The sequence below is a fragment of the Corallococcus sp. BB11-1 genome (assembly GCF_026626625.1).
GTDB lineage: Bacteria > Myxococcota > Myxococcia > Myxococcales > Myxococcaceae > Corallococcus > Corallococcus soli.
Genome location: NZ_JAPNJY010000025.1, coordinates 1 through 57017 on the forward strand (window position 1 = coordinate 1; position 57017 = coordinate 57017).

The window sequence follows — 57017 nt, forward strand, 5'->3', positions numbered from 1 at the left end:
CTCCGCGCCCGTCATGCCGTCCGTGTCCACCCGGTCCGCCACCCCTCGTGGCGGCGCGCCGTTCCCGGAACTGGGAGCGGAGTCCACTGTCGCAGGAATTGTGCACTCCCTTCACTGCGCCGCGTGTTTCATTTCCTCTCGGGCCTGAAGGGGTTCCCGGGTTCACTGTGACTCCGCGTTAAGGACACGTTGCGGAGAGTGCATGGTTGGCGCGAGCATGCGGTCCACCGCTCGCTCCCCTCGCGAGCGGTGATCACCCTCAAGGAGTGTTCAGCACATGCGAATCCCCCGGACTTCCGGCTGTAGGACGCTGCTCGGAACGCTGCTGTGTACCCTCTCGCTCGCCGCCTGCGGCCCGGCCCCGGAGGCCGAGCCCACCGCCAACGCTCCCATGGGTGAGGAGAAGCAGCCCGTCGTCTATGGAACCGACAACCGCACGGACGTGTACGCGCACGCGAACGCCACGCTGCGCGCCCGCGCTCAGCAGTCCACCGTCGCGCTGATGAACCCGTCGGACTTCAACACGACCAACCCCAACAACGTCACCTTCAACGCGTCCACGCTGCGCTCCGCGTACAACCTCTGCACCTCCGAGCGCTTCCTGGACGACCCGACCCCTGCCTTCTGCTCCGGCACGCTCATCGACGACGACCTGGTGCTCACGGCGGGCCACTGCATCACCAGCGCGGCCGCCTGCAGCAGCACGCGCTTCGTCTTCAACTTCTACCGCACCGCCGCCGGCACCCTGCAGACGGTGACGACCGCGGACATCTTCTCCTGCCAGTCGATCGTCACGCGCCAGCAGTCCACGGTGGGCGGGCGCAACCTGGACTTCGCCGTCGTCCGGCTGGACCGACCGGCCGCCCCGCGCTTCACGCCCGCCCCCATTCGCGCGGGCGGCGCCGCGCTGGCCGCGGGCACCAACGTGACGGTCATCGGTTCGGGCAGCGGCATTCCCTTCAAGATCGACTCGGGCGGCTCGGTGCGTGACGCGCGCTCGGGCACGCTGGACTACTTCGTGGCCACCACGGACACGTTCGGCGGCAACTCGGGCTCGGGCGTGTACGAGAACAACGGCTACACCGTGGCCGGCATCCTGGTGCGCGGCGAGACCGACTACAAGACCAGCGGGAGCTGCAGCGTCGTCAACACCTGCACGGAGACGGGCTGCCGCGGCGAGGACATCACCTACGTGCGGCCGGCCATCGACGAGTACTGCGCGGTGGCGACCAGCACGCGCCTGTGCGCGGGCTACCCGCCGCCCCCGACGCCGGTGACGTTCACCTTCACCGCCTCCAACACCAACAGCGCCAACCAGAACACCGTCAACCGCAACGTCACCCTGGCCGCCGGGCAGACCCTCAAGTTCGGCACCTGCACGGTGCCGGGCTCCTCCGGCACGGGTGACACGTACCTGCGCCTGTACAACGGCGCCACCCAGGTGGCCTCGAACGACGACGCCTGCGGCACGCTGTCCTACGTGAGCTTCAAGGCCACGACGGCGGCCACCTACCAGATCCGCGCCGGCTGCTACTCCGGCGGGACCTGTAGCGGAACGGTGTCGTACACCGTCCAGTAGTCCCAGCAGGACCGGCACGGGCGGTGGCGTCCGTCACCGCCCGCGCCGGGCTCGAGTCCGTTGAAGGATGGCCTTGAGGGTCATCCGCGCGGGATCGGGCGCCACACCTCTTCTCCAGCCTCGTGAGGGGTTGGAGCTCAGCCTCCCCAGGTCTTGCACCACGCGATCCGCAGGGAGGCCAGGGCGTGGGGTGAGTCGACCGTCACGGTCTGCGTCCTGGGCGGCACGGCGGTCAGTGCCGTCAGCGGCGCTTCGAGCGCGGTGACCGCCTGCGTCTCCGCCGTACCGGCCTTGCCCAGGAAGGGGAGCTGCACCGTGAGCTGGGTGGCGTCGCTGTTGCGCTTCTCGGTGCGCAGCACGAGGCTGCTGGGAATCGCTCCGCTCGTCGTTCCGCAGCCCGTGGGGTAGCCCCCTTGGGCGCCCGGCGCCTGCACCCGCGCCACGCGGATCATCACGTCCTGCTGCTCCACGGGCGTCCCGGCGTTCGTCGCCGTCACCCGGCCCAGCGAGGCCGTCTCCGCCAACGCGGCGCCCTGCGCCTCCCGTCCCGTGATGAGCCGCGCCTCCAGCCGTGTCGTGACCGACAGGGCGTCCTTCAAGGGCGTGACCATCTGGGGACTGCCCCCGACGTACGCCGGGGGCGCCAGCACGTACTCCTGGAGATGGGTGCCGGAGTCGCTGCCCGACGCGCCCCGTCCACCAGCGGGCGTGTTGCGCAGCACGACGCCGAGCAGGACACCCTCGCTGTCCAGCGTCCAGGCCGGGATGCCGTGGTGGTAGATGCCGCCCATCGGCTGGCTCGCCTGCTGGAGGCAGGGAATCACATAGTCATGGGTGGCGACGAAGGTCGTCCCCGGCCAGTTCGGCACCGGCAGGACGTCCTGCTGGAGATGGGGCGTGCCATAACTGAGCGTCTGGGGCGTGGCACCGCTGGCGTTCACCATGGGGAACGCCACCACGACCGACATGTTGGAGGGCGAGGCCCCCGTCAGCCGCATCCGGAGGAACCGCTCTCCCGCCACCAGCGAGTATTCGAGCGTGAAGGTGTGGCCGCTGTGCTGCTCCGTCACCACCGCCTGCAAGCGGGAGCGCAGGGGCCCCTGCTCCAGCCACCGGGCCTCGCCCCCCACGAAGTTCGCCGAGGTGCTCTGGCTGAACACCCCATGGTTGGGATGCGTGCCCGAGCAGCTGATCGGCTCATTGCCAAACTGATAGATGTTGCCGGTGTCGTCGTAGAACCGGAGCTGGTTGCCAATGGCGCCGTTCGGGAACAGGCTGTGTGTCTGGCCATCCACCTTGTATGAGAACTGGCTGATGCCCCACCCGTTCGCCTGGGAGAGGGTCGCGCTGATCAGCTCGTTCGAGAGCGTCACCGTGTCCCCGATGGGCTGGGGCGGGGGGACGATGGGGCCGGGGATGGGCAGGGTGGAGAGGTAGACCGTCTCGTAGCCCGCGCTCGGAGGGGCGGTCATCACCAGGATGTTCCCTTCCGCGGACCGCTGGATGGGCACTGTGCCCCGACTTGTCCTCGCGCTCCGCACGAGGCTCGCGCGGTCATCTCCCGCCGGGAAGGCCACCTCCGCCAGCCGACCCTGGGCCCGCTCGAAGCCGAGCGTGTTGCAGACGACGACGGGGAACCCCTCGTCCTGGGTCGCGGCAATCCCCTGCGCCAGCAGCTCCATCGCCTGGCTCAAGGTGGCCGTGGCCACCGCCCTGCCCTGCTGGCTGAGCGGCAGCTGTTCGCCGTAGTAGGTGGAGTCCGGGGAGGTCCCCGTCACGAAGTCGTGATGCGAGCTGGGGGCGAGCACCTCCCAACCGTTCCAGATGGAGGCGTCGAGGGCATCCAGGGCGGAGGACGCATAGGCGCCGCTCGTGCGGAGGAGCGCGCTGATGAACTCCGCGGACATCAGCGCGCGCGCCGCCGCGTACTGGTTCGTCTTCAGCGCGGGGCGGCTGGCGAAGTAGCCCGTCCAGTAGTTCTGCGCGTTGAGCGGCGCATTCACGGGGAGCGTGCCACCCGCCTGGAGCACGGCTTCCATGTATGTCTTCCAGGTCCCCGTCGTCCCCGGGACACCGTTGTCGTTGCCGTAGGTGCTGTTGTAGCTGTTCGTCACGTCCACCCAGTTGAGCGGCTGTCCCGACAGGGTCGTGATGGAGGGCGTGGCGAAGTCGACCCCCACCGGGATGAAGCGGAGGTTGTTCGGCCAGCCCGTCTTGTAGGTCTGCACGAAGCTGTTCACCGTCTGGGCATTGCTGGCGGCACCTGAAAGGCTCAGATAGCCCACCGTGCCGTAGGTGTCGGGCATGTAGAGCGCGGTGATGTTCGAGCCATCTCCCGCCTGCCATTGGAAGACGAGGCCGCTGGCGTTCAGCTGCGCCGCGATGGAGGGGCCCGGCGGATCAATGGGCGCGGCACAGGGAGAGCCCTGCGGAGACCCTGGCACCCGGGAGAGCCCGGCCGTGATGAGGCCCATGGCGCTCAGCACCACCGGGAGCTGTGGATCATGTCCGAAGTCGTCCGGCAGCCACGCGGAGTCGTACAGGTTCCCCGACAGCCCGACCGCCTTCGCCCACGCCCGCCCCACCAGATAGTTGCGGATGAAGAGCTCGCCGTCGCAGACGAGGTTGTCCGGAGAGGTGATGCCGCCGCCCATCAGACAGAAGGCATCCCCTGCCGCGGCGAAGGCCGCGATGCCCGCCGGGTTGTCCCGCGCGTAGCGCTGGAGGTAGCCCACCTCCGTCACGGAGAACGTGAAGCCGATCTTCTTCGCGAAGAGCGCGCCAGCGGCGTTGAAGATGTTCTGGACCGTGTCGCGACCGTTGCTGGAGCCCTGCGCCTGATTGTTGGAGGCGTAGTACTGGTCGAACGTGTAGATCCAATCCCAGTCGATGTGGGTCGTCGGGCAGATGAGGATGCCCTGGGTGAAGGGCTTCGCGGCGGTCATGGGGGGTTCCTCCCGGAGAGGAGAGGCCCCTTGTGCAAGGTGGAGGCCGGGTGTCCCGTGGGAGACGGTCGCCTGGAAAGGCCGCTCACGCCCGGAGGCGGCACCCCGGCCGCGCGTCATGCCAGCAAGCGGCCGCGTCAGGCACGGACGCAGGCGGGAAGCGCCACGGGCGGTCTAGACTTGGCGCATGTGCCGGAACATCAAGCCCCTGTTCAACTTCGCGCCCCCCGCCACCGACGACGACGTCCGCGCGGCGGCGCTCCAGTTCGTCCGGAAGATCGCCGGCACGCGCAAGCCGTCCAAGCAGAACACGGACGCCTTCGACGTGGCCGTCGAGGAGATCTACCAGAGCTCGAAGCGCATGCTCGACGGGCTGGTGGCCACCACGCCGCCCAGGGACCGGGCGAAGTTCGAGGCCCTCAAGAAGCTGCGCTTCAAGAGGGCCGACGCCCGCTGAGTCAGGGCAGCTGCGTCTGGAACGCCGTCCAGCGCGTGTGGACCCACTGGCGCAGGTAGTCCACCTCCTGGGCGTGCGTCGTGAAGTCCTGGCGCATGTGCCACAGGGGGAAGTTGCCGTGGCCGATGGTGCCCATCTTCCCGAACTCCCGGTACTCGGTGCCCCAGCGCGCCTCGTTGCGCTGGGCGTTGGGGCCCATCTCCGCCACGTACTGGTCGATGAGCGCCTGCACCGCGGCCTCGCTCACCTCGTTCTTCAGCGCCTGGCCGTAGCGCTCCCGCAGGGGCGTGGCGAGCGCGGGCTCCGCGAGCATCCGCTTGAAGAGGAGGTTGTCGGACGCGTAGGTGCTGCGCGTCGTGGCGCTGGTGCGCGTGGTGTCGTAGTTCTGCCCGAAGCTCGCATCCAGGTCCCAGGGGATGAAGCGCCACGGGCCGCCCGCCACCGGATCATAGGCGTGGTAGGAGTTCTTCGCCTGTGAGTCATTGCCCAGGATGAGCGTATTGAAGATCCACCAGTCCTCGTAGTCGCGCGCGCGGACCTTCGTGCCGAACTCCTGGCGGAAGGCCTCCGGGCTGGAGTCCGCGACCCAGGCGACGAAGGCGTCCACCGTGTCGAACGCGTGGGCCTGTCCCTCCTCGGGGGTGCCTTCGTCCTTCTCCAGCCCCTCGTGCAGGTGCGCCTTGGGCTGGCCGTCGCGGCGGACGCGGGAGAAGTTGGCGTTGGCGTCCACCGCCTTGAAGAGGTCGGCGTCCTTGTCGATGCCGTTCCACCCCATCAGGCGCTTGTCCACGTGGTCCGCGGCCGTGTAGAGGCCCCGGTAGGCATTGTTCGCGTACACCACCACGCTGAAGGTGCGGATGCGCACGGCCCCCGGAGACAACCTGCTCCACAGGTCGAACGCGAGCCGCGAGCGCAGGTAGGAGTTGTCATTGAAGTTGGTGATCAACACCACCCGCTTGCGATCCTTGAAGCCGTCACCGAAGACGGGCTCCGAGAACAGGTCGTCCTCCGCGAACTTGAACGTCATGCTGCGCTTGGGGAACACGCTGGAGGTGGCCCCGCGGTACTTCGCCTCCATCGTGTAGCGGTGTCCCCGGTAGACGACCTCCGCGGGCCGGTACTCGCCGGCGGTGAGGCCGATGTCCTTGTTGAAGAACAGGTGCACCACCGGCAGGCCGTACTCCTCCGTGTAGGCCTCGGGTTTTTGGATCTCGACCCTGCCCGGCGCCGCGTGGTTGTCGGCCACGCCCACCTTCAGCGTGCCCGTCTCGCCGGTGGTGCGCTCCTCCAGCGTGAGCATCCACACCGCGCCCTGGTCCAGCGCGGGCGTCCAGCGCAGCGTCGCGGTGGCCTCGTCGAAGGTCGCGCCCGGCGGCAGGTTCTTCACCCCGAAGCGCAGCGCGGGCGACGTGTGGGCCGTCGCGCACCGCACCTGCGCGGTGAGGGCCTCCCCCTCCAGCACCCAGCGCGTGTCGCCCGCCGTGGGCCCGCACACCTGGGAGATGGGCCCCGCGTCCGGCGCCCCCGTGCCCGCATCCTGCGCGCCAGCCCCGGCATCCGGCAGGCCCGCGTCGGCCTGGGGCAAGGTGCCCCCGTCGGTGGCGGCCCCGGAGGGGTTCTCGTCGGGTCGGGGGTCCGGAAGCGGCTGCGCGTCACCGCCGCCACACGCCACCAGCCCCAGGCAGGCCACACCCAGAAGACCGCGCTTCAGCCATCGCGTTGCTCGCACCGGGACAAGCCCCCCTTGGGTACGGCCCGGACTGGACCGTGGGGGCAAGGGGTAGGCATCCCGGCGGCGCGAGACACCTGCCCACCGGGGAGGTGTTCCACGCCTGACAGCCTGGATGTCAGTAGGTCGCGGTCAAGCCGACGTGCAGGCTGGAGTACGTCTCCTCGGCGACTCCACCCTGCGTCCACCCCGTGCGCGTGCCCGCGCCGGAGAAGCGGTCCCGGAAGTGCGCCAGGCGGAAGGCCACCTCGTAGCCGAACGGACCCCAGACGTCCCCTGACGCGCCCAGCTCCGCGCTCCAGCCGAAGCTGGACACCGACGTGCCGAAGTCGCTGATCTCCTGCGCCCGCCGCCCACCGTCCGCCTCCGGCGAGCGCCCCGGCTTCGGCGACAGCAGCAACCCACCGGACGCGTCCAGGCGCACGGAGCTGAAGAGCGGCACCGACAGGTCCACCGCCACCGACGGGAACACGCGGTGCGTGCCGGTCAGCGGGTTGTCCACCGCCTCCTCCACGTCGAAGGCGCGCGTCTGGAGCCCCGCGCGCGCGCCCACGTAGCCCTGCTGGGGCCGCGTGGTGCCGAAGCGGAAGTAGAAGCGGTACAGCGCCTGCGCGGTGAAGGCCGTGTCGGTGGCGGACACCTCGCGCACCGGCGTCTGGCCTCCGTCCCCGGTGAGCGTCACGTCCGACGAGGAGTAGCCCCGCTGCGCCCCCAGTTGCAGCCCCAGGCCGCGCAGGGCCGACGAATCGCTCCGCGCCAGGGGGAGGACCTCCAGCTCCAGCGCCAGCCCCAGGTACGGCCGCGGCGAGGAGAAGTCGCTCGTGTCGCCCACCTGCTCGTCCTCCGGGAGCCGCTCGAACGCGCCGCACCCCTCGACACCGGGCCGCGCGCAGTAGCGCCGCCACGTCGCGGTCAGCGCCAGGTTCAGCCGCAGCCAGGTGGGCGCGCCTACCTCCGGCTCCATGCGCTTGCCGTTCCCCGAGTCCAGCCGCAGCGACAGGGACGCCGGGGCCCGGGCCGGGCCGGACGGGAAGGAGGTCAACGCCCGCGATTCAGAGGCCGCCGCGGTCGGGGCCGTCAGGGCTCCGACGAGGGCCAGGGTCCACAGCAGCCCCGAAGGGACCCTCGCGCTTCCGGTGGTCGTCATGCCCGGGCAGGTTCACCCAGCCCGGGGGCGAAGTCCAGGCGTGGCGCTCAGGCGTTCATCGCATGACCGACGCTCGCCGCGGAGGGCACCTGGGAGGGCTCCAGGGACAGCGACGGCGAGGAGTCCTCCTGCCGCGCCGGCTGCGCCTCCTGCGTCCGACCCAGGAAGTCACGACGGTAGATGCGCACCATGGCCATGAAGATGGACGCGATGAGCGGGCCCACCAGCAAGCCCATCATCCCGAACACCGCCAGCCCGCCGAACATGGACAGGAAGACGAGCAGCGGGTGCAGCGCCATGCGCGAGCCGCACAGCCGGGGCCGGATGACGTTGTCGATGCTGCCCACCAGGAAGGTGCCCCAGGCGAGCAGGAACACCCCTTCGCTCACCCGGTTCGCCGCGATGAGGATGACGCCGATGGGGCCCCAGACGAGCGCCGTGCCGCCCACCGGCACCAGCGCCACCAGCACCATGGCCGCGCCCCAGACGCCCGCATGCGGCACCCCGGCGATGAGCAGGCCCAGGAAGCCCACCGCGCCCTGCACCAGCGCGGTGATGGTGTTGCCGTAGATGATGGCGTACGCGACGTCGGTGAACTCGTGGGAGAAGGCGTCGAAGTAGCGGCGCTCCAGCGGCAGCAGCTTCGCCACCTCGTTCACCAGCCGGCGGCCGTCCAGGAAGAAGTAGTACATGGCCACCGTCATCAGGAACATGTTGACGAGCAGCTCCGTGCCGGCGCCCACCACGTCCGCGAGCAGGCCCGCGCTGCCGGACACCACCGTCATCAACAGGCGCTCCGTCTCCGAGCTCTCCGGGTCGAAGTGCACGTAGCGGCTCAGGCCCCGGGGCAGCGACTCCAGCAGGTGGTGGCGCAGGTCCACCTGATCCAACAGGTCCTGCGCCTGGCCGACGAACTGGAGGATTTCGCGGGCCACCATCCAGCCCACGAGCGCCAGGGGCGCCAGGATGAGCAGGAACACCGCCAGCGTGGACAGGCCGGCCGTCAGGGACTTGCGCCCCGGGAGCCGGTGACTCAAGGCGTCCTGGATGGGCATGAACAGGACGACCAGGAAGCCGCCCAGCAGCACCGGCATCATGAACGGCAGCAAGATGCGCGAAAACAGGATCAACGCGACGGCGAAGAGCCCCGCGAAGATGAAATTGGACCACCGCTTCGTATCGCCCGCCGTCACCGCCCCACCCCGTCCCCCAGAGCCACCGCACGCAACCTAGGAACGGAATTTCCCGCCCGGAAGCCTGCTCCACCCCCACGGGGATTCCCACCCCCGACTAGTGGACGTTTGCGCGCCGGAGCCCGTCAGGGGGCTTCCACGGCGGACGCTCACGGAGAGACGACAGCGCGCCCTTGACGCGCCCCTTCACGGCGACCCGGCGGTGAGCCAGGGCCGCCGGGAGCGGCGCCCAGGGCGATGACTACTTCTTCTTGCCTTCGGTGGCGGCGGCGGCCTTGGCGGCTTCCTTCTGCTTCTTGATCCGCTTCCGCCAGTGCTGGCGGATCTTCATCTGCACGCGGCGGTGCTTGCTCTTGCTGTTGGCCATGTGGGTGGCTCCTGGGGCTCCGGAATGGAGTAAAGGGGGGCTTACCTATCAGAAGCCTACGGGCTCCCGGAAGAGGAACCCTCGGGGTCGTCGGGGCCCGGGGGGACATTTCCCCGGGAATCCGGCATGAGAGGCCCTTCCCGGTCGGCTTCCGGCCCGGGTTCGTTCGGGGCGGGCCGGGTGGGGAATGGGATGCCCTCCGCGCCGCGCACGTTGGTGGGCAGGGCGGACGACACCGTCACCTCCCCCTCCCGGTCCTCGTCGCTGGGGCGCTCCTTGGAGGCCGGCGCGCTCGTCTGGTGGGGGCGCTTCTTCACCGAGGCGAAGATGGGCCGGCAGGCGTCCACGAAGCGGCGGACCTCGTCCAGGGGCAGCGCGGGGGAGTAGTTGTCGTTCACGCCCGTCATCGGCGTGGCCATGCACATGGCGTTGAGGATGGCCTCCTCGGTGGCCTCCATCACCGCCTCGTAGAGGGGGTCCAGGCGCTGATCCAGGAGGATCTTCATCTTGTAGACCATCTTCTGCGTGCGCCGCGGGATGATGTTCGCGGTGGAGAAGCCCACCACGATCTCCCCGGAGCCGTGCGCCGCGTAGCTGCCCACCCGCCCGATGCCCAGGCCCACGCGCTTGCAGAGGCGGTTGATCTGGTGGCTCAGGAGGGGGGCGTCGGTGGCGACCACGGCGATGATGGAGCCGTAGGACTTGCCCCGGTGGGGGGTGTTCTTGAACTTCTCCGCCAGCACCTCGCCCACCGGCAGGCCGCCCACGCGCAGGTTGTGCATCTTGCCGAAGTTGGACATCACCAGCACGCCCAGCGTGTAGCCGCCCAGCACCTCCGGCAGCTTGCGCGACGACGTGCCGATGCCGCCCTTGAAGTCGCACGTCACCATGCCGGTGCCGCCGCCGACGTTGCCCTCGCGCACCGGGCCGGTGGCCGCGTTGTTGATGGCCTCCAGGACGTGCTCCTGGCGCACGTGGCGTCCGGAGATGTCGTTGAGCCATGAATCGTCGCACTCGCCCACCACGGGGATGATGACGTCGTGCTCGTCGCCGATGCCCGGGTAGCGCTGCACCAGGTAGCGGGCCACGCCGTCGGACACCGCGCCCACCGCCATGGTGTTGGTGAGCAGGATGGGCGTTTCGATGAGCCCCCACTCCATGAGCTGCGTCATGCCGGAGACTTCGCCCGCGCCGTTGAGCACGAAGCCGCCCCCGCTCATGCGGTCCATGAAGATGTTGCCCAGGTTGGGCAGGATGGCGGTGACGCCGGTGCGCACCGGGCCGTGGCCAGGCCGCAGGGGGCCCTCGCCCTGGATGATGGTGGAGTGCCCCACGAGCACCCCCTCCACGTCGGTGATCGCGTTGAACTTTCCCGGCTTGAAGCGCCCCAGCGGGAGTCCCAGCTCCCGCGCCCGGACCCTCGGCCCCGTTTCTTCCGGTATCCGCACCATGGCGCCGACCGTACCCGACAATCCCCGACGGTCAACCCCGCGTCCCTACCGACCGTCGCTGTTTCCGTCCGCGCCCGCGCGCGCAAGGCCGGTGATCAGCAGGCGCGTCTGCACGACGGCGAGCGCCTCCGCGGCCTCCAGCCCCTGGACGGCCTCCTCCAACTGCCGGTCCACGAACAGCGACGCGAGCCCATGCACCAGCGACCACGCGGTGAGCGTCAGGGCCCGCGCATCCCCGCCCCGCAGCAGGCCCGCCGCCTGGCCGGAAGCGATGCAGTCCACCAGCAACGTGAACGCATTCGGCCCTGCCTCCGGGCCCGCCTCCGGCTTCAGGGGGTGCTGGAAGTGCGGCCCGAACATCACCCGGAAGTGCGGCGGGTGGCGCACCGCGAAGAGCACGTAGGCCACGCCCGCGGCGCACAGCTGCTCCAGCGGGCCGTCCGGCGCGGAGTCCATGCGCTCGCGCATCTCCCGCCCCATGGTGCGGAAGCCCTCGCGCGCCACCGCCTCCAGCAGCGCCTCCTTGTCCGCGAAGTGCCGGTAGGGCGCCGCGTGCGTGACGCCCGCCCGCCGGGCCACCTCCCGGAGCGACAGCGCCCCGAAGCCCTCCTCGGTGATGAGCACCACCGCCGCGTCCACCAGCGCCTGGCGCAGGTCCCCGTGGTGGTAGGGCTTCTCCGCCGGCGTCGCCTTCAAGGTCCGCTTGCTCCGCGTCGCCACCGTCCGTGCCTCCTGCCGCGCGCCCCGTCCGGAAACTAGCCCTCCAGGGCCCGAAGTTGCCAGCGTCAACATCCATGTTGACAGCGACAACATGCAATGTTTACCGTGTCTACATGCTGAAGGGGCACGGGGGTGTCCCCAGCTTTGGGCACGCACCAAGAAGAAGAGGGGCTCCACCATGACGACCGCGATGAAGCAGACGACGTCCTCTCCGGCTCCGGGCTGGCACCGGGCCTTCCGCACGCTTCCCCGCCAGCACGGCTTCGAGCCGCTGCGGGTGGAGGGTCAGGTGCCCGAAGGGCTCCGGGGGTCGCTGTACCGGGTGGGGCCGTGGACGTTCGAGGTCCACGGCCAGCCCTACCAGCACTGGTTCGACGGGGACGGCGGGATGCTGGGCGTGCGCTTCGGGCCGGAGGGCGTGACGGGCGCCGCGCGGCTGCTGGACACGCCCGGCATGGTGGCCGAGCGCGCGGCGAAGGCCCCGCGCTACGGCGCCTACGGCACGCCCACGCCGCTGTGGCACAAGCTGCGCAATGCGCAGAAGAACTCCGCCAACACGTCGGTGATGGCGTGGAACGGCAAGCTGTACGCGCTCTTCGAGGCGGACAAGCCGGTGGAGGTGTCCATGGACGACCTGTCCACCGTGGGCGAGTCGGACCTGGAGGGCGTGGTGGTGGGCAGCTTCTCCGCGCACCCGCACCGCGTGCCGTCGCGCAAGACGTCCTACAACTTCGGCATCCAGTACGGCCGGGAGACGACGGCGGAGTTGTACGCGCTGCCGGACGGGGGCAAGGCGCGGCGGATGGGCGCCGTGACGCTGCCGGGCGCGACGATGGTGCACGACTTCATCGCCACGGACCGCTACCTCGTCTTCTTCCTGGCCCCGCTGCGGCTCAACATCTTCCGCATGCTGCTGCGGCTGGGCTCGTATTCGGACAACCTGCGGTGGAAGCCGGACGCGGGCACGCAGGTGCTGGTGGTCCCCATCGACGACGTGGCGCACCCGGTGCGCATCCCCGCGGAGGCCTTCTACCTCTGGCACTTCGCCAACGCGCACGAGCAGGGCGACACGCTGGTGGTGGACTACGTGCACTACCCCGACTTCACGACGAACCAGTGGCTGGGGGACCTGATGCGCGGCGGCACCGAGCTGGAGGCCCGGGGGAGGCTGCACCGGGCCATGGTGGACGTGAAGGCAGGCACCTTCCGCACCGAGCGTCTTTCGGATGTGAGCTGCGAGTTCCCCCGCGTGGCCCCCGGCGTGGTGGGCCGGGCGCACCAGACGCTGTACCTGGGCGGGCACTCCACCCAGGAGGCCCGGCGGGGGCTGTTCGATTCGGTGATGCGCTACGACGTGGGGACGGGCCGCATGACCCAGGCCGTGATGGGCGAGGGGCAGTACCCCTCCGAGCCTGTCTTCGTCCCCCGCCCCGGCGCCAGCGCGGAGGACGACGGCTGGGTGCTCACGCAGGTCTACGACGCGAAGGCGGACGCGTCCCACGTCGCGGTGCTGGACGCGCGGAGGCTGGAGGACGGGCCCGTGGCGCGGTGCCACTTCGACCACGCCCTGCCCCCCACCTTCCACGGCGGCTTCGCGCCCGCGTGAGCTGCTGCGCATCACGCGAAGCCGGGCCGCGAGGTGCGCGTGCGCAGGCCCTCGACCAGGGTTGAGCCGGGCCGAGGGAAAGGCAGGGAGGGTTTGAGCCCCCTGCCCTCACCCTCGCATCAGCGGCTCAGGACTTCAGCTCCGGACGCCCTGGCTGGGGCTCACCGGGCGTCGTGCCGCCATTGCCATTCGGCTGGGGGGCGGCCGCGGCGGCGGCGGCTGTCGCGGCGGCCGCGGCGTTGGCCTGCGCGGTCTGCTCTTCGATGCGCTGGACCACCTTGTTGAGTGGTGGCGTGGGACCGGGCGGGTGCTCCGTCTGGGCCCGGCGCGCCTCGCGCTCCTTGTAGCGGCGGATGGCCGGCGCCATGATCTCGCCAATCAGCGTCCGGTAGTCCATGCCGGAGCCCTGCGCGATGAGCACCAGGTCGCTCCAGCCGGGCGTGAGGCCGGGCAGCGGGTTGCACTCGATGAAGTAGATGCGCCCCTTGTCATCCATGCGGAAGTCGATGCGCGCCACGTCGCGGCACCCCAGCGCCATGAACGAGTTGCGCGCCGCCGTGCGCAGCTTCTCCAGGAGCGACGGCTCCAGCTTCGCGGGCACGTCGTAGCGGATGCGATCCGTCCAATCCAGCTTGTGCTGGAAGCTGTAGACGGGGTTCTTCTCCGCCTTGTCCAGGAAGACGATCTCCATGGGCGGCAGCACGCGCGGGCGACGCTCGCCCAGCAGGCCCACCGTGAACTCACGGCCGCCGATGTACTCTTCAATCAGCGCGGGCTGCTGGTACTTGCCGGCGATCTCCTTCACCACGTCGCGCAGCTCCGTCTCGGAGTAGCAGACGCTCTTGGTGACGACGCCCTTGGAGCTGCCCTCCGCCACCGGCTTCACGATGAGCGGGAAGCTGGTGAACTCCTTGTTCAGCCGCTCCTTCCCCGTGACCATCAGCTGGAAGTTGGGCGTGAGGATGCCGGCCTGACGGACGATCTTCTTCGCCAGCGCCTTGTCCAGCGCCAGCGACAGCGTCGCCGGGTCGGAGCCGGTGTACGGGATGTCCAGCAGCTCCAGCATCGCGGGCACCTGGCTCTCGCGATTGCGTCCCTTGAAGCCCTCCGCGATGTTGAAGACGATGTCCAACGGCGTGCTGGAGAGCACCGTGGGCAGCTCCGCCGTGGCCTCCAGGTCGATGACCTCATGGCCCCACGACGCGATGGCCTCCCGGATGGCCTGGAGCGTGTTGGGCGAGTCGTACTCCGCCTCGCTGTCCTCCACCGCCTCCCCCGTGGCCGTGGCGCTGGGCTTCACGCGCTTCACGTTGAAGGCGAAGCCCACCCGCAGCGGCCCCGACTTGCGCGCGGGCTTGCCCTGGCGCCGCGAGGAGTCGCGGATCTTGTAGCGCTTGGCCGCGCTCTGGATGATGGAGTTGATGACCCCGTCCAGGTGCAGGCCCTCCAGCTCCGCCGCGGAGTAGATGCCCGCGCCCGGCTCCAGGCTGGGCAGCGCGTTGATCTCCAGGAAGTACGGCACGCCCGCGTCGGAGAGGCGGAAGTCCAGGCGCCCCAGGTCGCGGCAGTCCAGCACCTGGAAGATCTTCTGCGCCATCTTGCGCACGTCCTCCGCCATCTTCGGGGGGATGTCCGCCGGGGCGCGCACGCTGACGGCCTTCTCGCGCCGCGTCTTCAAGTCGTAGTCGTAGATGGCGTACTTGCGCCCGGCGGAGACCTCCGGGTCGATGACGTACTCCACCGGCGCGAGCACGCCGTCGTAGTCGTTGTCCACCGCGGCCAGGAACGGCACCGTGAGGTCGCGCCCGCGGATGTACTCCTCCACCAGCACGCCCGCCGGGTACTTCTCCAGCGCCCTGGCCACCTTCTCACGCACCTGCTCCAGCGTCTCCGCGACGGAGTCCTGGGTGATGCCCTTGGAGGAGCCTTCGAAGTTGGGCTTCACGATGACGGGGAAGTGCAGGTTCTCCGCCGTCAGCTCGCTGAGCTTCTCCACGTACTGCCAGCCCGGCGTGCGGATGCCGTGCTTGGAGAGGATGAGCTTGGTGAGCTGCTTGTCCAGCGTCAGCGCCAGCGCGTACGCGTCCGAGCCCGTGTACGCGAACCCCAGCTCGTCGAAGAGCGCGGGGTAGAACGCCTCGCGGAAGCGGCCCCGGCGGCCCTCGGCCGTGTTGAAGATGAGGTCGGGGCTGTAGGCCTCCAGGCGGGCCACGGTGCGCGACGCGGGACCGCTCACCTCGAAGCGCTCCAGGCGGTGCCCGAGTCGCTCGATGGCCCCCGCCAGCGTGTTCACCGTCTCCTGCGTGTCGAACTCCGCCTCTTCTTCCGTGTCCGACAGCCGCAGGTTGTACGTCAGCGCGATGCGCATGGCTTACTCCGTATCCCTTTCCTGAACGCCCCTGGCGCGGCGCACCTTCGCCGCGGACATCAACCGGCCCGGAGCGCGTGCCGCCGCCACCGGCGTGCGGGCAGCAACCGTCGCGCCCGCCACAACCTTCCCGTCCACCACCTGCGTCTGCGCCCAGGTGTCTCCCAGCCGCAGGCCCAGGGGATCGCGCAGCACCCGCCACGCCTCCACGCCGCCAATCACCACGAAGCCCGCCGCCGCGGCCACCAGGCCGTGCGGCGCGGGCATCATCCCCAGCAGCACCACCAGCGCGAGCGGCGCGTTGCGCAGCGTGCTGTCCCGGTGCCGCGCCGCGGACCGCGTGGGCAGGTGCATCACCTTCACGCCGAAGATGCGCTTGCCCACGCTCTGCCCCTGGAGCATCCCGTCCGCGAGCAGCAGGAACAGCAGCGCCACCACCGCGCCCGCCGCGCCGCACACGACGTAGAGCCCCCAGGCCGTCAGGCAGTCCACCACGCGCGCGCCCAGGCGCAGGAGCAGGGACGCCTTCGGGTACGGCGAGTCCGGCCCCGCGTCCTCCTGCACCAGCCGCAGCACCCGCCCGCCACCCCGGTCCGTGGCCATCAGGCTGCGTTCGGGAGCGGCGCTCACGCTTCCGGCTCCAGCGTGAGGCCCTCTTCGCGGGCTTCCGGTTCGTCCAGCCCCGCCAGCCGCGCCAGCCGCTCGTGCGCGGACAGCGGGTGGACGAAGGGCACCACCGTCTGGGATTGCTCGTCGGCGTGGCTTCCGTATTCGGCCGCGAGCCGCGCGGTGGGGCTGCCCGTTTCGGACAACCGCTGCAGCCGCTCGCGCGCGCCGGCCTCGTCGTGCTGCGCGGCCTCGCCTTCCCGTGTGAAGAAGACGAACGCCATGGCCGGACGCTTGGAGGATTCGCGCATCGCGAACTGCACGCCGTCCAGGTTCCAGCCCTTGGAGGTCCACTCGTTCAAGGTGCGCTCCAGCGCGCCCTCGTCCACCGTGGACAGCTCCACCACTTTGTACTGCAACGGGCCGGGCTCACGCACCACGGGGGCGCGGCCACGGCCGGGGCGCTTGCCCGCGCGCGCACCCTTGCGGGTGGCGGGGGCGCGTCGAGGCGGAGGCTTCGCGGTTCTGCGTCCGGGCCGCTTCTTCTGGGTGGGCATCGTGTGGGAACCATTTGGGCGCAAGCGGCGGAGCCAATCAAGCCCTCCGCCGCGCGGGCGCGCCCGGGGTGTTGCCTAGAGGAGTTTGGCCGCTTCCAGGGCGTGGTAGGTGATGACCAGGTCGGCCCCGGCGCGCTTGATGGATGTGAGGACCTCCAACATCACGCGCTCGTAGTCCAGCCACCCGTTCTGGCCGGCGGCCTTGAGCATCGCGTACTCGCCGGAGACGTTGTACGCGGCGAGCGGGAGGTCGAAGTTCTCGCGCAGCGCGCGGATGACGTCCAGGTACGACAGGGCGGGCTTCACCATGATGAAGTCGGCGCCCTCCTCCACGTCCAGCGCCGTCTCGCGGAGGGCCTCGCGCACGTTGCCCGGGTCCATCTGGTAGCCGCGCCGGTCGCCGAACTTCATCGTGCTCTGCGCGGCCTCCCGGAAGGGGCCATAGAAGCCGGAGGCGTACTTGGCCGAGTACGCCATGATGGGCGTGTCGGTGAGCTTCACCTCGTCCAGCGCCTTGCGGATGGCGCCGATGCGGCCGTCCATCATGTCCGACGGGGCGACGATGTCCGCGCCCGCCTGCGCGCAGGTGACGGCCATCTGCGCGAGCAGGGGCAGCGTGGCGTCATTGGCCACGTGCTGACCGTCCAGCACGCCGCAGTGGCCGTGGTCGGTGTATTCGCACAGGCACACGTCCGCGATGACCTGGAGCTCCGGCACCGCCGCCTTGATCTCCCGGATGGCGCGCTGGACGATGCCGTCGCGCGCGTAGGCCTGCGTGCCTTCCGCGTCCTTGTGGTCCGGGATGCCGAAGAGGATGACGGACGGCACGCCCAGGGACTTCGCGAGCTTCGCCTCCTGGACGGCGTGCTCCACCGACAGGTTGAAGACGCCCGGCATGGAGGACACGGGGCGGCGGATGTCCCGGCCTTCGACGACGAACAGCGGGTAGATGAAGTCCGTGGGCGAGAGACGCGTCTCTCGGACCATGTCACGGAGGGCCGCGGAGCGGCGCAGCCGGCGGGGGCGGTGGACGGGGTGGGCCATGGGTCGCCGGTATAAACCGCCCGGCCCCGCGCTTCACCCCTTCCGCGCGCCGCACCTGCCTGCTCAGCCGGCGACGGGGCGCCAGCTCAGCTGCTGGCGGCGGCTGTCGCGCGCCATGCGGTCGGCCCGCCGGTGGGCCAGGTCCGCCTCATAGAGCGCCCGGGCATAGCGAACCCGCGCCGCCTCGGTCCCGCTCGCCAGCTCCCGCTCCGCCGCCTCCAGTTCGCGACGCGCGTCCTGAAGCTGCTGCTCGGCCCCGTTTGCCCACGTCATGCCCGTGTCTCCTGCCTGTGTCGCGTGAGTACCGCGTGTCCCTGCTGGCATTGCAGGGGCCGGACCAGCGGCACCGTTGGAGCTCCCAGAAACGCAATGCCCCGAAACGACGGGGTGTCGCGACGCGCCACGGCCCGCGAGGGTGCGCAAAGCCCTTCCCATGGCGCGAATGCAGGAACGCGGGGGGATGGAAAGTTTCAGGCCCGCTCGCCCCTCCCCAAAGTGCGGTGCCGCTCCGGAGTCGAGGCAATCGTCGCCCGCGTGGGTCGTCTACAGTCGCGACCGTGACAACTCCTCCTCCCGCCCTTGAAGTGCAGGGCCTGCGAAAAACCTATCACCGGGCGTTCGGCCGGGGCGGCCATGAGGCCCTCAGGGGCATGGACCTGCTCGTCCCGGCGGGCAGCGCGTTCGGGCTCATCGGGCCCAACGGCGCGGGCAAGACGACCTTCATCAAGAGCGTGCTCGGCATCGTGCGGCCCACCGCGGGCACGGTGCGCGTGCTGGGCGGCTCCCCGGAGGATCCCGCCATCCGCGCGCGCATCGGCTACCTGCCGGAGCGGCTGCACCTGCCGGGCACCTGGAAGTCCCCCGCGTTCCTGGCCACCGTGGCCCGGCTCAAGGGGCTGAAGCCGGAGCCCGCGGCGCTGCTGCGGCTGCTGGAGCGCGTGGGGCTTTCGGACGCGGTGGACCGCCGCATTGGCGGCTACTCCAAGGGCATGCGGCAGCGGCTGGGGCTGGCGGCGGCGCTCCTGGGGGACCCGGCGCTGCTGGTGCTGGACGAGCCCACGGACGGCATCGATCCCATGGGCCGGCTGGAGGTGCGCCGCATCCTCCAGGAGGAGGTGCGCCGGGGCGTGACGCTGTTCCTCAACTCGCACCTGCTGGCGGAGACCGAGCGGGTGTGTGACAGGGTGGCCATCCTCGCGGACGGGCGCGTGCTGCGCGAGGGCCGGCTGGAGGACCTGGGGCGCGGCGGTGCGCGGTGGCGCGTGCGCTTCGCGCCTGGCGCGGAGGCCTCCGCGCTGACGGCCGCGGGCTTCACGCCTTCAACGGAAGGGATGCACGTGGTGGACGCGGCGGACGTGACGGTGCTCAACGCGGCGTTGGACAAGGCGCGCGCGTCCGGGGCGCTGCTGATGGAGCTGCGGCGCGAGGGCGCGGACCTGGAGGCGGTGTTGCTGGGCGCGGTGGGCGGCCCGGGGGTGGCGGCATGAATCCGGTCTTCGTCATCGCGGGGTACGTGCTGCGCGAGGCGGCGTCGCGCAAGTTCATCATGGCGTTCATGGTGGGGCTCACCCTGGTGCTGGCCACGGTGGCGCTCAGCCTCAAGCTGGAGGTGGTGGACGGGGCGCTCGCGGCGTCGCGGCTCTTCGGCGCGGAGGTGCGCTCCCACATCATGTCCGTGGACGTGGCGCTGCGGCCCATCTTCCGCGCGGCGACCTACCTGGTGTTCTACGGCGGCATCCTCTTCGGCATCGTGGCGTGTTCGGACTTCGCCCCGGGCCTGCTGTCGCCCGGGCGCATCGAGCACCTGCTCGCCCTCCCCCTCCAGCGCTGGCACCTGCTGGCGGGCACCTTCCTGGGCGTGATGACGCTGGCGGTGGGCGGCACGGTGTACGCGTCGGGAGGCCTCACGCTCATCTTCGGGGTGAAGACGGGGTACTGGACGACGGGGCCGCTGGTGGCCGGGGGCCTGGCGTGCGTGGGGTTCGCGGCGGTGTACGCGGTGATGCTCACCACGGCGACGCTGGTGCGCAGCGCGGCCCTGTGCTCCGCGGCGGGCTTCGTGCTGCTGGTGGGCGGCATCCTGGCGGGGTTCCGCGCGGACGTGTCGCGCTACCTGGAGGCCGGGGTGGGCCGCGCGTCGTTCGACGCGGTGACGCTGGTGCTGCCCCGGCTGTCGGCGCTGGCCGTGGGGGCGGCGGACCTCGCGAGCAGCACGCCGCTCCAGCAGGGTTCGCTGGGGATGTTGCTGGGCGGGGTGATGGTGTTCGGCCTGGGAGCGCTCGCGGTGGGCTTCTGGCACTTCGAAGGAAAGGATTACTGAGCATGGATTCGCGCAGGCGCAGGTGGGTGTGGCTGGGCGGGGCCCTGCTGCTGTTCGCGGTGGCCGCGGTGATGATGTTCACGGGCCAGGGGGATGAGCTCAGCGCTCCTGCCCCGGAGGTGAAGTTCCCCTCGCGCATGAGCGGCACGGACTTCGCGCGCGCGGAGAAGCGCCGCACCTGGGTGATGCCCGCGCCGGACGCGGGCGTGGCGCAGGCGCCCGCGAAGCCGCGCGATCCGCTGCTCGCGGCGCTGCCGCGTGGCCCGGGGCGCACGGCGGTGGTCTTCGAGGCCAACGCCCTGCGGCACTCGCCGCTGGGGGAGCTGCTGATGGCCTGCCTGATGCGCGACGGCGGCAAGAACCTGGAGCAGTTCAAGGCGATGAGCGGCGTGGATCCGTTCCAGGACCTGGACCGGGTGGTCATCACCGACGAGGGGCTCATCCTCTCCGGCGACTTCAGCAAGGCGCACTACCAGGAGCTGCTGGGCGAGCGCGTGTCGTCGGACCATGGGCCGGGCGCGCGCGTGTACGAGCCGGGCGACATGGCCATGGCCCTGCCGGACGGCGGCACGCGGCGGGGGCGCATGGACAACGCGGTGGGCACCTGGAACGACCGGATGCTGGTGGTGGGCAGCTCACCGGACGAGGTGAAGACGGTGTTGGATCGCATGGACGGGCGCGGGACGGAGGAAGGGCCGCCGCTCATCGACGAGAACAGCACCTACGGGGAGATGTACGGGGTGCTCGCGGTGCAGCAGCTGGCGAAGCTGCTGGGGCCGGATCAGCAGGAGCTGGCGCGGCGGCTGGTGGACGTGGCGCAGAACGTGGAGCTGCACCTGGACACGAGCGGCGATGTGGCCATGGTGGCCAACGTGCGCGGCATGGACGCGGAGAAGATGACCGACCTGGGCAAGTCGCTGGGCGGCGCGCTGTCCATGGCGCGGATGAAGGCCCAGTCCGAGGGCAAGACGGACCTGGCGCAGATGCTGGACTTCGCGAAGGTGCGGCCGGACGGCACGTCCTTCAAGCTGGAGCTGGCGGTGCCGCTGGAGGCCATCCAGCAGCAGCTCGCCTGGTGCCGCGAGGAGCGCAAGACGGCGGAGGCCCCGCCGCCCACGCCGTAGCGCGGCCGCGGTCCCCTGCTGGCCATCAGCGCGTCGCGCGCGCCTTCGGACGGCCGAGCGGGGGGCGCCAGCCGAGCACCACCCGGGCATAGGGGGCGGGCCCTGCCCCAAGCCCGGGGAGGTTCAGGTTGTCGCGCTGGCGGTCCAGCAGCGCGAAGTCGTTGATCAGCGTCAGGCCCACCGCGGTGCTCAGCCACACGTCCTGGCCCAGGTGGACGTTGACGGTGGGCGCGACGCGGATGAGCGTCTCGCGCAGGTAGAACGCGCCCGGAATCCGGGCCTCCGGCTCAAAGCGGGTGCGGAGCACCTGCTGCTCGAAGCCGGCCACGAGCCCCAGCTCCACGGTGTCACCCAGCTTGTGCAGCAGGGTGCTCCTGGGCAGGCCCACCTCCAGGATCCAGGGGCCCCGGCGGTAGTTCACGCTGGCCATGGGCAGCACGGGGAGCAGGTCGAAGGGCCACAGCGCCACCACGCCGAACGTCACCGAGAAGCCGGGCTCCACCCCCAACTGATGGTTGACCATGGCGAAGGCCACCCACGAGGTGTCCAGGGCCAGGTCGAAGGAGGACCGGAAGTCCGTGCGGGTGCTGCCCATGACGCCGGCGATGACCATCCAGCGAGGCACGATGGGACGGACGAGCGTCAGCCCCAACTGGATGCGGTGGTAGCGCCGCCCCAGCTCGTCGTCGCCCTCCCCGGAGAGGCCCGGAGGCGGCACCTGCGCGCCCAGCCACTTCAGCTCGTAGCCCAGCGAGGGCAACAGGTACGTGCGGCCCAGGACGATGGGCGGCAGCGGAACGCGCAGGTCCAGTTGCCGCCGCGTGTCCACCCGGGTCCGGCCGGCATCCAGCGTGCCGCCCCCGGCGACGCCGTACCCCACATAGAGCCGGTCCGCCTGCGTCTGGGCCAGGGCCGGGGCGACGAAGAGCACCAGCGCAAGCGTCACCCAACGGTGGATGTCCACGCGCATCACAGCCTGCTTTCGGAAGAGCCACCGGGCTCCCGGTCCAAGCCCGGGGCGGGACTCTACGCCGGAACCGTCAGGACGAGAGGCGCGGAACACGCCAGGGCCAGCGCATTCCGGCCATCACGACTCCGGGCCGCGTCGCTGAGCCATGTCTGTCATTTTCCGCTCAGCCCACCATCGCGCTGACTTCATCGGTGAAAGCGTGTTCGTCCTCGGAGTGGACGACGAGCGAGGGCAGCACCGTGAGGTCCGCCCTGCCGCCCTTCACCGCGTGCAGCAGCACCAGCTTCGCGGGCCGGTCCGCGCGCGGATGCACCATGCGCACCGTGCGCGGCTCCAGTTGCACCGTGCGCAGCACCGACACGAGTTCCCCGAAGCGCGACGCCGGATACACCATGCACAGCCCGCCCCGGGGCACCAGCAGGTAGGCCGCCGCCCGCACCACGTCCGGCAGCTCGCAGGCCAGCTCGTGCCGCGCCAGCGCCTTCTCCAGCGACAGGTTGCGCTGGCCCGCCGTGCGCGCGCGGTACGGCGGATTGCACAGCACGTGGCCGAAGCTGCTCGCGGGGAACATCTCCTCCGCCCGCCGCAGGTCGCCCTGCACCAGCGTCACGGCGCCCTCGCTGCGGTTGAGGTACACGTTGCGCTCGGCCAGGGAGAACAGCCCCGGCTGCAGCTCCAGCGCGGTGATGTCCGTGCGCCCCAGCCGCCGCGCCAGCACCAGCGGGATGATGCCGCACCCGGTGCCCAGGTCCACCAGCCTCCCCCGGTGCGCGCCCGCCTCGAAGACGGCGAAGTGCGCCAGCAGCACGGGGTCCAACGTGAAGCGGTAGCCCGCCCTGCGCTGGAGCACCTGCACCTCGCCCCCGCAGATGGCGTCCAGCGTCTCCCCGGGGCCCGCCTGCAACTCCAGCCGTACGCGCCGGGGCCAGTCCTGCGGGGTTCCGGTCAGCGCCCGCACGGGAGCGTCAGGCTTCCGGATCCAGGAAGAGCAGGCCCGCGGGCACGCGCGGCTCCACGCGCAGGGTGCGCGGCGGCAGCGTGGCCTGGGCCTCCATCACCGCGCGCACCTCCCACACGGGCGGCGGGTTGAGCGCGAAGCCCGCCTGGAACATGCCGGACTCCACGCCCTGCACCAGCGCCTCCAGGCCGTGCACCGGGTACACCTGGGGGTGCCCGGAGGCCTCCGGCTCCTGGATGCCCAGCACCGTGCGCAGCACCAGCGCGTTGAGCAGCGCCAGGTCCAGGCTCCGCAGCGTGGGGCTGCGCGGCGCGCCCTTCAGGTGCGCCAGGTCCAGGCCCTGCCGGAAGCGGAGGATCTTCCCCCGCCCTCCCGGCAGCACCAGCAGCACCGCGTGCTGACCGGGCACCAGCGTCGCCAGCCGCTCGCGCGCCGTCGCCATGCCCTGCGCGGTGGTGAGGGGCGCGTCCAGGTCCGTCACGCGCGCATAGGCCGCCACCAGCGTGAGGAAGGTGTCCTCCTGGAACGTCGTCACGCCCTTGAGGGCCCGGTGGATGGGGCACAGCTCCAGGCCCGGCTCGGACAGGGGCACCACCGCCGCCAGCGTCTGATGCTGCTCGCTCAGGGCCGCCAGGGGCCGCATGGGCGCTTCGTCCAGCACCGCCTGCAGGCGCTTGGACACCGGCGACGGTTCAATGCGCAGCAGCGTCACCGGCGCGCCGTCGTATTCGCCCTTCCAGACGGAGATGCCGCGCTCGGCGGCCTCGGCCAGCAGGGCGCGCAGGGCGCCGTGGTCATCCGCCACCAGCGTGACGGCGGGCTCCACCTCCCAGGCGCGCGGACGGTACGGGTCATGCTCCAGCGGCGGCACCGCGTCCGGCGTCAGCGCGCACAACAGGTAGCGCAGCGGCGGTCCGGAGAACTTGCCCGCGGGCCCATGCAGCTCCACGACGTAGAGCGCGGGGCGGGTGTCCTTCAGCAGCGTGCCCGCGTCCCGCATGCGGCGCAGCTCCGCGCTGGGGTTGGCCGCCTCCAGCAGGGGCCGCACGTGGGACGGACACGGGGCCGCGTTACCGCGGGAAGGACCGTCGCCGGGCTCCAGGGAGCGATCCAGCGAAGCCAGGAGGGCCGTGAAGGGTAGGACGCGCGCCATAGATGGTGGGAAGGTGATGCCGCCCTTCCCTCCGTGCCATGACGCCCGCCCGCCCGCCCTCCGGCCCGTCTACCACCAGACGTTCTTGTACGGCCGGTCCTTGGAGGAATGCCCGCGTCGCACCGTCGCGGAGCGGTCCACGCTCTCCTCCCACAGCAGGCTCACCGTGGCGATGGCGCCCGCGGAGCCCAGGAAGGACAGCACGTAGGGGGTGGACTGGTTGAAGCCGCCCAGCACCAGCCCGGAGATGAGCAGCACCGCCGCGCCCACGCCGCCGCCGAAGAGGTCCGCGCGCAGGATTTGGGACGGCGTCGGGTTGTAGCGCATGGTCGCCAGCGCCAGCACCCCCGCGCCCACGCCCGGGGCGATGAGCAGCATGTCCTTCCACGTCTTGCCGGAGATGGACGTGCCGGAGAAGTGGACGATGGCGAGCAGCAGCGCGCTGTACGCCGCCGCCCAGCCCGCGCCGGAGGCCACCAGCAGGCCGTCGTTGAGGGGAAGCTGTCCCCCGCCGATGCCCGCCGTCAGCCACGCGCCCAGCTCCGCGCCCAGGAACGCGGACCACGTCAGCACGCCCGGATCCTGGGTGATGAGGTCCATGAAGCCCGCGAAGAACATGGAGCCCACCAGCGAGTTGCCCACGCTGAAGTTCGCCATGGGCTCATCCACCCAGTTGTTGAACTGCCACCACGCGGACGCGCCGAAGCCCAGGCCCGCGCCGATGAGCGTGCCCGCGAGCATCGCCTCACGCGAGCTGCGGTCGAAGCCGAAGTCCTTCGAGAACGCCTGGGTGAAGAAGCCGCCCAGCGCGCCCATCGTCGTGTGGTGCACCACGAACTTCATGCTGCCGGGGCCGGAGAGGAAGGGGCCCCGGCGCCGCTGGCCATCCAGCCACACGCCGTTGTCCGCCGGCGGAGGACGGACGTAGGAAGCCGCGTTCGCGGTGTCCGACGTGGACTCCTGGCGCACGCCCGAAGGGCCCTCCGTCAGCGGGGCCTGCGGCTCGGTGCGCAGGCGGTCCGGCTCCGGCGGGAGCACCGGCGCGTCGTCCGGGGGAGGGTTCGCGTCCTCCGGGTTCGCCGGCCAGGCGGACTGCGGCTGCGCGTAGCCCCCGTTGGGCGGGGCCGACTGGGACGGAGGCGCGGACTGCGGCTGCGCGTAGCCGTCCGACGGGGCGGCCTGCGACGGCGGATACGCGTCACTGGACGGAGGCGTCTCCTGCGGCGGGGCCGCGTACATCCCCGGCGCGGGCGGGGGCGGCGGCTGGGGCGCCGGGTACACCGACGTGCCGCCCGCCTGCGCCAGGGCGAGGCCCGGCAGCATCAGCGCGACAGCGAGGACGGTGACAGGGAGGTTCCAGGTTCGACGGTGTGCCACGCAGGGGGCTCCTTGGGTCCGGCCGGCCGGCAGAAAACCACAACCCGTGCACGGGTGTTGGTTTTCCGCCGCGTCCGAAACATTCGCGCGGACGTGAGGTCCACCGGACAACGCCGTGAAACTCCCACCGCGACGCGCGCGAGGATGCGGCATCTTCACGGCCCATGCCCGAAGGCATCTCGTGGTCCGAACTCGCGGTCGACTCCGCGCGCATCCAGGTCGTGAAGGAGGTCCCCTTCCCCTCCGGCCAGCGCGACTTCGTCCTCTACTGGTGCATGGTGAACCACCGGTGGGAGGAGAACCACGCGCTGGATGTCGCCATCGCGCTGGGCAACCACCTGGGCCTGCCCGTCGTCGTGTATCAGGCCCTGCGCCCTGACTACCCCTACGCGTCGGACCGGCTCCACGCGTGGGCGCTGGAGGGCATGGCGGACATGGCGAAGGGCTGCGCGGCGCGCGGACTGCCGTACTGGCTGGAGCTGCCGCGCACGACGAAGGAGCACGTGCCCCGGCTCGCGAAGCTGGGCCGGCGCGCGGCGGCCGTCGTGTCGGACCTGTTCCCCACGTTCATCATCCCGGGCCACCTGCGCGGCGCGGCGAAGGCGCTCCAGGTGCCGCTCATCGCGGTGGACGCGTCCTGCGTGGTGCCCATGCAGCGCATCCCCGCGCCCCAGGTGGGCGCGTACGCGCTGCGCCCCAAGCTGCGCAAGCTGTGGCCGGAGTACCTGGAGCGCACCCTGCCCCGGCGCAAGGCGCGGGCCCCGGGCGCGGACCTCCAGCCGGACTTCGCCGTCGCGGACGCGGTGAAGGCCCGGGCCGCGCTGCACACGTTCGCGGTGGATCACTCCGTGAAACCCCTGGACGAGCGCGGGGGCCGCAAGGCGGGCCTCAAGGCCCTGGGCGCGTTCCTGGAGGAGCGGCTGGAGGGCTACGAGGAGGGCCGCAATGATCCGGGCCTGGGCCAGCAGTCCAACCTGTCGCCCTACTGGCACTGGGGGAACCTCTTCCCGGGCGAGGCGGCCCGGGCGGCCATCGCGGCGAAGGGCAAGGACCACCCGGCCGTGCAGTCGTTCCTGGAGGAGCTGCTCGTGCGCCGCGAGCTGGGCTTCAACTACTGCCTCCACACGCCCGGCCCCCGGCAGCTCACCGTGGCCTCCCTGCCCCCCTGGGCGCGCGAGACGCTGTCGCGCCACGAGAAGGACCCGCGCCCGCACCTGTACTCCTACGAGGAGCTGGAGCAGGGCCGCACGCAGGACGCGCTCTGGAACGCGTCCCAGAAGGAGCTGCGCGAGCGCGGCCGGATCCACAACTACCTGCGCATGCTCTGGGGGAAGAAGATCCTCGAATGGAGCGCCACGCCGCAGGAGGCCCTGGACCGCATCCACCGGCTCAATGACACCTACGCGGTGGACGGCCGCGACCCGGCGAGCGTGTCCAACTTCATGTGGATATTGGGCCTGCACGACCGGCCCTTCCAGGAGCGCGCGGTGATTGGAAAGGTGCGGCCCATGAGCTCACCGCGCACGGCGCAGAAGTTCGACCTGGGCCCCTACCTGGCGCGCTGGGGCGAACCGGCGCCTGAGGAGCCGGAGCCCGTCCCCGGGAAGCCGCGCCGCCCCCGGAGCAAGGCTGCCCGGTAGGCCTGCGGTGGACATCCCCGCCGGCAAACACAACACGGCGGTTCCCTTTCTGGCCCGGTGTCACTAAACCGCTTGGACCAGCCACCTTCCGAACAGGAGTCACCGCCATGGGCATGTTGAAATTCGAGGTCCCCCACAACCTTCCCAAGGACGAGGTCAAGAAGCGCGTGGAGCAGCTCCTCAGCTACTGGGGCACCAAGTACGGCGTGAAGTCCGACTGGACGGGCGACGAGGGCGCGAAGCTCGCCGGCAAGGTCATGGGCATCAACCTGGACGCCAGCTTCGTCATCACCGACAAGACGGTGACGGGCGAAGGCACCGACCCCGGCATGCTGCTGCGCGGTCAGGCCAAGACGTACCTGCAGAAGAAGTTCGGCGCCGTGCTGGATCCGTCCAAGAGCCTGGATCAGGTCAAGGGCAACCTGGACTGAGCGTCGCGGCCGGGCCTCTCAGCCCGGCTGCTCCTCCAGCGCGGCCAGCGCATAGCGGGCCGCGCGGGAGATGGCCTCCGCGGAGTCGAGCATCTCCGGGTAGTGCCCCGCCAGCGGGCGCTGCGGGTGCTTGAGCTGCGCGACGGCGTTGCGGTAGCTGCGCCGGGCCGCGTCGAAGTCCTGGGTGCGCTCCTGCACCTGCGCGAGCAGGTAGTGGCCGATGGCCAGCGTGGGCTCCAGGAAGAGCGCCTTGGCCAGCTCCGCGCGCGCCTCCGCCAGGCTCCCCGCCTGCATCGCCGCCACGCCTCCGAAGATGCGCGCCTCCACGCAGAGCGGCTCGCGCTGGAGCGCCTGCGCGAAGGTGTCGCGCGCGTTGGCGCTGCGGCCGGTGAGCGAATACAGGTTGCCCAGCGTCAGGAGCGCGTCCAGGTCGCTGGGCTCGTCCACCAGCAGCCGCTCCACGCCCGCGATGGCGCCGGGGAAGTCCCCCGCCGTCATCTTGCGCACCGCCATGTTGAGGCGCTCCGCGGGCGGCAGCAGCTGCGGCCAGGAGCCGCTCGGACGCGTGGGGGCGCCGTCCGGCGAGGGGCGGGCCGGCGGGGAGTCCAGGCGCACCACCGGGAACGCGCCGGAGAGGCGATCCGCCACGGCGCGCGCCGGGGCGGGCGTCGTGCGCGGAGGCTCCGCCCGGACGGCCGGGAACTCGCCGGTGCGCCGCCCGGTCAGGTTGCCCATGGCGGGCAGCTCCGTGGTGAGCCGGCGCGGGGCCTCCGTCGCGCGGGAGGCGAGCGTGTCCGCGCCGCTGGAGGCGCGCAGCTTCGCGGCGGTGTCCGCGGTGGCCTGGAGTCGCTGGCGCAGGCCCACCGCGAAGGACTCCGGGCTGCCGGGGCGCAGCGGCGGATCCGACGGGCTGGACACGCGGGGCGGCGGCGGCCGGGGATGCTCCCCCAGGGGCCGGCGGCACACGAACGCGCCGTCCACTTCGATCATCTCGAAGCGATCATAGACCTTGAACAGGCTCTCCGAGTACCCCAGGAACAAGAGCCCGCCCGGGCGCAGCGCGGCGAGGAAGCGGTCCATCAACCCGCGGATGGTGGGCAGGTCGAAGTAGATGATGACGTTGCGGCACAGGATGAGATCCAACGACCCGGGCGTCACCTTGTCGAACACCGGCGCGGCCAGGTTCTGTCCGTCGAAGCGGATGTACTCGCGCAGCACGGGTGACGCCTCGTACCCGTCCTCCACCGGCTTGAAGAAGCGCGACAGGCGCTCCGGGCCCATGGCCAGCGCCCGCCGGTTGGAGAAGCGCCCCTGCCGCGCGGCCTCCACCGCGGCCAGGTTCAGGTCGGTGGCCCACAGGTCCACCTCCACCGCGAGCGCCCCCAATTCCGCCATCACCAGCGCCAGGCTGTAGGGCTCTTCCCCCGTGGCGCAGCCCGCGGACCAGATGGTCACCTTGCGCATCTCGCGCCGCGCCCGCGCCAGCAGCTCCGGCAGCACGCTGTGCTCCAGCGCGCGGAACTGCTTCGCGTCGCGGAAGAACTCCGTGTGCCCCACCGTCACCAGCGGCAGCAGCGCCCGCAGCTCCTCCTCGCCGTGGGTGCTCATCAGCCGCTGCATGTACTTGTCCGGGTCGCTCAGCCCCAACACGGGCATGCGCGTGGACAGCGCCAGACGCAGGCTGTGGTAGCCGTCCAGGGTGATCTTCAGCCCCGCGCGCTCCAGCAGGAGCGCGGCGAGCTGCTGGAGGACCTTGTTGCCCACGCTCAGCACGCGTCCACCCACTGCACCAACGTTGGCCCGATGAGCTCCAGCGACAGCACCTTCTGCGCCGCGCCCAGCAGCACCGCCTCGCGCGGCATGCCGTAGACGACGCACGACGCCTCGTCCTGCGCGATGGTGCGTCCGCCCCGCTCGCGAATCTCCTTCAGCCCCCTGGCGCCGTCGCGGCCCATGCCCGTCAGGATGACGCCAATGCAGCGCCGACCGAAAGCCTCCCCCGCCGAAGTGAGCAGCATGTCACACGATGGGCGGAAGCCCCGCAGGGCAGGTCCCGAGTCCAGTTCCAGACGGCCATCCGACTTGACCAGCAGATGCCCTCCCGATGGCGCGATGTACACCGTGCCTGGCTCCATCCCCGCGTCATGCGTCGCCTCGACGACGCGCAGCGCTGTCTCCGTGGACAGCCAGTGCGCCAGCCCCTCCGTGAAGCCCTGGCTGATGTGCTGACAGTAGGCGATGGGCGCCGGGAAACCGCGCGGAATCATCCGCAGCACCTGCGCCACCGCCTTGGGGCCGCCCAGCGACGCGGCCAGCGCCACCAGGGGGAACGGCGCCGTCGGCCCCTCCTGGGGCTTCTTGCGCACCGAAGGCGACGAGCGCACGCCCTTCACCTGGGCCAGCATGACCAGCTTGCGGCCCACCGCGGCCCAGAATTCCTGGGTGGGGCTCATGGGCCGGTCCATCACGTCCAGCGCCCCCAGGGCCAGGGCCTGGAACGCCTGCTGTCCGGTGAGCACCCCCGGGTGCAGCGCGAGGATGGGCACCGGCCGCTCCGCCATGATGCGCTCGATGGCGCCCAGGGACTGGGACGAGGACAGGTCCATCAGGACGACGTCCGGGAAGTGGCGCCGGACGACGTCCTCGGCGTTCGCGAAGTCCGCTTCGGGCGGGCCCACGGCCACCAGGGACTCCCCGTCGAAGAGGCCGCGCACCAACGAGCGCAGGCCCCGCCCCACCAGGAGCACCCGGAACGCCATTCCCATCACCGCCGTGCCGCCGCCCACCAGAGGCTCCTCAGGTCAGCCTGTCGATGGACTGCGCCAGACTCTCCACGCCCAGCTCCCCCTTGACCAGGTACGCATCCGCGCCCGCATCCAGGCCGCGCCGCTTGTCCTCCGGCGACGCGAGCGACGACAGGATGATGACCGGGATGCGCGCCACCGACGGCGTGGCCTTCAGCCGCCGCGTGAGGGAGAAGCCGTCCAGCTTGGGCATCTGCACGTCGGTGAGGATGAGATCGTACGTGTTCGTCTGCACCTTCGCGTACGCCTCCTCGCCGTCCTGTGCCTCCTCCACGTTGTGGCCCAGCGCCTTGACGAGCGCGCCCTCCGTCGCCCGGGCGATGGGCGAGTCGTCCACCAGCAGCACCCGCAGCCGTCGGCTGGCGGGCGCCTGGGTGACGGGGCGGGCCATGCGGCGCACCTCGGTCATGATGTCCGGCACGTGCAACAGCACCGCGATGCGCCCGTCCTCCAGCGCCGCCGTGCCCGCGATGAAGGGGGCGCCCTTGAGGAACTCGCCGCCGCAGGGCTTCACCGCCACCTCGCGCTCGTCCACGAAGCCGTCCACCACCAGCGCGGCGTAGTCGTCGCCGTGGCGCACGACGACGGCCGGAGGCTTGTCGAAGCGGTTGCCGCCGTTGAGGCCCAGGAGCGGCCCCAGCGCCACGAGCGCCGTGGGCTTGCCCCGGTGCCGCACCGCCAGCGTGCCGAACACCTCCATGCGGTCATCGGGCTTGATGCGCATGACGGCCACCACGTCCGCGGCGGGCATGCCGTAGACGTCGTCGCCCAGGCGCACCAGCAGCACCTTCATCAGGGCCAGCGACTGCGGCAGGCGCAGCGTGATGGTGGTGCCCCGGCCCTGGCGGCTGGAGACGCCCACGGATCCGCCCAGCGTCTCCACCTTGCGCTTCACCACGTCCATGCCCACGCCGCGGCCGGACAATTCGCTGACCTGTTCGCGGGTGGAGAAGCCGGGGCGGAAGATGAGCTCGATGGCCTCCCGCTCCGACAGCGCGGCGGCCTGCACCGCCGACAGCAGGCGCTTGTTGACGGCCACCTGCTTGAGCCGGTCCGTGTCCATGCCCCGGCCGTCGTCCTCCACCTCGATGTGGAGCATGTCGCCGTCCACGCGCACCCGGATGCGGATGCGGCCCGTGGCGGGCTTGCCCATCTGCTGGCGCAGGTCCGGGGACTCCAGGCCGTGGTCCACCGCGTTGCGCAGCAGGTGCACCAGCGCGTCGCGCACGTCGGCCAGCATGGACCGGTCCACGCCGATGTCGGCGTTCTCGATGACCAGGTCCACGTCCTTCTCCTGCGTCCTCGCGATGTCGCGGACGGCGCGGGGGAAGGCGTCGAACACGGTGGCCAGCGGCACCAGGCGCGCCTCGGCCACGTGGTCCGCCAGCTGGGCCAGGTTGCCGTGCAGCGTTTCAATGCCGTCGCCGTTGCGGCGCACGAAGCGGAACGCGTCGTCGCGCAGCATGTGCAGGTCGGCCTCCGCGCGCTCCAGCTCCGCGCGGATCGCGTCCGGCACGTCCACTTCCTCCGACATGCGCAGGAAGCGATCGCCCAGGCGGCTGAAGCGTTCGAAGAGCGCCGCCGTCTCCGTGCTGCGCAGGCGGCCCCGGGCGCTCTCCACCAGCAGGTCGCCGGCGAGCAGGCCCAGCGAGTCCAGCACCTCCACGTTCACGCGGATGCTGCGGTCCGCGATGGTGTTGCCCTTCGCGGTGTTCGGGGCCTCCTCCTCCCGCGCGGGCGGCGGAGGCGCCACGGGCGCTTCGGGGGCGCGCTGCGGGGCCACGGCCGCCGGGGCCGCGGCCACGGGGGGCGGGGCCTGGGCGGGCTTGGGCGGCGCGGCGACGGCCGGTGGCTGCGGGGGCGCGGCGGCGGGCTTGCGCACCGGGCCCAGGGCGGGCACCGGGTGACCGGACACCTCCGACAGGGCCTTCACCATCTCCTCGGTGGCCGTGGAGCCGGTGTGGGCCGCGTCCAGGTCCTCGATGAGGTCCGACAGCACGTCGCATGCACGGAGCATGACGTCGGTGGCGGTCTCGGTGGCCGTCTTGCCTTCGCGCTCGGCGCGCAGGACGTCCTCGGCGGCGTGCGCGAGCTGACCGATGGCGGCCAGGCCCAGCATGCGGGCCTCGCCCTTCATCGTGTGCAGTTCGCGCGCGACGTCGTCCGCGGCCTGATCCGCGGTCTCCTTCTCCAGGTCGATGACTCCCAGTTGGATCTTCTGGAGTCGGTCGGCCGTGACCTCCTGGAACTTCTTCAGGAGGGACTTTTTGAGGGCCTCGGTGTCCATGGGTGGCAGGCCCGGCGGGGAGGCGCGTCTTCACGCCTTCCCCAGGGCCCCTCTCTCCCCTTCAGGAGAACGCCTAGTCGGCCTTGAAGCGCTTGATGAGCTCGGCGAGCCGGCCCGCAAGCTGGGTGAGCTCGGCGGCGGCCCCGGTGGCCTGCTTCGACGCCTGCGTCGTCTGACGGGTCACGTCCTCGATCTCCGCCATGGACGCCACCACCTGCTCGGTGGCCGTGCGCTGCTGCTGCGTGGCCAGGTTGATGACCCGGGCCGCGTCGCTCGTCTCCTGCACACCGGCGAGGATGCCTTCCACGGCCTGCGCCGCCACCGCGCCCAGCTTCTCGCCGGACTCCGTGGCGTGCTTGGACGCGTCCGCCGCGCCCGCCGCCGCGGCCGTGGCCTCGCGGATCTCCGTGATGAGGTTCTTGATCTCCTTGGTGGACTCCAGGACGTTCTCCGCCAGCCGGCGCATCTCCGCCGCGACGATGGAGAAGCCCTTGCCCGCCTCGCCCGCGCGGCTGCCTTCCAGCGCCGCGTTGAGGGCCAGCAGGTCGGAGCGGTCCGCGATCTCGTCGATGACCTCCACCACCGTGCCGATGCGCTCCACGCGCTTGGACAGCTTGGAGATGGAGTCCGCCACCGCGACGCCGTCGCTGCGGATCTGCTGCATGGCCTGGATGAACTCGCCGATGGCGCCGCGACCCGCGCGGGCCGCGCCCAGCGTCTCCTCCGCCACGCGCGCCACGCTGCCCGCGTTCTCCGCGATCTGCGCGGAGGCGTGCTTCAGCTCCTCCATGGTCGCGGTCGTCTCATGGATGGCCGCGGCCTGTTCGGTGGAGGACGTCTCGTGCTGCGTGGACGCCGCCAGCACCTGGTTGGCGGAGGACGACAGCCGCAGCGCGGCCTCGTTGATCTCCCGCACGAAGATGCGCAGCGTCTCGATGACCTTGCCGAAGCCCTCCAGGAGGGGCCCCAGCTGGGGGTCCTCCGTGGACGTGTTCCAGCGTGACAGGTCGCCTTCACGCACCAGGATGATGAGCGAGTCGAGCGCCTGATCGATCTCCTGCGCCGCCACCTGCTTGCGGTGCTCCGCGGAGGAGAACTGCTCCAGCACCTGGTTGAGCAGGTGGCCGAAGCCCGTGGGATCCGCCTGGACGCGGTCGTGGGGGACGCGCGCGTTCAGGTTGCCGGCCAGCACCGACATCAGCGTGTCGGTGAAGGGCTTGAGCGGATCCACCGCGTTGGCCTCGGGGGCTCCGGCCTTCGCGCCTGGGGACTTCTTCGCACCGCGGGGCTTGGCCGCGGGCTTGTCGTTGGGGCTCTCCAGGGACATGTGTGTCAGTGCCTTCCTTGCGTCTTCAAGGTTTCCGCCAGATCAATGAGCAACACGGGCCGCCTGGACTCTTCATCCAGGCACACGCCCACGGCATAGGGAGCCGCCGCGACCGCGGCGGGCATGCGGCGTAGCACGGCGAGCGCCACGGAGCGCACCCCGTTGACGGCGTCCACCTTCAGGTGGCCCTCGCCCTCCGGGGTGTCGAACACGATCGCGCGCAGGCCGCGGTGCGGCAGGCCCAGTTCGCGCACGGTGAGGTCGTCCGGCAGCGCCCGGTCGATGCGCAGCACCGACGATGCGTCGGTGCCGTATTCGGAGTCGCCGATCTGGAAGAAGAGGATGTCCACTTCTCCCAGCTCCTCCGCGGAGCGATCATCCGCGACGCCGTTGACGGTGCCGTGCCTCATCGCACCACCGCGCGCTGACGGGCCGTCTGCAGCAGCTTGGAGAAGTTGAGCAGGTTCAGCCCGTCGTGCGGGGTGTTGCCGTGCACCACGCCCAGCAGGTGCTCCGCCGCCGCGTCGCCGCCCAGGGGCGGCGGGAGGATCTCCGCCACGGGCACGCGGCGCAGGCCCAGCACGGTGTCCGCCACCACGCCGGAGACGTAGCTGCCGCTGACGCCCACGAAGATGCGCGTGCGCGGGCCGATGCGCGCCTCGCCCTTGCTCAGGAAGCGCAGCAGGTCCACCACCGGCAGCACCTGGCCTCGGTGGCCGGTGACGCCCATGATGAACGAGGGGGTGCGCGGCAGGGGCGTGAGCAGCCCGGCGCGCAGCACCTCGGTGACGTTCTCGCTGGGGACGCCGAAGCGCAGCTCACCCACCCGGAAGCAGAAGAACTCCAGTTCGGGTCGGGCCTGGGCGGCCAGCGTGCGGTCCGGCGCCTGCCGGAGCGCGCGTTGCAGGGGAGTGGAGGTCGGGGTCAAGGCACCGAAGTATCCTGGACGAGGCGAAAACGGGTCAAGGGTCCATCCAAGACTGTCCGCCTGCTCGCCGTTTCGATGGTTCGGCGGGGACCAAAGGTGTAGGGTTGTGGGCCGGGAGCCCCTGAGGAGGAAGATGTCCCGCGTACTGGTCATTGACGACAGCCCGATGCTGCTGGAGCTCACGGTCCGGGCCCTGACGGCCGCTGGCTATGAGGCCGTAGGCGCGCCCGACCTGGCCACGCTCGACCAGAAGCTCGCCGAGGGGCCCTTCGCGCTCATCCTCATGGACGTCAACATGCCGGAGATGTTCGGCGACGACGTCGTCGAATACCTGCGGCAGGTGAAGAAGGTCACCTCCAAGCTCGTCCTCTACTCCGACATCTCCGAGACGGAGCTGGACGCGAAGACGAAGAACTCCGGCGCGGACGGCTACATCCTCAAGAGCGGCGGCCTGGAAGGCGTGCTCGGGGGCGTGATGGGCCTCATCGGCGCCCCGGCGCTGAACATCCCCCCGGCCGCCCCGGCGCCCACCCCCGCCCCGGCCGTGAGCGCCGCGGCCCCCGTGGCCGCGCCCGCCGGGCTCTCCGCGCCGAAGACGCTGGCCCCCGGGGCCCGCAAGCCGCGCATCCTCATCGTGGACGACAGCGAGATGACCGCGCGGATCATCGAAGCGGACCTGGTGTCCAAGGGCTTCGAGGTCCACATCGCGGACTCCGCGGACAAGGCCACGAAGATCATCCTGAAGAAGCAGACGCGCCCGGACCTGGTGCTCCTGGACGTGCGCATGCCCAACGTGAACGGCGAGCAGTTCTGCCGCTTCATCAAGAGCAACAGCCTCTTCAAGGGCATCAAGGTGCTGCTGTGCTCCGGCGAGAACGTGGAGGAGCTCCAGCGCATCTGCCGCGAGGCCGGCGCGGACGGCTACATCCCGAAGGACGCCGTGATGGGCAACCTCGTCGCCAAGGAGCTGATGCCCCCCGGCGCCGAGTAGTCCCCGAGCCCCCGCGCGGCCTCAGGGCGTCGTGGCGGCTTCAATGCCCCCGGCGTCCGTCGCGCCGGCGTCCACCGGGCAGGTCGTCTTGCTGGCCAGGACCTGCATCGCCTCCTTCACGTCGGACTTGTTCGCCTCCGTGGGCTTCGCCTGCACGTAGCGCTCGTACGCTGCCAGCGCGTCACAGGGCCGGTTGAGCGTTTCGTAGGCCTTCAGCAGCGCGTTGAGGATGGGGCGCTGATCCGGCTGGAGTTCGAAGGCCTTCTGGTAGTCCGCCGCGGCCCCCTCCGTCTGGCCCAGGGCGTCCTGCGACAGGCCCCGCCACACGCGGTAGCTGGCGTTGGTGGGCTGCGCCTCCACCAGCGCGGTGGCGGCCTTCAGCGCGCCCTCCTTGTTCTCCAGCCGCGCGTTCGCCGTGTACGAGAGCTGGAGCAGGACGACGTTGGCGCCACAGCCGGCGGCCGCGAAGTCGTCCGACGCCTTCGTCGCGCCCTTGAGGTCGCCGGTGGTCAGCAGCAGCTGCGCGTGCTCCTGCGCCTTCGCCTTGTCACACGGCGTCGCCTTCAGCTCCTCGCGCAGCTTGCGCACGATGGGCTTCTTCAAGCCATGGTCGAACTCCGGCTCCTCGGGCGCCTTGCTGCACGCGCCGAGCAGGGCGACGGCACCGGGGAAGAGGCAGAGGATGGCCAGACGGGACGGGGCGCGGGAGGAGACGGACATGCCCGGCTCTGTAGCCGTCCGCCCCCGGGGGGTCAAACCCCTGTCCCCGCGTCCCTCAGGTGCGGGGCGCGCTCGCGGCGTTGTCCCGCTCCTCCAGGCCGCGCGCGAAGTTGCCGATGATGAGCCCCGGCCGCGCCGCCTTCAGGCGGTTCAGCAGCGTGCGGATGCCCACCGGCTCGCCGCCCGCGCCCTGCCCTCGCGCCACCTCCAGGTACTGGAGCGGGTCGATGCACAGCGAGCGCGTCTGCACCTGATCCACGCGGTACTTGCGCACCAGGTCCTCCAGCGCCCGCACCTCGCCCTCGCGGTCGGTGACGCCGGGGAACAAGAGGAGGTTCAGCGCCAGGTACGCCCCGCGCTCCCGCGCGAGCGCGATGGAGGCCTCCACGTCCTCCCAGCCGTACTTCACCGGCTTGTAGTAGGCCTCATAAAGGCCCTTGGACGCGGCGTTGAGCGACACGCGCACGGCGTCCAGCCCCGCGTCCAGCAGCGCCCTCAGGCCATGCGTGAGGCTGGCGTTGGTGTTGATGTTGATGGAGCCCCGGTCCGTCTTCGCGCGCATCAGGCGGATGGACTCCGCGATGTACTTCCAGCGCGTCAGCGGCTCGCCCTCGCACCCCTGGCCGAAGCTCACCATGGTGCGGCCCGGCGCGTGCTCCAGGTGGTACAGGCCGATGGCCGCCATCTCCTCCGCGGACGGGCCGTCATCCATGCGCTCATGCGAGGCCGGCGGGCCGTCCGCGGGCTGATCCGAGATGCAGCCCACGCAGCGCGCGTTGCACATCACCGACGCGGGGATGGCGCCCTCGTCGCGCGCGTAGAAGATGTTCTGCGACGTGAAGCAGCGGTAGAGCAGCGCGCACGTCTTCAACTGCTTGAGCACGCGGCTGTCCGGGAAGCGCTCCATGTGGGCGGTAACCAGCCCCTTGAGCTCCGGCGTGGAGTACGCCTCCGGCTCCCAGTGCGAGCGCCGGTCGGTGTGGATGGCCCACGCGAGCGGCCCCTTCTCCCCCCACGCCGCCGCCGTGTACGCCCACTGCGGTAGCACCGGCCCGTCCCCCTTCACCTCGCCGGGGAGGAACGTGCGCGTGTAGCCGGGCGGCAGGAGCGCGCCGACGGCGTTGGGCACGAAGGTCTTGCCGCCGACTTTCATCTCGCGCACCAGCTCCAGTTCGCCGGAGTCCGGGTTGAGTCCCACCGGCAGCCGTCCGGGCAGGTGCACCAGCCGTCCCGCCGCTGGCAGGGCGATGGGCTTGTCCTGCGGCGGCACGAGCTCCTCCCCGCTGCGCAGGGTGGCGATGAGGTACGGATGTTCCATCACCCGGCCCTTGGAGTCCGCGAAGAGCAGTTTCGGCGCGTGCGTCATGCTCCGCTAACTAACACGAGCGGCCCGTGACGCGTCCAACGCCTCGCGTCATGGGTGCGGGCGAATGAGCCCCATCACGCCAGCCCACGCCCGCCTGCCGGAGCGCGCCTTGAAAGCGCTGGGGCCCTGGTCTATGGGTCCGCCACGTTTTCGCAGTCCCCTATCCGGAGGCAGTCGTGATCGTCGGAGTTCCCAAGGAGATCAAAACCCGCGAGTACCGTGTCGGCATGGTGCCTGCGGGCGTGCGCGCGCTCACCAGCGCGGGGCACACGGTGCTGGTCGAGACGAACGCAGGCGTCGGCTCCGGCATCCCTGATTCGGAGTACCAGCGCGTCGGCGCGCAGATCATCTCCACCGCGGATGAGGTGTGGAAGCGCGCGGAGATGGTGGTGAAGGTGAAGGAGCCCATCGCGCCCGAGTACGAGCGCATGCAGCCCGGGCAGATCGTCTACACCTACTTCCACCTGGCCGGCGTGGATCCGGAGCTCACCAAGACGCTCATCAAGAAGAAGGTCACCGCGGTCGCCTACGAGACGCTCCAGCTGGACGACGGCAGCCTGCCGCTGCTCAAGCCCATGAGCGAGGTGGCCGGCAAGATGGCCATCCAGGTGGGCGCCGCGTGCCTGGAGAAGGCGCACGGCGGCAAGGGCATCCTGCTGGGCGGCGTGCCCGGCGTGCGCCGCGGCCGCGTGGCCATCATCGGCGGCGGCGTGGTGGGCCTGTGCGCCGCCAAGGTCGCGGTGGGCATGGGCGCGGAAGTGACCATCATCGACGTGAACCTGGAGCGCCTCACGTACCTGGACGACGTGTTCCTCGGCCGCGCGCAGACGCTGGCGTCGGACACGGAGTCCATCGCGCGCACCGTGCGCGAGTCGGACCTCGTCGTCGGCGGCGTGCTCATCCCCGGCGGCAAGGCGCCCAAGCTCGTCTCGCGCGAGCTCATCGCGGAGATGGAGCCCGGCTCCGTCGTCGTCGACGTGGCGGTGGACCAGGGCGGCTGCATCGAGACGTGCAAGCCCACCACGCACGACAACCCCACGTTCACCGTGAGCGACGTCGTCCACTACTGCGTGGCCAACATGCCCGGCGCGGTGCCGCAGACGTCCACGTTCGCGCTCACCAACACCACCCGCCCCTACTCGCGGAAGATCGCGGACCTGGGCCTGGTGGAGGCCATCAAGTCCGACCGCGCCCTCCAGCGCGCCATCAACACCTACAATGGCCACATCACGTACGAGGCCGTTGCCAAGGACATGGGCTACGACTACGTGCCCCTGATGGACGCGCTCGGCGGCAAGAAGTAACCCGCCTGCCCGGCAGCCGGCCAGACACGTTCTGGCCGGGTTGCCGCAGGGGCGTTCCGTCCAGGTGACCCCTCGGGTTCCCACCCTGTGGAATAAATGATCCCGCCGGGCGTCTTCGCACCCTAGAAGCGGGCATGCGGACGGCGCGCCAGGGGAAAGCGTTGTTGACCCGTCTGTTCCGGTGCATAGATTGACCGTTAGGCAGGCGACGCATTCCCCAATCATTTCGGGCCCCTGGAAGGCGGGAGCGCATGATGCTGGACTTCAGGCAACCCAACCGGACGAAGCAGGAATTCGAAGAGCTGGCGCTGGCGCACCTGGACCCGCTCTATTCGGCGGCGCTCCGGCTGACCAAGAACGAGCGAGACGCCGAGGACCTCGTGCAGGACACCTGCATGCGGGCCTACCGCTTCTTCGACAAGTTCGAGCGTGGCACCAACATCAAGGCCTGGCTCTTCAAGATCCTCACCAACACGTTCATCAACCGGTACCGGCGCAAGGTGAAGGAGCGCACGGTGGTGGAGGGCGTGGAGCGCGAGGCGGTGCATGAGCGCTTCGTGAGCCGGGACGCGACGGACTTCGCGGCCAACCCCGAGCAGTACTTCTTCGACCGGCTGCTGTCGGACGACGTGCTGCGCTCCATCGACTCACTGCCCATCGACTTCCGGCTGGTGGTCATCCTCGCGGACCTCCAGGAGTTCTCCTACAAGGAGATCGCGGAGATCCTCGAGTGCCCCGTGGGCACGGTGATGAGCCGGCTGTTCCGCGGTCGCAAGCTGCTCCAGAAGACGCTGCGCGAATACGCCCAGGGACAGGGTGTCTTCCGCCATGATGGGGATCCGGTGCCGGCGCCCGCGGACCTTGAAGAATACCGGCGACGGAAGAAGGCCGGTTAGTCCGTGGTTGGATTCATCGAGCGCCCATGACCTGCCAGGAACTCGAGCGATTGCTGTACCCGTACCTCGACGGCGAGTTTCAGCCCGAGGAACGCCACGACGTGGAGTCGCACCTCGAAGACTGCCCGGCCTGCATCGCCCGGGTGGATGAAGAGATGCAGCTTCGCCAGACGCTCCGGCGCGCGGCGAAGCACTCCGTGTCCGCCCAGGGCTCGCGCGCACCGGCGTCGCTGCGCGCGGGCATCCAGTCCGGCCTGCACCGCGAGCAGCGCCGGGCCCAGGTGAGCCAGTGGATCCGCGCCGGGGCGGTGGCCCTGGTGGCCGTCACCGTGGGTGGCGCCTGGATGACGTACCAGTCCGGGCAGGCGCAGCGCGCCTCCATCCTGGAGGCCGTTCAGCGGCACACGCGCCAGCGGCCCCTGGAGTTCGTCGCGGGCACGCCGGAGCAGATTGAAGCGTGGTTCAACGACAAGGTGGAGCACCGCATCACCCTGCCCCGCCTCCAGCAGGCGCAGCCGGTGGGCGCGCGCTTCTCCACGCTCAACGGCCAGGAAGTCGTCTACGTCAGCTACGAGACCCAGCCCCGGCGCACGAACGAGCCCAAGCGCAACATCGGCGTGTTCGTGTATCCAGCCACGGGCCGGCGGGTGACGGTGGAGGAGTCCCCCACGGTGGCGAACGTGGCCGTGGATTCGAGCCAGGCCTACAACGTGGTGACGTGGCGGGATCACGACATCACGTACGAGCTGGTGACGGATCTGGACGACGCCGCCATCCTGCAGATGCTGCGGGATCAGGAGCACCGCTCCAATGGCCTCCCGCGCCCCGCGCAGGTGAAGCCGTCGGTGAGCGTGCAGAACGTGTCGCTCCAGCCCGTGTCGCTACAGCCCTGAAACAGGGCTGACGGCGCGGGGCCCGAGCGGTCGCCTGCTCGACTGAATACCGGGCGTTGCGCCCGGTGTGAAGATTGACGGTCCCAGGCATGGCCGATAGCCTCGACCGCGTCTCTCTTCTCGCGCGCCGCCGCTCGTTCGTGGTGTCTCACCGCGCGCCGCACCCCAGGACGGCCGTCCCTTCATGTCCAAGCGAATCCTGATCGTCGAAAGCGACGCCACCCTCTCCGCCACCCTGCAGCAGGCCCTGGAAGCCCGGGGGTTCTCGGCGCAGACGACGGGGGACGGCAAGGGCAGCGTGGAGCTGATCCGGCGCGAGCGCCCGGAGCTGGTGGTGCTCGCGGTGGACCTGTCCGCCGGACAGAACGGCTACCTCATCTGCGGCAAGCTGAAGAAGGACGACGAGCTCAAGGCGCTGCCCATCGTCATCATCGGCAGTCCGGACGGCTTCGCGGCGCACAGCAAGCTCAAGGCCCGCGCGGACGAATACGTGGCCAAGCCCGTGGACACCGACACGCTGGTGGACCGGGTGGGCGGCCTCATCGGCTTCCCGGAGCTGCCCGCCAGCGACGAGGTGGTGGACGACAGCCTCACGCTGGACTCGCTGGGGGACGACTTCGGCAAGGAGGAGCCCGCCCCGGACTTCGGCGAGGAGATCGCCGTGGACACGGGCGAGGAGCCCGCGGTGCCGGGCGAAGACCTGGACATGCTGGACGAGGCCTTCGGCGACATCTCCGAGCCCGTCACCGGCACGCCCGAGGACGAGGCCGTGGTCGCGCCGCCGGAGCTGGAGTCCCCGTCCGCCGAGGAGGAGATCTCCGCGCTCGACTCGCTGGGCTCCGACAACGACGACTCGCTGGACGTGCTGAGCGACCTGGGCGACGAGCCGGAGGAGAAGACCGTCATCGGCTTCATGCCGCCGGTGGAGCCGGAGCCGGCCGTGGCGCCCCCCGCGCCCGTGCGCGCCGTCCCCACGCCCGCGCCGCTGCGCGCGGTGGCCCCGCCGCCCGCCGCCGTCCCCCGCGCCGTCCTGCCCCCCACGTCCGTGGCGGACGCCGCGGAGCTGCGCAACCTGCGCGCGAAGGTGGCGGAGCTGCAGAGCGCGCTGGAGGACTCGCGCGGACAGGCGACGCAGGCCGAGGAGCGCGTGCAGTCGCTGGAGTCCGAGCTGCAGTCGAAGGCGACGGAGCTGGAGACGTCGCGCTCCAACGTCGGCAAGAACGACAAGGACACGTTCGCGCTGCGCGACACCGTCAACAAGCGCGACAAGGAGATCTTGCGCCTCAAGTCGGAGCTGAACCAGAAGGACCAGGAGATCATCGAGCTGAAGGATCAGCACCTGGAGCTGGAGCAGAAGGCCAGCACCTCCGACGAGGAGCTGTCGCGCCGGGACGCGCAGATCAAGACGCTCACCAGCCGCACCGAGCAGCTCACCACCGAGCGCAAGCGCGTGGATCAGCAGCTGGCCACCGCCAAGGAAGAGGCGCGCGGCGCCACCGCGAAGCTGGACACGCTCCAGGCGGAGCTGGATCAGCACCAGGCCCAGGCGCAGTCGCTCCAGGGTGAAGTGGAGGCCCTGCGCGCCCAGGCGGCCCAGCAGGACGCGGATCTCCAGGCGGCGCGCGAGGAGGCCGAAGGACTGCGCTCGCAGGTGGAGGCCGCCCAGCAGGAGGCCGACGGGCTGCGCTCGCAGCTGGAGCAAGCCCAGGCGGACCTGTCCGCCCAGACGGCCCAGGCGGCCGCGGACGCCGACGGGCTGCGCGCCCGCATCACCGAGCTGGAGCAGGCGGCGGTGCGCAACGAGGAGCGCGTGACGAAGCTCTACGCGCGCATCAAGGGCGACGAGAAGCTGCGCGAGAAGACGAAGAAGGCGCTCGCCATCGCCCAGCAGCTCCTGGACGAGCCGGGCACCTCCGTGGGCGACGAGGCCGACGAGGAAGCCGCGGCGTAGTTCGCCGCATCCGGGCCCCGTGGGTGTGGGGGATGGCGCGGGACGACCGCCCTCCCCCTTTCCGGCGGGCCTGACGCGGTTGCTGGAGCGAGGCCGGGCCTGCTGCCCGGCCCCTGCTCGCAGCCGTCAGTGACCGCCGCCGTCCTTCTTGGGGGCGGTCTTCTTCTCATGCAGCTTCTTCGCGAAGGACTGCACGGCGGCGGGCACGTTCTTGTCGCGCGCCAGGTCCTTGAGCTCCGCGTCGCGCAGCGTGTTGAGGAACTTCATGGTGACGGTGAGCGGCACCTTGGGGTTCTTCACCAGCGCGAGCTTCACCTTCTGCATCTTCGTCCACTCGCGGTTGTTGTAGATGACGCGCAGCACGTCCTCGTTGATGGCGCGGTTGGCGGCGCACGAGAGCACCTCGCCGTCCGTGATGCGGGGGCTGCGGATGACGGCCACGCAGACGAGCTTGTTGGTGTCGCGGATGAGCGACGTGCGCGCTTCCTTGTTGCCCAGCGTCGCCAGCTTGATCTTCTCCGCGATGGACATCTTCATGATGCGCTGGGCGAGCGTCTGGCGCTTGCCCTCTTCCATCGGCGTCTCGTCGTCCTTCTCCCCCGAGGAGCCCAGCTCCTGCAGCACCTCTTCCGCCGTGGGGCCCGGATCCGGGGGCGCCGCGGCGGCCTGCGGTCCGTAGATGCGCACGCGGGCGGCCTGCATCGCCGGCACGTCCGCCAGGATGAGCCCGCTGCGCACCGCGAAGTCGCAGATGCTGTCCACGAGCGACGCCGGGGCACCGGGGTTGAGGCACAGGTTGCGGACGATGTCCTCGTGGCGCAGCAGCCTCAACTGGTTCTGCGAGATGATCTCCGCCACCTTCGGGCTGCAGGTGGAGGCCACGCCGGCGACGGCGTCATCCGGCGTCTCCGAGTTGAGGACGAGCATCTCCGCGTAGGCTTCCTTGTCCTTCAAGAGGCCCAGGAAGTAGCCCAGCACGGGCGGCGGCACGCCCTCGTCGCGCAGCGCGGAGCCGAGGATGCGATCCGGCAGCGTGGCGCACGTCTTGGCGGCCGTCTCGCGCACGGTCGCTTCCGGGTCGAACGTGAGCATGAACAGCGCGCCCAGCATGTCCGCCGGGTTGAGGGGCACGAGCGACTTGGCGGCCATCATGCGCAGCGGCACGGGCGCGTTGGGGTCCACGTGCTTGCGCAGGTTGGGCGGAAGGAACTCCGCGTTGAAGGGGCAGCCCGGCGGCGGGGGCGGGAGGGTGGGATCCGGAGCGAGGCTCATGAGGCGTGATTCCTTCCGTAGATGATGCGCAGCCCCTCCAGGGTGAGGAACTCATCCACTTCCTGGATGGCCTTGGATTCGCTGGCCACCAGCGGGGCCAGGCCCCCGGTGGCCACCACTTTCGCGGTGAAGCCCATCTCCGCCTCCATGCGCGCGCACATGCCGTCCACCATGCTCACGTAGCCGTAGACGAACCCGGACTGCATGGAGTGCACGGTGTTGCGGCCCACGACGTGCGGCGGCCGCGCGAACTCCACGCGCGGCAGCTTGGAGGCGTTCTGGAACAGGGCCTCCATGGAGATGTTGATGCCGGGGCAGATGGCGCCGCCCAGGTATTCCCCCCGGGGCGTCACCGCGTCCAGCGTCGTCGCGGTGCCGAAGTCCACCACGATGAGGCCCTTGTGGTGCTTCTCGAAGGCGGCCACCGCGTTGACGATGCGGTCCGCGCCCACCTCGCGGGGGTTGTCGTAGAGGATGGGCATGCCCGTCTTCACCCCCGGGCCGACGAACATGGGGCGCGTCTTGAAGTAGCGCTCGCTCATCTTCTCCAGGATGTACTGGAGCGGCGGCACCACGCTGGAGACGGCCACGGCCTTCACCCCCGCGGCGTCGATGCCGCTCCAGGTGAAGAGCTGGCGCACGAGGATGCCGTACTCGTCCGCGCTGCGCCGCGCGCTCGTCTCCAGGCGCCAGTGGTCCAGCAGCCGTCGGCCCTCGTACACGCCGAGGACGGTGTTGGTGTTGCCGACGTCGATGGCCAGGAGCATCACGCGCGCCAGTCTACCGCGAAGGCCGGCGGTCAGCCGCGTCCTTGAGGGCGCGATGCGGCCCGGGGACGCACCTGTTCGACGTCGCCCGCGAGCACCCGCTCCACGCGGCCCTCCGCCGTGCGCACCATCAGCGCGCCCGTGGGGTCGATGTCCTCCGCGAACCCCTCCCAGTCCCCCCGGTCCGTGCGCACCCGGACCTGCTGCCCCAGGGTGCTCGACAGGGCCTTCCAGCGGGTGCGCACCGCGTCGAAGCCGGTGGCCAGGTACGTGTCCAGCCAGGCCTCCAGCCGCGTCCACAGGGCCGCCGTGAAGGCCGCCCGGGCCACCGGCCGCCCCAGGGCCTGGGCCACCGACGTGGCGGTGTCCCGCAGCTCCTCCGGGAAGTGCTCCGGGCCCGCGTTGAGGTTGACGCCCACGCCCACGATGACGAAGTGCACGCGCTCCGGTTCGGCGGACAGCTCCGTGAGGATGCCCGCCACCTTGAGGCCCCCCAGCTGGACGTCGTTGGGCCACTTGATGGCCGCGTCGGCGCCGGACTCACGCAGGGCCTCCGCCAGCGCCACGGCGGCCACCAGCGTGAGCTCCGGCGCCCGCTGCGGGGACAGCTCCGGGCGGAGGATGGCGGAGAAGTACAGGTTGAGGCCGGGCGGGGACACCCACGCGCGGCCCCGGCGCCCCTTGCCCGCCGTCTGCTGTTCGGCCACCACCACGGTGCCATGCGGCGCGCCGTCCTGGGCCAGCCGGAAGGCCGTCGCGTTGGTGGAGCCGATGCTGTCGTGGTGGTGCAGCACGCGGCCCATGGCGCGGGTGGCGAGCAGCGGGTGTACCTCCAGCGCGGAGAGCCGGTCCGGCCGGCCCACCAGCCGGTAGCCCTTCGCGGGCACCGCGTCGATGCGGTAGCCCTTCAGCCGCAGGGACTCCACGTGCTTCCACACCGCGGTGCGCGACAGGCCCAGCCGGTTCGACAGGGCCTCCCCGGAGATGAAGCCCTCCCCGCCCTCGGCGAGGAAGCCCAGGATGCGCGCGTCCTGCGACAGCTCGTTCGTCGTCTCCACGGCCATGCGGGGCGCTTCAGTTCGCGGCGGGCGGCGGGGTCGCGGCGGCGCCGGCGGCTCCGACCTTGAAGGACACCAGCTCCAGCTCCGTCTGCGGCACGCGCTTGCCCTCCTGCTCCGTGGCCACGTCCACGCGCACGAGCCCCACGCCCGCGGCGAAGGTCATCGTGTTGACGAGCGTCGTCTTCGCGTCCACCCGGTTGCGGCCCTCCACGCTGACGCAGTTGGGGAACGAGCCCGCGGGGACCTGGCACGCGAAGCCCACCTGCACCAGCTGGTAGCGCTCCGTGGACGACACGGAGACCACGTTGTTCCACCCGCGTCCGGCCTCCAGCGGGCCTCGCAGCAGGTAGCGCTTGGGGTCGCGCAGGCCGAAGGCGTCCACCATCAGCTGGCCGCCCTGGTTGTCCAGGAAGTACCCGTCCTGCTCCTTGACGATCTCCACGGTGACGGGCTTGTCGTCCCGCTTGTCCAGCCGGTACGTCCACTGGTTGCCCACCGCCAGGGGGTAGTACTCGGCGATGGATTCGGGTGCGGGGCGGGCGTCCGACTCGACGCGCTTCGCGCATCCGGAGCCCACGAGCGTGGTGACCAGGAGGGCGATGCCCCCCACCGTCGACAGCGATTGCCTCATACTCAAGGGTCCGCGTGGCCCTGGCCACGCGCCTCCACCGTTGCGTGGTTGCGTGATGCGTAGAGCGTGTCGAGCGCCTGCTTCGCGGCGGCCTGCACCGACGGCGTGTCGTGGCCCTGGGCCACCGTGTACAGGTAGGCCTCCGCTTCGGGGCCGCCAATCTCCCCCACCGCGAAGACGATCTCCTGGAGGAAGCCGGAGTCGCGGCCGCGCGCCAGGTCGATGAGGGCCGGCACCGCGCTCTTCGCCTTCATCTCCGCCAGCGCGCCAATGGTGCGGCGCACCGCGGCCGCGTCGCCGGTGTCCTTCAGGCGTTCAATCAGCAGGGGCGCGGCGGCCGGGTGCTTGCGGTCGGCCAGCGTGCGCAGGGCGAACTCGCGGATGCGCGTGTCGGTGGCGCGCAGGTCCGTCACCAGCGCTTCGTCCGTGCGCTCCAGCGCGGAGAGCTGCAACAGCGCCGACTCCGTCACCTGACGCAGCACGCTCTCCAGCGCGGTGCGCATGGCGGTCCGGCGGCCCTCCTCCGAGTCCTCCTGCACGGGCGCCTCACCCAGGCCCACCACCTCGTAGCGCTGGGGCACGGGGCCGCCGAAGCGCTCCAGGGACAGGTTGGCGCCCACCTCCGCGAAGCTGTGGGGGTTGCCGTCCTTCAGCACCTCGCGGGTGAAGGGCAGCTCCAGCGACATGCGCCAGGGGCGGGCCTTCTTGGGCCCCTCCTCCGACACCAGCTCGAAGCGGCCGGAGGACTCCAGCGCCTCGGAGAGCAGCTCCCGCACCCCGTCCGGGCCGAAGCCCAGCAGGGCGTTGTCCCGCATGGTGTCCCCGGACAGCTCCACCGGCGCCACCGGATGGCGCGGGGCCTGCGAGCGGCAGGCCCCGAGTAACAGCACGCAGGAGGTGAGCAGCAGGGCCGGCTTCATGGCCCCCTTACGCTAACACTCCCGCGTCCATCGCACCCGATTCCGTGAGGGCGTTTCAGCCCTCCTTGCCCTCGGGCGGAGTCTCCGGCTCGGAGGCGACCGGCGCCTCGTGCACCTCGCGGGCCTCGCGGATCTCCGTGGGCTCGCTCGGAGGCGAAGCCGGCTCGGCGGTGGGCGTCGCGGACGCCTCCTGCTCGGGCGACAACGCGGGGCTCGCGCCCGGCGTCACGGCGTCGGACGCGGCCTGCTCGGCTTCAGCACGGGCCCGCGCGGCATCGGCGGACTCGGGCGTCGGCTCCGCCGGAGCGGTCACGGCTTCGCCCGCGTGCCATGCGTTGCCTTCGCTCGGCGCGGTGACGGCTGCTTCCCCGTGGAGGGAGGCAGGGGCCGCTTCGGCGACGGCGGGCAGGGACTCGCCCGCGAGCGCGACCAGCCCCTCGCCCGCGACCGCTCCACCCGCGGAGGGCGCGGCGATCTCACCCGAGGCGGCGACCGCATCACCCGTCGCGGGAGCGCCGGGCTCACCCGGGAGCGCGCCCTCCGCTCCGCGCGTGCCACGGCCGCGACGACCCCGGCGGCGACGGCGGCGGCGCTTGCGCTCGGACGCGGAGGCCTCGGCGGAAGCGCCACCCTCGGCGCCCTCCTTGGCTCCTCCCACGAAGGCGCTGGCGGCCTCCAGGTCGTCGTCCTCGCCGTCGTCATCCCCCTCGTCGGAGTCATCCTCTTCCGACGACGTGGGCGTGAACCCGGCGGCGGCGGCCGGCGGCGCGGCGGCCACCGGTGCGGCCTTGGGCTCCGCGGCTTCGGTCCCGGCCTGTGCGGCGGCCGCGTCGCGGGCTTCGTTGCGCGCGCGCTGGCGGTCGCGGCGGCGCTCGGAGCGCTCCTGACGGTCGCCCCGCTCCGGACGCTCCTCGCGCTCCGGCCGGTCCGCGGCGGGAGCGGTGGCCTCCACCTCGCCACCCTCCTCGCGGGCCTGCTTCTCGCTCTTGCGCTCCTCGCGGCGGCGCTGGGCCTCCTCGGCGTCCAGCTTGGCGGCCTCGAAGAAGCGCTCGTCGATGTCGTACAGCTCCACCTGGGTGACGTTGACGGCCGTCTTGGCCTCCAGGAACTTCTCACCCAGCGCGTCACCGCACCACAGCATCACCAGCGAGCCGGTGGCCTGCGCCTCGGAGCGCGCGTCGCCGCGCACCTCGCCCGCGCTCACCAGCAGACCGACCTGCGCGGAGTAGTGGCCCAGGTCGCGCCGCAGCTCCTGCACCGTCTTGCGGTCCACGCCCGGGGTGCCCTTGAGCATGCGCACCGCGTAGCGCAGCTCCACGCTGCCCTCGCGCTTGCGCGCGGTGAGCAGGGGGCCTTCCTTGGAGCGCTTCGCGACCTTCAGCTCGCGGAAGCCCAGCCCGTGCATCATCTTCACCACGGACTTCTCGAAGGTGCCCACGTCCGCGTCGCCCAGGCGCTTGCGCAGCCCGCGCGCCACCGCCCGACGCGCGTCCTTGAGGGCCGTGCGCGCGGTGGTGATGAGGGCCTCGTCCACCAGGGGCTCGGCGCCCGCGGCGGGCTTGCCCAGCACCGGGCGGCCACCCTCCAGCGGGATGCCCAGGGCCTGCGCGAACGCCGCCTGGAGCTCCAGGGGCGGCGCCTCGCTCGGCGCACCCGCGCGCTCCAGCGACACCTCCCCGGTCTCCTGGTTGAAGGCGTACTGGGGCCGGCGGCCCGCGTCGATGCGGCGCTGGTTGTCCTCCAGCAGGGCGGTGAGCACCGCCTCCACCGTCGTCTCCTCGGCGCACAGCTCCTTGGACCGGGCGCGCTCGATGAGCTGATCCGTGCGCAGGCCGACGTCCGCCTCGCTGAGGATCTCGAACACCACCTCTGGCAGCGGCGGGAAGCGCTTCCTGCGGCCCCGCTCCTCGTCGCCCTCGTCGCGGCGGCGCTTGCGCTCCGTGCCACGTCCCGACGCGCGCACGTTGTCCGTGCGCGGCTCCGGGTGGCGCTCCACCGGCCGCAGGGGAGGAAGCTCCTCCTCCGGATGCGGCTCCATCACGCCCGTCTGTGCAAGTGCCTCGGCATCCTCGGAGAGTGACCAGTCCGTCAGCGCGAAGGTATCCTTCGCCGTGACAATCACCTTGCGATCCCGCGTCCGCCGCGCCATGGCAGCCAGGCGCGACAGCATCGTCACTTCCGGTGTCTTGCCGATGTGGGACAGCAGGCTCTGCTGGATGGACTTCTCCGTGATCTCAAGGAAATGCAGGGGGCGACCTTCGCTCTCCAGCACTCGGAGCGCGGCCTCGTAAAATGTCATCGAGTAATCCCCAAGAATTCCGAACGGTTACAAAAATGTAGGTCCGTATGGGCGGCGGATGCTAGCCACCGCTAAACTGGCTTGTCAACGAACGTAAATGACCCGGATACGCATCGGACAGCGTTGGAAGCGCGAACCGTCAGCCTCCCCGCTCGATTCCATCGCGCTGGAACTGGACGGAGTGAACCTGTTGTCCGGGGCCGTGGAGGAGCCCCTGGCGGAGGTCATTCCCGCTCTGGTGGAGGCCGTGGCGGCGCTGCACGTCGGCGCGCGCCGGATGGCCCAGGTTTCGTTGACGGAGGCCCACCTGGAGCTGGTGCTCCGGCGCGTCGGACCGGACGTCGAACTTTCTGTCGCCAGCCTGGCCCGACCGGCCCATCTGCTGCGCCCGCCTATTAAGGTTGACACGGAGGAATTGACGAAGGCGACCCGCCAGAGCGGCCAGCGCTTCCTCCAGGACGTGGCGAAGGTGGCCCCCAAGGCCCTGTCCCCCCAGGTCGCCCGGAAGCTGGGCGAAGCGCTCAAGGGCCTGGGAAAGCCCGCCCCCCATCAGGAGGACCCGCCGCTTCCCCCCACCCCGCTGCGCATCGACCCGGTGTCCGTGCCGGGCTTCGGCTTCGAGCTCAAGGACGTGTCCCCCGCCGCCCGCGAGGGCCCCGCGAAGGGCCCGTCCGGGGCGCTGGCGCCGTTGCTGGGCGCGGGTGAGGTCTGGCTCGCGCTGCCCGGGCGGCCGCAGGCGTGGCGCGCCCAGGGGCCGCCGTTCCTCACCGTGCTGGAGCTGTCCCGACAGGCGGTGGAGCTGGCGCGGGCCGTGGAGCTGGGCGAGGCGCGCTTCGAGTTCGAGCCCGCCGGCGTGCGCCCCGCGCTGACGCTGGACCTCAAGGGGCAGCGGGCGAAGCTGGGTCCCACCGGCGCCTATTTTCCCCTGGAGCCCGGCGCGCTCCTGTCCGCGCTCTTCCAGTTGGGCGAGGCGCTGGGGCTGGCCTTCGCGGAGGCCCACCGGGTCCAGGTCTCCAACCCGTACCTGGTGGAGCTGACGGAGCGCTGCCGCGAGGGCCTGTCGCACCTGCGCGGCGCGCGGAAGCCGCCTGAAGCGGAGGGCGAGGCGCGCGAGCGCAAGAGTCCGCCCGCGCGCGGAGAGTCCCGGCCGCTGAAGGTCCCGGGGCGGCTGCGGCGCCTGCGCTTCGAGAAGCAGTGGGAGCAGCGCGGGCTGGAGGAGCCGGAGGAGGCGCGGCTGCTCGTGGGCCGGCACGGGCCGGTGTACTGCGCGCCGGGGCTGGCGTGCGCGTTCTCGCGCAAGGACGGCGCGGAGCTGTGGCGCAGGTCCGCGTCGCTGGGCGTGGCGGCGTCCGCGGATGGCCACGCGGTGGCGGCGGATGGGGCGCGCGTGTTCGGCTTCACCGGCCGGGGCGCGGGCGCGCGCTGGCTGCATGACCACGACGGCATCCCGCTGGGGCCCCTGCTGCTGCGCCAGGACGGACTGCTGCTCACGCTGTCGGAGGACCGCACCGCGGTGGCCTTCGCGGAGGCCACGGGCCGCGAGGTGTGGCGCCTGGCCCCGCCCCGCACGCAGCGCGGGTGGCTGGCCACGCAGGGCCACCGGGCGCTGCTGTCCACGGACTCGGGCTACCTCTACGGGCTGGACCTGGAGGACGGGCAGGTGCGCTACCGGCTGCGCTCGCCCATGCCCTTCCACGGGCCTCCGGTGGCGTGGGGCAAGCGGTTCCTGGCCATCCTGGGGCGCGGCTCGCACTGGGCGATGCTGCTGTCGGACGCGCACACCGGCGAGGCGCTGTGGACGCACGAGCCGGATCTCACCCTGCCCTCCACGCCGCTGCCCATGGGCGCGCGGGTGTTCCTCGCGGGCATGCGTGACGAGGACGGGCTGCTGGTGTGCCTGGACTCGCGCGGGCGCAAGGTGTGGGAGCGCGCGCTGCACCTGGGCCCGGGGCCCTACGCGCTGGCGCCGCTGCCGCGCGCGGTGGTGGTGACGAGCGCGTCCGGGGCCGCCGCCCGCGTGTCCGTGTCCGGACAGGTGGACTGGCGCGTGGGGGCCGCGGGGGAGCCGCTCATCGCGGCGCTGCCGGCGCGCACCGCGCGGGACGTGACGCTGGTGGCGGGCGAGGTGGTGCGCGCGGTGGATCCTCGCGGCGGACAGGTGCTCGCGGAGGTGCGCGCGGGGGTGGGGCTGGTCGCGCTCCAGGCCGACGTGCGCCTCAACCTCTACTTCCTGGACGACGCCGGCACGCTGTCCGCGTACCGGCTGGGGTCCCACTTCGCCGTCGTCGGGTGACGACGGCGAAGGGCTCATCGCCCGACACCGGGCGACATCGGACGACGAAGGGCTACTCGCCCTTCTTGGCGGAGGCCTTGGCCGGGTCGATCTCCTCCTCCGGCCGCTCCTCCTGCGTGGCGCCTTCCCACGTCTCATTGGCGCCCAGCTTCCACTCGGACGGCACGTCCAGCTTCCACACGTAGGTGGCGTTGGCGTTGCCACCGGACGCCGCGTGCGACGCGACGTTGATGGTCATCTCCAGCTTCGCCACGTCCGCGGGCATGAGGTCCAGGTCGTAGTGGCCCAGCACCATCTGCGGGGGGAACTCGGCGATGAGGCGCTCCGGGTAGTCGATCTTCATCGACGGATCCGCGCCGCGCATCTCCCCCAGCAGCTTGCCCTTCGCGTCGGTGAGCTTCCACACGGTGTCGAACGAAGCGCTGGTGACCATCTTCTTCACCTTGCCCTCCTCCTTCTCCACGCGCTGCGCGCCCCAGAGCGCCATCTGCAGGCGCACCTGCGGCTTGCCCATCACCATCACGACGTCGGAGCTCACCATGTCCAGGCGCATGCCCTTGTCGCTGGCCGTCCACACCGGGCGGTAGCGGCCTTCACGCAGGCTGTCGAACTGCTTGCGCGCGTACTCGTAGAACGCCTTGCGATCACCCCCGCGCGCGTCCTTCTTCTCCCCCGCGGACGACTCCCGCTTCTCCAGCTCCTGGAGGTAGCTGTCGAACTTCGTGTTGCCCTCGAAGCGCGTCAAGTGCGCGTCGACGTCCTCGAAGTACGTCTTGAAGAAGGGCTTCAGCTCGTCCCGGTACGAGGCCTCATCGGGGTTGGTGCGCATCCAGCCCACGCGCTCCAGGTAGACGGTCTGGACGCGGCGGAAGTCGGCCTCCCGCTCCGCCTCCTTCGTCCGTGCGGCGGAAGTGCGGTAGCTCGTCACCGCGGCGAGGATCACCAAGGCGATGAGAACAATGAATCCGAAGTAGCGCTTCACGCGTCAGGCTCCTGTGCGTTCGGGCAGGCAATGATATGAGCCTGCATCATCGTGCTCCACGCCGGGGGAATCCAATCGTTCACCGTGCCCCTTCCCCTGGAGGAAGGTGAGCTGCTGGGGAACCCCCAGATTGCCTGGCAGGCCTACGGAAAACCGTCGGATGGCAAAGCGGTGGTGGTGCTGCACGACCTGTCTCATTCCCATCAGGCGCTGGAGCCCCGCACGGACGCTCCGTATCAGCCCTCCGGCTGGGGCCATGAGCTGATCGGCCCCGGCAAGGCGTTGGATCCGGAGGTGACGCCGGTGCTCGTGCCCAACCTGCTGGGCAGCCCGTTCGGCTCCACGTCGCCCATCACGGTGGAGCCCAACTCCGGCAGCGTCTGGGGCAAGGCCCTGCCTCCGCTCACCGTGCTGGACATGGCGCGGGGGGTGTCCGCGCTGCTGCGGGCGCGGGAGCTGACGCACGTGCGGGCGCTGGTGGGCGTGGGCCTGGGCGGGCTGGTCGCGCTGCGGCTGGCGGCGCTGTTCCCGGAGCTGGTGGACAGCGTGGTGGTGCTGGGCGCGGCGCGCGCGCTGCCGGAGGGGCTGCGCGAGAAGCTGGGGCTCACGTCGCAGGTGCTGCGCATGGCGCCCGATAACGAGGACACCCCTCCGCTTCGCGAGCGCGCGCCCAACAAGACGCTGTCGCGGCTGCGGATGGACTACCAGCGACTGCTGTACGGACGTGAACACCTGGGCGCGGCGTATCCGGACAGCGCGGCGGCGCAGGCGGCGCTGGAGGCGGAGGCCGCGTCGTTCGCGGACACGTTCGACCCGACGGCGTGGTCGCTGCTGTGCTCGGCGTACGCGGGCTGCGACCTGACGGACACGTTCTCGCAGATCCGCGCGCGGGTGCTGCTGCTCACGGGTTCGACGGACGCGCTGGCGCCCATGGGCCGCGTGCGCGACACGTACCACCTGCTGACGGCGGCAGGCGTGCAGGCGCGGTTCGTGGAGCTGCAGGGGCCGGGAGATCACGGCACCCTGCTGTCGGACGCGCACCGGCTGCGTGGCCCGGTGCAGGACTTCCTGCGCTGGCGCTAACGCGTCAGGTGGGGGGCGGCGAGCCGGGCCCGGAGCGCGCCCACGAGCATCCCGATGGCGATGTCGTTGTTGCCGCCGTGCGGGATGATGATGTCCGCGTGGTGCTTGGACGGCTCCACGAAGCCCATGTGCATGGGGCGCACGTGGCGCAGGTACTGGCCCACCACATGGTCGAAGTCGCGGCCGCGGTCCTTGATGTCGCGCGTGAGGCGGCGAAGGATGCGCAGGTCGTCGTCCGCGTCGACGTAGATCTTCACGTCCATCTCGTCGCGCACCTCCTTCATGTGCAGCACGAGGATGCCCTCGATGAGGATGATGTCCCCGGGGTCCACGCGGTGGGTGTGCGGCTGGCGGCCGGACGTGACGAAGTCGTAGACGGGCTTCTGGATGGCCTGTCCCTGCTTCAGCGCGCGCAGGTGGTCGACCAGCAGCTCGATGTCGAACGCGTCGGGATGGTCGAAGTTCACCTCCCGCCGGTCCGCCAGGGACATGTCCTTCAGGTCCCGGTAGTACGAGTCCTGATCAATGAAGGCGACCCGGCAGTCGGCGAGGGCCTCACGCACCTTGCGGGCCACCGTTGTCTTACCGGATGCGGTGCCGCCCGCGATGCCAACGACGAGGGGTGACGACATGCGGCGGGCAGTATCCCACCGGACAGGTGGGCGCAAGGATCCGTTGACCCCCTGACATCCCGCGCCCCTTATGCCCTCCGCAAGAGCCCCCGCCCCTGCCCCTCCGCCAGCAACCCCGGAGGCAGCGCTTCCACCGGGAGCGGGCCGTCCGCGAGCGCCCACAGCCCGTCCGCCACCCCTGGCGGCAGCGTCACGACCTCGAAGCCCTGCGCCCGGCGGCGGATGGCGAAGCGCCACGGTCCCGGACCCGGCCGGGCCGCCACCTGCGTCAGGGCATCCAGGCCGGACACCTCCAGCGCCCCGCAAGCCCACGCACGGCCGGTGAGGTGCCGGCGCAACGCGCGTGTGGCGAACACCAGCTCCGTCAGGTCGGCGGGGAAGGAGCCCAGGCGGACGTCCTCGGCCAGCGCCACCTGTCCGGGCGCCGGGGCCGGGGGCGCCTGGAGGAAGGCGTGCGGCAGCATCATCTCCAGCGACAGCGCGGCGGCCACGCCATCCGACGCGGAGGCCATCACGCGCCTGCGGGCCCAGGACGCGAACGCATGCGACAGCGACCTGCCCAGCCCGTCGAACAACGCCCGGTATTCGCGCGAGCAGGTGAAGGACTCCAGCCCCTCCGGCGTGCCCGCGAGCAGCAGGCGCGTCAGGGGCCAGTCCTTGTCCAGCTGCTCCGCCACCACCGCGAGCCGGAAGTCCCGGTCCGCGCGCGAGCCCTCCGGATCCTCGTCCTCCGAGGCCGGCGTGACGCCGTGGCCCACGTCGAACAGCGCCCACGGACGGCTCTCCCCGGTGAGCGCGGGCACGGGCTCGCGCGACGCGGGCAGCGCCACGGACGGGCGGGCCTCCTTCGGCACCAGGGCGCGCAGGCGGCGCAGCGAGGCGAGCGCCACCTCCGGGGGGTGTCCGTCCCCCTCGAAGGTGACGGCGCGCAGGCGGGAGCAGCGCGGGAGCACGTCGGCCAGCAGTTCGAACAGCTCCTCGCGCACGGGCTGCGTGTGGTCGTCCACGTAGAAGGACCGGGTTCCCCGGCGCGTCACCACGCCTCCCGCGATGTGGATCTCCACGACCTGCTCCAGCGGGAAGCCGTCCAGCCCCGCGCGCAGCGGCAGGCCCGCGGAGAGCTGGTGGCTGAGGAGGTGCCCCAGGTCCAGGAGCAGCGGCAGGCCCGTGCGCGCGTGCAGCTTCGCCATGAAGTCCAGCGCGTGCAGCCCCCCTCGCGTGGCGAGCACCGCGGGGTTCTCCACCACCAGCGGGACGCTCAGGCCCGCCTGGACGTGGAGCGCGTGCGCCGCGCAGTCGCGCACGCCCGCTTCGTTGAACGGCGGCGTCACGTACAGGTAGCCCGGAAAGGGCTGGCCGCCCGCGTGCCACCAGCCGACGTCGTTGCCCACCCACGGACTGCCCACGGCCTTCGCGTGCGCGTCCAGGTGCGCGAGCGCGGACGCGGGCTCCAGGTCCGGACCGTAGAGGTTCAGGTGCACCGGGTGGAAGAGCACGGGCACGTCCGCGCGCCGGCGCCACATCTCCGGGAAGAGCGTGGCCTGGGCCTTCGCCTCCTCCAACGCGATGGGCGCGCTGTACTCCACGAAGTCGAAGAGCCCGGGGGCCGCGTCCAGCAACCGGTACGGATGCGGCACGTCCGAAGCGCTCAGGTTGCTGCTCAGTCCCAGCCCCATCCAGGGCAGCGTCCACGATTCCGATGCAGGGCGCGTCATGGGCACACCCTAACCAGCCCGGGCCCTGCATGGCGCTAGCGTTCTTCGGGCGGCACCCGCTCCGCCCGCGTGTCCTGGGAGGTCAGCAGCCGTCCGTCCGCCGCACGCACCTCCAGCGGCTTCAACGGCAGGCCGTGCACCTTGTCGCGCAGC

The 57017-nt window shown here is 71.2% G+C and carries 48 protein-coding genes and 1 pseudogene (1 of these 49 running past the window's edge); 15 read left to right on the top strand and 34 right to left on the bottom strand.

Features of this window, described 5'->3' with window-relative positions; genetic code table 11:
• Nucleotides 1-277 precede the first annotated feature (277 nt).
• On the top strand, nt 278-1579 hold the full coding sequence (locus OV207_RS19955) for a trypsin-like serine peptidase (protein ID WP_267556721.1): 1302 nt from the start codon (nt 278-280) through the stop codon (nt 1577-1579).
• A gap of 137 nt (nt 1580-1716) precedes the next feature.
• Here OV207_RS19955 and OV207_RS19960 read toward each other — a convergent pair whose 3' ends face one another.
• Nucleotides 1717-4524, bottom strand: coding sequence for a hypothetical protein (locus tag OV207_RS19960; RefSeq protein WP_267556722.1), 2808 nt, complete (start codon nt 4522-4524; stop codon nt 1717-1719).
• A gap of 187 nt (nt 4525-4711) precedes the next feature.
• Here OV207_RS19960 and OV207_RS19965 point away from each other — a divergent pair, with 187 nt between their 5' ends.
• Nucleotides 4712-4981 (top strand): DUF2277 domain-containing protein, encoded by a 270-nt coding sequence (locus tag OV207_RS19965; protein ID WP_267556723.1) that lies wholly within the window; start codon nt 4712-4714, stop codon nt 4979-4981.
• A 1-nt stretch (nt 4982) separates the two neighbouring features.
• On the opposite strand, the gene OV207_RS19970 is transcribed toward OV207_RS19965, so the two are convergent.
• The 6 genes from OV207_RS19970 to OV207_RS19995 form a co-directional block, all read right to left on the bottom strand.
• Nucleotides 4983-6710 (bottom strand): CotH kinase family protein, encoded by a 1728-nt coding sequence (locus OV207_RS19970; RefSeq protein ID WP_267556724.1) that lies wholly within the window; start codon nt 6708-6710, stop codon nt 4983-4985.
• A 118-nt stretch (nt 6711-6828) separates the two neighbouring features.
• Complete coding sequence (locus OV207_RS19975; protein WP_193348642.1) at nt 6829-7857, bottom strand: hypothetical protein; 1029 nt, start codon at nt 7855-7857, stop codon at nt 6829-6831.
• 47 nt (nt 7858-7904) lie between these two features.
• Nucleotides 7905-9050 (bottom strand): AI-2E family transporter, encoded by a 1146-nt coding sequence (locus tag OV207_RS19980; RefSeq protein ID WP_193348641.1) that lies wholly within the window; start codon nt 9048-9050, stop codon nt 7905-7907.
• A gap of 241 nt (nt 9051-9291) precedes the next feature.
• Nucleotides 9292-9417, bottom strand: coding sequence for an aminopeptidase (locus tag OV207_RS19985; protein WP_193348640.1), 126 nt, complete (start codon nt 9415-9417; stop codon nt 9292-9294).
• A 56-nt stretch (nt 9418-9473) separates the two neighbouring features.
• A complete protein-coding gene (locus OV207_RS19990) occupies nt 9474-10868 on the bottom strand; it encodes a P1 family peptidase (RefSeq protein WP_193348981.1) in 1395 nt (464 codons plus the stop codon).
• A 45-nt stretch (nt 10869-10913) separates the two neighbouring features.
• Nucleotides 10914-11588, bottom strand: coding sequence for a TetR/AcrR family transcriptional regulator (locus OV207_RS19995; protein WP_267556725.1), 675 nt, complete (start codon nt 11586-11588; stop codon nt 10914-10916).
• Between the two features lie 178 nt (nt 11589-11766).
• Here OV207_RS19995 and OV207_RS20000 point away from each other — a divergent pair, with 178 nt between their 5' ends.
• Entirely contained in the window at nt 11767-13194 is a 1428-nt protein-coding gene (locus OV207_RS20000) for a carotenoid oxygenase family protein (protein ID WP_267556726.1), read from the top strand.
• A gap of 127 nt (nt 13195-13321) precedes the next feature.
• On the opposite strand, the gene OV207_RS20005 is transcribed toward OV207_RS20000, so the two are convergent.
• From OV207_RS20005 to OV207_RS20025, 5 genes and pseudogenes are all read right to left on the bottom strand, one after another.
• Nucleotides 13322-15562, bottom strand: coding sequence for a D-alanine--D-alanine ligase family protein (locus OV207_RS20005; protein ID WP_267556727.1), 2241 nt, complete (start codon nt 15560-15562; stop codon nt 13322-13324).
• Nucleotides 15547-16165 (bottom strand): annotated as a pseudogene (locus tag OV207_RS20010) (RDD family protein). Before OV207_RS20010 ends, OV207_RS20005 begins: the two are co-directional and overlap by 16 nt.
• Before the next feature lie 23 nt (nt 16166-16188).
• Nucleotides 16189-16725: a hypothetical protein gene (locus OV207_RS20015; protein ID WP_267556728.1), complete on the bottom strand. Its 537-nt coding sequence runs from the start codon at nt 16723-16725 to the stop codon at nt 16189-16191.
• Between the two features lie 75 nt (nt 16726-16800).
• Complete coding sequence (gene hemB / locus OV207_RS20020) at nt 16801-17769, bottom strand: porphobilinogen synthase (RefSeq protein WP_267556729.1); 969 nt, start codon at nt 17767-17769, stop codon at nt 16801-16803.
• Between the two features lie 63 nt (nt 17770-17832).
• The gene (locus tag OV207_RS20025; protein ID WP_193348635.1) at nt 17833-18042 is read right to left on the bottom strand and encodes a hypothetical protein; all 210 of its coding nucleotides are present in this window, start codon (nt 18040-18042) and stop codon (nt 17833-17835) included.
• 377 nt (nt 18043-18419) lie between these two features.
• Here OV207_RS20025 and OV207_RS20030 point away from each other — a divergent pair, with 377 nt between their 5' ends.
• The 3 genes from OV207_RS20030 to OV207_RS20040 are packed head-to-tail and all read left to right on the top strand — an operon-like array spanning nt 18420 to nt 21213.
• Nucleotides 18420-19256, top strand: coding sequence for an ABC transporter ATP-binding protein (locus tag OV207_RS20030; RefSeq protein WP_267556730.1), 837 nt, complete (start codon nt 18420-18422; stop codon nt 19254-19256).
• Nucleotides 19253-20089 carry a hypothetical protein gene (locus OV207_RS20035; protein WP_267556731.1) on the top strand — a complete coding sequence of 279 codons (837 nt, stop codon included), beginning with the start codon at nt 19253-19255 and terminating at the stop codon, nt 20087-20089. Before OV207_RS20030 ends, OV207_RS20035 begins: the two co-directional genes overlap by 4 nt.
• A 2-nt stretch (nt 20090-20091) precedes the next feature.
• Nucleotides 20092-21213, top strand: a complete 1122-nt coding sequence (locus OV207_RS20040; RefSeq protein ID WP_267556732.1) for a hypothetical protein — start codon at nt 20092-20094, stop codon at nt 21211-21213.
• Between the two features lie 25 nt (nt 21214-21238).
• Here OV207_RS20040 and OV207_RS20045 read toward each other — a convergent pair whose 3' ends face one another.
• From OV207_RS20045 to OV207_RS20060, 4 genes are all read right to left on the bottom strand, one after another.
• Nucleotides 21239-22183, bottom strand: coding sequence for a DUF6268 family outer membrane beta-barrel protein (locus tag OV207_RS20045; RefSeq protein ID WP_193348632.1), 945 nt, complete (start codon nt 22181-22183; stop codon nt 21239-21241).
• Nucleotides 22184-22346: 163 nt separating this feature from the next.
• Nucleotides 22347-23141: a tRNA1(Val) (adenine(37)-N6)-methyltransferase gene (locus OV207_RS20050; protein ID WP_267556735.1), complete on the bottom strand. Its 795-nt coding sequence runs from the start codon at nt 23139-23141 to the stop codon at nt 22347-22349.
• Between the two features lie 7 nt (nt 23142-23148).
• Nucleotides 23149-24294: a DUF1015 family protein gene (locus OV207_RS20055; RefSeq protein WP_267556736.1), complete on the bottom strand. Its 1146-nt coding sequence runs from the start codon at nt 24292-24294 to the stop codon at nt 23149-23151.
• A gap of 69 nt (nt 24295-24363) precedes the next feature.
• Complete coding sequence (locus OV207_RS20060) at nt 24364-25671, bottom strand: hypothetical protein (protein WP_267556737.1); 1308 nt, start codon at nt 25669-25671, stop codon at nt 24364-24366.
• A 164-nt stretch (nt 25672-25835) separates the two neighbouring features.
• Between OV207_RS20060 and OV207_RS20065 the strand changes: the two genes are divergently transcribed.
• Together OV207_RS20065 and OV207_RS20070 are read left to right on the top strand one after the other, a co-directional pair.
• Nucleotides 25836-27311 (top strand): deoxyribodipyrimidine photo-lyase, encoded by a 1476-nt coding sequence (locus OV207_RS20065; protein ID WP_267556738.1) that lies wholly within the window; start codon nt 25836-25838, stop codon nt 27309-27311.
• 107 nt (nt 27312-27418) lie between these two features.
• A complete protein-coding gene (locus OV207_RS20070) occupies nt 27419-27742 on the top strand; it encodes a polyhydroxyalkanoic acid system family protein (protein ID WP_267556740.1) in 324 nt (107 codons plus the stop codon).
• Between the two features lie 18 nt (nt 27743-27760).
• Here OV207_RS20070 and OV207_RS20075 read toward each other — a convergent pair whose 3' ends face one another.
• From OV207_RS20075 to OV207_RS20100, 6 genes are all read right to left on the bottom strand, one after another.
• Nucleotides 27761-29515: a CheR family methyltransferase gene (locus OV207_RS20075; protein WP_267556846.1), complete on the bottom strand. Its 1755-nt coding sequence runs from the start codon at nt 29513-29515 to the stop codon at nt 27761-27763.
• Nucleotides 29509-30501: a chemotaxis protein CheB gene (locus tag OV207_RS20080; RefSeq protein WP_267556847.1), complete on the bottom strand. Its 993-nt coding sequence runs from the start codon at nt 30499-30501 to the stop codon at nt 29509-29511. Before OV207_RS20080 ends, OV207_RS20075 begins: the two co-directional genes overlap by 7 nt.
• Nucleotides 30502-30538: 37 nt before the next feature.
• Nucleotides 30539-32833, bottom strand: coding sequence for a hybrid sensor histidine kinase/response regulator (locus OV207_RS20085; RefSeq protein WP_193348626.1), 2295 nt, complete (start codon nt 32831-32833; stop codon nt 30539-30541).
• Between the two features lie 73 nt (nt 32834-32906).
• Complete coding sequence (locus OV207_RS20090) at nt 32907-34160, bottom strand: methyl-accepting chemotaxis protein (protein ID WP_267556742.1); 1254 nt, start codon at nt 34158-34160, stop codon at nt 32907-32909.
• Between the two features lie 5 nt (nt 34161-34165).
• Nucleotides 34166-34570 (bottom strand): Frizzy aggregation protein FrzB, encoded by a 405-nt coding sequence (locus tag OV207_RS20095; RefSeq protein ID WP_193348624.1) that lies wholly within the window; start codon nt 34568-34570, stop codon nt 34166-34168.
• A complete protein-coding gene (locus OV207_RS20100; protein ID WP_193348976.1) occupies nt 34567-35067 on the bottom strand; it encodes a chemotaxis protein CheW in 501 nt (166 codons plus the stop codon). Before OV207_RS20100 ends, OV207_RS20095 begins: the two co-directional genes overlap by 4 nt.
• Before the next feature lie 154 nt (nt 35068-35221).
• Between OV207_RS20100 and OV207_RS20105 the strand changes: the two genes are divergently transcribed.
• Complete coding sequence (locus tag OV207_RS20105; protein WP_267556743.1) at nt 35222-36079, top strand: response regulator; 858 nt, start codon at nt 35222-35224, stop codon at nt 36077-36079.
• Nucleotides 36080-36100: 21 nt separating this feature from the next.
• Here OV207_RS20105 and OV207_RS20110 read toward each other — a convergent pair whose 3' ends face one another.
• Nucleotides 36101-36799, bottom strand: a complete 699-nt coding sequence (locus OV207_RS20110; protein WP_267556744.1) for a hypothetical protein — start codon at nt 36797-36799, stop codon at nt 36101-36103.
• A 55-nt stretch (nt 36800-36854) separates the two neighbouring features.
• Nucleotides 36855-38165, bottom strand: a complete 1311-nt coding sequence (locus OV207_RS20115) for a radical SAM protein (protein WP_193348621.1) — start codon at nt 38163-38165, stop codon at nt 36855-36857.
• 176 nt (nt 38166-38341) lie between these two features.
• Between OV207_RS20115 and ald the strand changes: the two genes are divergently transcribed.
• From ald to OV207_RS20135, 4 genes are all read left to right on the top strand, one after another.
• Nucleotides 38342-39469, top strand: a complete 1128-nt coding sequence (gene ald / locus OV207_RS20120) for an alanine dehydrogenase (RefSeq protein ID WP_267556745.1) — start codon at nt 38342-38344, stop codon at nt 39467-39469.
• Nucleotides 39470-39723: 254 nt separating this feature from the next.
• Nucleotides 39724-40365, top strand: coding sequence for a sigma-70 family RNA polymerase sigma factor (locus OV207_RS20125; RefSeq protein ID WP_193348975.1), 642 nt, complete (start codon nt 39724-39726; stop codon nt 40363-40365).
• A 26-nt stretch (nt 40366-40391) separates the two neighbouring features.
• Nucleotides 40392-41258, top strand: coding sequence for an anti-sigma factor family protein (locus OV207_RS20130; RefSeq protein WP_193348619.1), 867 nt, complete (start codon nt 40392-40394; stop codon nt 41256-41258).
• 184 nt (nt 41259-41442) lie between these two features.
• Nucleotides 41443-43209 (top strand): response regulator, encoded by a 1767-nt coding sequence (locus OV207_RS20135; RefSeq protein ID WP_267556746.1) that lies wholly within the window; start codon nt 41443-41445, stop codon nt 43207-43209.
• 126 nt (nt 43210-43335) lie between these two features.
• On the opposite strand, the gene OV207_RS20140 is transcribed toward OV207_RS20135, so the two are convergent.
• The 6 genes from OV207_RS20140 to OV207_RS20165 are packed head-to-tail and all read right to left on the bottom strand — an operon-like array spanning nt 43336 to nt 50159.
• Nucleotides 43336-44481, bottom strand: coding sequence for a hypothetical protein (locus tag OV207_RS20140; RefSeq protein ID WP_267556747.1), 1146 nt, complete (start codon nt 44479-44481; stop codon nt 43336-43338).
• Nucleotides 44478-45248 (bottom strand): type III pantothenate kinase, encoded by a 771-nt coding sequence (locus tag OV207_RS20145; protein ID WP_193348974.1) that lies wholly within the window; start codon nt 45246-45248, stop codon nt 44478-44480. Before OV207_RS20145 ends, OV207_RS20140 begins: the two co-directional genes overlap by 4 nt.
• A gap of 32 nt (nt 45249-45280) precedes the next feature.
• Nucleotides 45281-46312, bottom strand: coding sequence for a biotin--[acetyl-CoA-carboxylase] ligase (locus OV207_RS20150; protein ID WP_267556748.1), 1032 nt, complete (start codon nt 46310-46312; stop codon nt 45281-45283).
• Between the two features lie 10 nt (nt 46313-46322).
• On the bottom strand, nt 46323-46940 hold the full coding sequence (locus OV207_RS20155; RefSeq protein ID WP_193348615.1) for a hypothetical protein: 618 nt from the start codon (nt 46938-46940) through the stop codon (nt 46323-46325).
• A 2-nt stretch (nt 46941-46942) separates the two neighbouring features.
• Nucleotides 46943-47860 (bottom strand): HEAT repeat domain-containing protein, encoded by a 918-nt coding sequence (locus tag OV207_RS20160; RefSeq protein ID WP_267556749.1) that lies wholly within the window; start codon nt 47858-47860, stop codon nt 46943-46945.
• Nucleotides 47861-47915: 55 nt separating this feature from the next.
• Entirely contained in the window at nt 47916-50159 is a 2244-nt protein-coding gene (locus OV207_RS20165; protein WP_267556750.1) for an HTH domain-containing protein, read from the bottom strand.
• Nucleotides 50160-50256: 97 nt separating this feature from the next.
• Between OV207_RS20165 and OV207_RS20170 the strand changes: the two genes are divergently transcribed.
• Nucleotides 50257-52452, top strand: coding sequence for a PQQ-binding-like beta-propeller repeat protein (locus OV207_RS20170; protein ID WP_267556751.1), 2196 nt, complete (start codon nt 50257-50259; stop codon nt 52450-52452).
• A gap of 52 nt (nt 52453-52504) precedes the next feature.
• Here the strand turns inward: OV207_RS20170 and OV207_RS20175 are convergent, their stop codons facing one another.
• Nucleotides 52505-53434 carry a hypothetical protein gene (locus tag OV207_RS20175; protein ID WP_267556752.1) on the bottom strand — a complete coding sequence of 310 codons (930 nt, stop codon included), beginning with the start codon at nt 53432-53434 and terminating at the stop codon, nt 52505-52507.
• A gap of 84 nt (nt 53435-53518) precedes the next feature.
• Here OV207_RS20175 and OV207_RS20180 point away from each other — a divergent pair, with 84 nt between their 5' ends.
• Nucleotides 53519-54517 (top strand): alpha/beta fold hydrolase, encoded by a 999-nt coding sequence (locus tag OV207_RS20180; RefSeq protein ID WP_267556753.1) that lies wholly within the window; start codon nt 53519-53521, stop codon nt 54515-54517.
• On the opposite strand, the gene udk is transcribed toward OV207_RS20180, so the two are convergent.
• From udk to OV207_RS20195, 3 genes are all read right to left on the bottom strand, one after another.
• Entirely contained in the window at nt 54514-55149 is a 636-nt protein-coding gene (gene udk, locus OV207_RS20185) for a uridine kinase (protein ID WP_193348609.1), read from the bottom strand. The two genes, OV207_RS20180 and udk, sit on opposite strands and share 4 nt — an antisense overlap.
• A 68-nt stretch (nt 55150-55217) precedes the next feature.
• Nucleotides 55218-56864, bottom strand: coding sequence for a DUF692 domain-containing protein (locus OV207_RS20190; protein WP_267556754.1), 1647 nt, complete (start codon nt 56862-56864; stop codon nt 55218-55220).
• 35 nt (nt 56865-56899) lie between these two features.
• Nucleotides 56900-57017 carry the end of a winged helix-turn-helix transcriptional regulator gene (locus tag OV207_RS20195; protein ID WP_193348607.1) on the bottom strand. 338 nt of this gene lie beyond the right edge of the window, so the window shows 118 of its 456 coding nt (coding positions 339-456); the start codon falls outside the window, past its right edge; the stop codon is at nt 56900-56902.

Coding starts and splice junctions, on each gene's coding strand:
- OV207_RS19955 (WP_267556721.1), top strand. CDS start 278: ATGCGAATCCCCCGGACTTCCGGCTGTAGGACGCTGCTCGGAACGCTG.
- OV207_RS19960 (WP_267556722.1), bottom strand. CDS start 4,524: ATGACCGCCGCGAAGCCCTTCACCCAGGGCATCCTCATCTGCCCGACG.
- OV207_RS19965 (WP_267556723.1), top strand. CDS start 4,712: ATGTGCCGGAACATCAAGCCCCTGTTCAACTTCGCGCCCCCCGCCACC.
- OV207_RS19975 (WP_193348642.1), bottom strand. CDS start 7,857: ATGACGACCACCGGAAGCGCGAGGGTCCCTTCGGGGCTGCTGTGGACC.
- OV207_RS19985 (WP_193348640.1), bottom strand. CDS start 9,417: ATGGCCAACAGCAAGAGCAAGCACCGCCGCGTGCAGATGAAGATCCGC.
- OV207_RS19990 (WP_193348981.1), bottom strand. CDS start 10,868: ATGGTGCGGATACCGGAAGAAACGGGGCCGAGGGTCCGGGCGCGGGAG.
- OV207_RS20000 (WP_267556726.1), top strand. CDS start 11,767: ATGACGACCGCGATGAAGCAGACGACGTCCTCTCCGGCTCCGGGCTGG.
- OV207_RS20005 (WP_267556727.1), bottom strand. CDS start 15,562: ATGCGCATCGCGCTGACGTACAACCTGCGGCTGTCGGACACGGAAGAA.
- OV207_RS20015 (WP_267556728.1), bottom strand. CDS start 16,725: ATGCCCACCCAGAAGAAGCGGCCCGGACGCAGAACCGCGAAGCCTCCG.
- hemB (WP_267556729.1), bottom strand. CDS start 17,769: ATGGCCCACCCCGTCCACCGCCCCCGCCGGCTGCGCCGCTCCGCGGCC.
- OV207_RS20025 (WP_193348635.1), bottom strand. CDS start 18,042: ATGACGTGGGCAAACGGGGCCGAGCAGCAGCTTCAGGACGCGCGTCGC.
- OV207_RS20030 (WP_267556730.1), top strand. CDS start 18,420: ATGGACCTGCTCGTCCCGGCGGGCAGCGCGTTCGGGCTCATCGGGCCC.
- OV207_RS20035 (WP_267556731.1), top strand. CDS start 19,253: ATGAATCCGGTCTTCGTCATCGCGGGGTACGTGCTGCGCGAGGCGGCG.
- OV207_RS20040 (WP_267556732.1), top strand. CDS start 20,092: ATGGATTCGCGCAGGCGCAGGTGGGTGTGGCTGGGCGGGGCCCTGCTG.
- OV207_RS20045 (WP_193348632.1), bottom strand. CDS start 22,183: ATGCGCGTGGACATCCACCGTTGGGTGACGCTTGCGCTGGTGCTCTTC.
- OV207_RS20055 (WP_267556736.1), bottom strand. CDS start 24,294: ATGGCGCGCGTCCTACCCTTCACGGCCCTCCTGGCTTCGCTGGATCGC.
- OV207_RS20065 (WP_267556738.1), top strand. CDS start 25,836: ATGCCCGAAGGCATCTCGTGGTCCGAACTCGCGGTCGACTCCGCGCGC.
- OV207_RS20070 (WP_267556740.1), top strand. CDS start 27,419: ATGGGCATGTTGAAATTCGAGGTCCCCCACAACCTTCCCAAGGACGAG.
- OV207_RS20080 (WP_267556847.1), bottom strand. CDS start 30,501: ATGGCGTTCCGGGTGCTCCTGGTGGGGCGGGGCCTGCGCTCGTTGGTG.
- OV207_RS20085 (WP_193348626.1), bottom strand. CDS start 32,833: ATGGACACCGAGGCCCTCAAAAAGTCCCTCCTGAAGAAGTTCCAGGAG.
- OV207_RS20090 (WP_267556742.1), bottom strand. CDS start 34,160: ATGTCCCTGGAGAGCCCCAACGACAAGCCCGCGGCCAAGCCCCGCGGT.
- OV207_RS20095 (WP_193348624.1), bottom strand. CDS start 34,570: ATGAGGCACGGCACCGTCAACGGCGTCGCGGATGATCGCTCCGCGGAG.
- OV207_RS20105 (WP_267556743.1), top strand. CDS start 35,222: ATGTCCCGCGTACTGGTCATTGACGACAGCCCGATGCTGCTGGAGCTC.
- OV207_RS20110 (WP_267556744.1), bottom strand. CDS start 36,799: ATGTCCGTCTCCTCCCGCGCCCCGTCCCGTCTGGCCATCCTCTGCCTC.
- OV207_RS20115 (WP_193348621.1), bottom strand. CDS start 38,165: ATGACGCACGCGCCGAAACTGCTCTTCGCGGACTCCAAGGGCCGGGTG.
- OV207_RS20125 (WP_193348975.1), top strand. CDS start 39,724: ATGCTGGACTTCAGGCAACCCAACCGGACGAAGCAGGAATTCGAAGAG.
- OV207_RS20130 (WP_193348619.1), top strand. CDS start 40,392: ATGACCTGCCAGGAACTCGAGCGATTGCTGTACCCGTACCTCGACGGC.
- OV207_RS20135 (WP_267556746.1), top strand. CDS start 41,443: ATGTCCAAGCGAATCCTGATCGTCGAAAGCGACGCCACCCTCTCCGCC.
- OV207_RS20140 (WP_267556747.1), bottom strand. CDS start 44,481: ATGAGCCTCGCTCCGGATCCCACCCTCCCGCCCCCGCCGCCGGGCTGC.
- OV207_RS20145 (WP_193348974.1), bottom strand. CDS start 45,248: ATGCTCCTGGCCATCGACGTCGGCAACACCAACACCGTCCTCGGCGTG.
- OV207_RS20150 (WP_267556748.1), bottom strand. CDS start 46,312: ATGGCCGTGGAGACGACGAACGAGCTGTCGCAGGACGCGCGCATCCTG.
- OV207_RS20155 (WP_193348615.1), bottom strand. CDS start 46,940: ATGAGGCAATCGCTGTCGACGGTGGGGGGCATCGCCCTCCTGGTCACC.
- OV207_RS20160 (WP_267556749.1), bottom strand. CDS start 47,860: ATGAAGCCGGCCCTGCTGCTCACCTCCTGCGTGCTGTTACTCGGGGCC.
- OV207_RS20165 (WP_267556750.1), bottom strand. CDS start 50,159: ATGACATTTTACGAGGCCGCGCTCCGAGTGCTGGAGAGCGAAGGTCGC.
- OV207_RS20170 (WP_267556751.1), top strand. CDS start 50,257: ATGACCCGGATACGCATCGGACAGCGTTGGAAGCGCGAACCGTCAGCC.
- udk (WP_193348609.1), bottom strand. CDS start 55,149: ATGTCGTCACCCCTCGTCGTTGGCATCGCGGGCGGCACCGCATCCGGT.
- OV207_RS20190 (WP_267556754.1), bottom strand. CDS start 56,864: ATGACGCGCCCTGCATCGGAATCGTGGACGCTGCCCTGGATGGGGCTG.